At 61.5% G+C, this 46,356-nt stretch carries 42 protein-coding genes; 23 read left to right on the plus strand and 19 right to left on the minus strand.

Annotated elements, in window-relative coordinates; all coding sequences use genetic code 11:
- Positions 1-775 precede the first annotated feature (775 nt).
- The 3 genes from ccoM to HNO86_RS26475 all read right to left on the minus strand — a co-directional run bounded on the left by ccoM (position 776) and on the right by HNO86_RS26475 (position 1,654).
- Complete coding sequence (gene ccoM / locus HNO86_RS30490; RefSeq protein WP_306167737.1) at positions 776-892, minus strand: cytochrome c oxidase subunit CcoM; 117 nt, start codon at positions 890-892, stop codon at positions 776-778.
- A 145-nt stretch (positions 893-1,037) separates the two neighbouring features.
- A complete protein-coding gene (locus HNO86_RS26470; RefSeq protein ID WP_175379879.1) occupies positions 1,038-1,211 on the minus strand; it encodes a hypothetical protein in 174 nt (57 codons plus the stop codon).
- Positions 1,212-1,312: 101 nt separating this feature from the next.
- The gene (locus tag HNO86_RS26475) at positions 1,313-1,654 is read right to left on the minus strand and encodes an aspartate-semialdehyde dehydrogenase (RefSeq protein ID WP_175379880.1); all 342 of its coding nucleotides are present in this window, start codon (positions 1,652-1,654) and stop codon (positions 1,313-1,315) included.
- Between the two features lie 224 nt (positions 1,655-1,878).
- On the opposite strand from HNO86_RS26475, the gene rapA reads away from it, so the two are divergent.
- Positions 1,879-4,725: an RNA polymerase-associated protein RapA gene (gene rapA / locus HNO86_RS26480; protein ID WP_175379881.1), complete on the plus strand. Its 2,847-nt coding sequence runs from the start codon at positions 1,879-1,881 to the stop codon at positions 4,723-4,725.
- 93 nt (positions 4,726-4,818) lie between these two features.
- Here rapA and HNO86_RS26485 read toward each other — a convergent pair whose 3' ends face one another.
- Complete coding sequence (locus HNO86_RS26485; RefSeq protein WP_175379882.1) at positions 4,819-6,165, minus strand: MFS transporter; 1,347 nt, start codon at positions 6,163-6,165, stop codon at positions 4,819-4,821.
- Between the two features lie 304 nt (positions 6,166-6,469).
- Between HNO86_RS26485 and HNO86_RS26490 the strand changes: the two genes are divergently transcribed.
- Positions 6,470-6,820: a YkgJ family cysteine cluster protein gene (locus tag HNO86_RS26490; RefSeq protein WP_175379883.1), complete on the plus strand. Its 351-nt coding sequence runs from the start codon at positions 6,470-6,472 to the stop codon at positions 6,818-6,820.
- 160 nt (positions 6,821-6,980) lie between these two features.
- Positions 6,981-9,197 (plus strand): bifunctional diguanylate cyclase/phosphodiesterase, encoded by a 2,217-nt coding sequence (locus HNO86_RS26495; RefSeq protein ID WP_306167738.1) that lies wholly within the window; start codon positions 6,981-6,983, stop codon positions 9,195-9,197.
- Here the strand turns inward: HNO86_RS26495 and HNO86_RS26500 are convergent.
- Complete coding sequence (locus tag HNO86_RS26500; protein WP_175379885.1) at positions 9,154-10,050, minus strand: NAD(P)-dependent oxidoreductase; 897 nt, start codon at positions 10,048-10,050, stop codon at positions 9,154-9,156. The two genes, HNO86_RS26495 and HNO86_RS26500, sit on opposite strands and share 44 nt — an antisense overlap.
- Before the next feature lie 196 nt (positions 10,051-10,246).
- Between HNO86_RS26500 and HNO86_RS26505 the strand changes: the two genes are divergently transcribed.
- Positions 10,247-12,445 (plus strand): hypothetical protein, encoded by a 2,199-nt coding sequence (locus HNO86_RS26505; RefSeq protein WP_175379886.1) that lies wholly within the window; start codon positions 10,247-10,249, stop codon positions 12,443-12,445.
- 308 nt (positions 12,446-12,753) lie between these two features.
- Here HNO86_RS26505 and HNO86_RS26510 read toward each other — a convergent pair whose 3' ends face one another.
- The gene (locus tag HNO86_RS26510) at positions 12,754-13,059 is read right to left on the minus strand and encodes a DUF2288 domain-containing protein (RefSeq protein ID WP_175379887.1); all 306 of its coding nucleotides are present in this window, start codon (positions 13,057-13,059) and stop codon (positions 12,754-12,756) included.
- Between the two features lie 348 nt (positions 13,060-13,407).
- Between HNO86_RS26510 and HNO86_RS26515 the strand changes: the two genes are divergently transcribed.
- The 5 genes from HNO86_RS26515 to HNO86_RS26535 all read left to right on the plus strand — a co-directional run bounded on the left by HNO86_RS26515 (position 13,408) and on the right by HNO86_RS26535 (position 18,411).
- Positions 13,408-14,535 carry a branched-chain amino acid ABC transporter substrate-binding protein gene (locus HNO86_RS26515; protein ID WP_175379888.1) on the plus strand — a complete coding sequence of 376 codons (1,128 nt, stop codon included), beginning with the start codon at positions 13,408-13,410 and terminating at the stop codon, positions 14,533-14,535.
- A gap of 233 nt (positions 14,536-14,768) precedes the next feature.
- Positions 14,769-15,692: a high-affinity branched-chain amino acid ABC transporter permease LivH gene (livH, locus tag HNO86_RS26520; protein ID WP_175379889.1), complete on the plus strand. Its 924-nt coding sequence runs from the start codon at positions 14,769-14,771 to the stop codon at positions 15,690-15,692.
- The gene (locus HNO86_RS26525; protein WP_175379890.1) at positions 15,689-16,945 is read left to right on the plus strand and encodes a high-affinity branched-chain amino acid ABC transporter permease LivM; all 1,257 of its coding nucleotides are present in this window, start codon (positions 15,689-15,691) and stop codon (positions 16,943-16,945) included. The genes livH and HNO86_RS26525 overlap by 4 nt, the downstream gene beginning before the upstream one ends.
- Complete coding sequence (gene livG, locus HNO86_RS26530) at positions 16,942-17,709, plus strand: high-affinity branched-chain amino acid ABC transporter ATP-binding protein LivG (protein WP_175379891.1); 768 nt, start codon at positions 16,942-16,944, stop codon at positions 17,707-17,709. Before HNO86_RS26525 ends, livG begins: the two co-directional genes overlap by 4 nt.
- Positions 17,710-18,411 carry an ABC transporter ATP-binding protein gene (locus HNO86_RS26535; protein ID WP_175379892.1) on the plus strand — a complete coding sequence of 234 codons (702 nt, stop codon included), beginning with the start codon at positions 17,710-17,712 and terminating at the stop codon, positions 18,409-18,411.
- Positions 18,412-18,501: 90 nt separating this feature from the next.
- On the opposite strand, the gene HNO86_RS26540 is transcribed toward HNO86_RS26535, so the two are convergent.
- A complete protein-coding gene (locus tag HNO86_RS26540; protein WP_175379893.1) occupies positions 18,502-19,410 on the minus strand; it encodes a LysR family transcriptional regulator in 909 nt (302 codons plus the stop codon).
- Positions 19,411-19,515: 105 nt separating this feature from the next.
- On the opposite strand from HNO86_RS26540, the gene HNO86_RS26545 reads away from it, so the two are divergent.
- The 3 genes from HNO86_RS26545 to HNO86_RS26555 all read left to right on the plus strand — a co-directional run bounded on the left by HNO86_RS26545 (position 19,516) and on the right by HNO86_RS26555 (position 22,587).
- Positions 19,516-20,112, plus strand: coding sequence for a short chain dehydrogenase (locus HNO86_RS26545; RefSeq protein ID WP_175379894.1), 597 nt, complete (start codon positions 19,516-19,518; stop codon positions 20,110-20,112).
- Positions 20,113-20,215: 103 nt separating this feature from the next.
- A complete protein-coding gene (locus tag HNO86_RS26550; RefSeq protein WP_175379895.1) occupies positions 20,216-20,878 on the plus strand; it encodes a hypothetical protein in 663 nt (220 codons plus the stop codon).
- A gap of 95 nt (positions 20,879-20,973) precedes the next feature.
- Complete coding sequence (locus tag HNO86_RS26555) at positions 20,974-22,587, plus strand: NAD(P)/FAD-dependent oxidoreductase (RefSeq protein ID WP_175379896.1); 1,614 nt, start codon at positions 20,974-20,976, stop codon at positions 22,585-22,587.
- Between the two features lie 78 nt (positions 22,588-22,665).
- Here the strand turns inward: HNO86_RS26555 and HNO86_RS26560 are convergent, their stop codons facing one another.
- Positions 22,666-23,763, minus strand: coding sequence for a pyridoxal-phosphate dependent enzyme (locus HNO86_RS26560; RefSeq protein WP_175379916.1), 1,098 nt, complete (start codon positions 23,761-23,763; stop codon positions 22,666-22,668).
- A 233-nt stretch (positions 23,764-23,996) separates the two neighbouring features.
- Here HNO86_RS26560 and nhaA point away from each other — a divergent pair, with 233 nt between their 5' ends.
- Entirely contained in the window at positions 23,997-25,184 is a 1,188-nt protein-coding gene (gene nhaA / locus HNO86_RS26565; protein WP_175379897.1) for a Na+/H+ antiporter NhaA, read from the plus strand.
- An 80-nt stretch (positions 25,185-25,264) separates the two neighbouring features.
- Here nhaA and HNO86_RS26570 read toward each other — a convergent pair whose 3' ends face one another.
- Entirely contained in the window at positions 25,265-25,729 is a 465-nt protein-coding gene (locus HNO86_RS26570) for a glycine zipper 2TM domain-containing protein (RefSeq protein WP_095195383.1), read from the minus strand.
- Positions 25,730-25,894: 165 nt separating this feature from the next.
- Here HNO86_RS26570 and HNO86_RS26575 point away from each other — a divergent pair, with 165 nt between their 5' ends.
- Positions 25,895-26,131, plus strand: coding sequence for a hypothetical protein (locus tag HNO86_RS26575; RefSeq protein WP_175379898.1), 237 nt, complete (start codon positions 25,895-25,897; stop codon positions 26,129-26,131).
- Between the two features lie 5 nt (positions 26,132-26,136).
- Here the strand turns inward: HNO86_RS26575 and pdxH are convergent, their stop codons facing one another.
- The 5 genes from pdxH to dinG all read right to left on the minus strand — a co-directional run bounded on the left by pdxH (position 26,137) and on the right by dinG (position 34,142).
- The gene (gene pdxH / locus HNO86_RS26580) at positions 26,137-26,784 is read right to left on the minus strand and encodes a pyridoxamine 5'-phosphate oxidase (protein WP_175379899.1); all 648 of its coding nucleotides are present in this window, start codon (positions 26,782-26,784) and stop codon (positions 26,137-26,139) included.
- A 24-nt stretch (positions 26,785-26,808) separates the two neighbouring features.
- The gene (locus HNO86_RS26585; protein ID WP_175379900.1) at positions 26,809-27,912 is read right to left on the minus strand and encodes an OmpA family protein; all 1,104 of its coding nucleotides are present in this window, start codon (positions 27,910-27,912) and stop codon (positions 26,809-26,811) included.
- A gap of 115 nt (positions 27,913-28,027) precedes the next feature.
- Positions 28,028-29,173, minus strand: coding sequence for a serine hydrolase (locus tag HNO86_RS26590; RefSeq protein ID WP_175379917.1), 1,146 nt, complete (start codon positions 29,171-29,173; stop codon positions 28,028-28,030).
- 227 nt (positions 29,174-29,400) lie between these two features.
- Entirely contained in the window at positions 29,401-31,902 is a 2,502-nt protein-coding gene (locus tag HNO86_RS26595; RefSeq protein WP_175379901.1) for a beta-galactosidase, read from the minus strand.
- Between the two features lie 95 nt (positions 31,903-31,997).
- Positions 31,998-34,142, minus strand: coding sequence for an ATP-dependent DNA helicase DinG (dinG, locus tag HNO86_RS26600; RefSeq protein WP_175379902.1), 2,145 nt, complete (start codon positions 34,140-34,142; stop codon positions 31,998-32,000).
- A gap of 99 nt (positions 34,143-34,241) precedes the next feature.
- Between dinG and HNO86_RS26605 the strand changes: the two genes are divergently transcribed.
- On the plus strand, positions 34,242-34,706 hold the full coding sequence (locus HNO86_RS26605; protein ID WP_175379903.1) for a CopD family protein: 465 nt from the start codon (positions 34,242-34,244) through the stop codon (positions 34,704-34,706).
- 77 nt (positions 34,707-34,783) lie between these two features.
- On the opposite strand, the gene HNO86_RS26610 is transcribed toward HNO86_RS26605, so the two are convergent.
- From HNO86_RS26610 to HNO86_RS26625, 4 genes are all read right to left on the minus strand, one after another.
- Positions 34,784-35,542, minus strand: coding sequence for a collagen-like protein (locus HNO86_RS26610; protein WP_175379904.1), 759 nt, complete (start codon positions 35,540-35,542; stop codon positions 34,784-34,786).
- Positions 35,535-35,813 (minus strand): DUF1145 domain-containing protein, encoded by a 279-nt coding sequence (locus HNO86_RS26615; RefSeq protein ID WP_175379905.1) that lies wholly within the window; start codon positions 35,811-35,813, stop codon positions 35,535-35,537. The genes HNO86_RS26610 and HNO86_RS26615 overlap by 8 nt, the downstream gene beginning before the upstream one ends.
- Before the next feature lie 151 nt (positions 35,814-35,964).
- Positions 35,965-36,684 carry an OmpA family protein gene (locus HNO86_RS26620; protein ID WP_175379906.1) on the minus strand — a complete coding sequence of 240 codons (720 nt, stop codon included), beginning with the start codon at positions 36,682-36,684 and terminating at the stop codon, positions 35,965-35,967.
- Positions 36,685-36,774: 90 nt separating this feature from the next.
- Positions 36,775-37,470 (minus strand): OmpA family protein, encoded by a 696-nt coding sequence (locus HNO86_RS26625; protein WP_175379907.1) that lies wholly within the window; start codon positions 37,468-37,470, stop codon positions 36,775-36,777.
- Positions 37,471-37,660: 190 nt separating this feature from the next.
- Between HNO86_RS26625 and HNO86_RS26630 the strand changes: the two genes are divergently transcribed.
- The 4 genes from HNO86_RS26630 to HNO86_RS26645 all read left to right on the plus strand — a co-directional run bounded on the left by HNO86_RS26630 (position 37,661) and on the right by HNO86_RS26645 (position 39,491).
- Positions 37,661-38,158, plus strand: a complete 498-nt coding sequence (locus HNO86_RS26630) for a DUF6231 family protein (RefSeq protein WP_175379908.1) — start codon at positions 37,661-37,663, stop codon at positions 38,156-38,158.
- 2 nt (positions 38,159-38,160) lie between these two features.
- Positions 38,161-38,637: a YchJ family protein gene (locus HNO86_RS26635; RefSeq protein WP_175379909.1), complete on the plus strand. Its 477-nt coding sequence runs from the start codon at positions 38,161-38,163 to the stop codon at positions 38,635-38,637.
- A gap of 162 nt (positions 38,638-38,799) precedes the next feature.
- Positions 38,800-39,285, plus strand: a complete 486-nt coding sequence (locus tag HNO86_RS26640; protein WP_175379910.1) for an LEA type 2 family protein — start codon at positions 38,800-38,802, stop codon at positions 39,283-39,285.
- Positions 39,286-39,290: 5 nt separating this feature from the next.
- Positions 39,291-39,491 (plus strand): SEC-C metal-binding domain-containing protein, encoded by a 201-nt coding sequence (locus HNO86_RS26645; RefSeq protein ID WP_175379911.1) that lies wholly within the window; start codon positions 39,291-39,293, stop codon positions 39,489-39,491.
- A gap of 154 nt (positions 39,492-39,645) precedes the next feature.
- Here the strand turns inward: HNO86_RS26645 and HNO86_RS26650 are convergent, their stop codons facing one another.
- Positions 39,646-40,203: a cysteine hydrolase family protein gene (locus tag HNO86_RS26650; RefSeq protein ID WP_175379912.1), complete on the minus strand. Its 558-nt coding sequence runs from the start codon at positions 40,201-40,203 to the stop codon at positions 39,646-39,648.
- A gap of 196 nt (positions 40,204-40,399) precedes the next feature.
- Here HNO86_RS26650 and HNO86_RS26655 point away from each other — a divergent pair, with 196 nt between their 5' ends.
- From HNO86_RS26655 to HNO86_RS26670, 4 genes are all read left to right on the plus strand, one after another.
- Positions 40,400-42,850 carry a penicillin acylase family protein gene (locus tag HNO86_RS26655; protein WP_175379913.1) on the plus strand — a complete coding sequence of 817 codons (2,451 nt, stop codon included), beginning with the start codon at positions 40,400-40,402 and terminating at the stop codon, positions 42,848-42,850.
- A gap of 210 nt (positions 42,851-43,060) precedes the next feature.
- Positions 43,061-44,074, plus strand: coding sequence for a ligase-associated DNA damage response exonuclease (locus HNO86_RS26660; RefSeq protein WP_175379914.1), 1,014 nt, complete (start codon positions 43,061-43,063; stop codon positions 44,072-44,074).
- Positions 44,071-45,759 (plus strand): ATP-dependent DNA ligase, encoded by a 1,689-nt coding sequence (locus tag HNO86_RS26665; RefSeq protein ID WP_175379915.1) that lies wholly within the window; start codon positions 44,071-44,073, stop codon positions 45,757-45,759. Before HNO86_RS26660 ends, HNO86_RS26665 begins: the two co-directional genes overlap by 4 nt.
- Positions 45,760-46,073: 314 nt before the next feature.
- Positions 46,074-46,356 (plus strand): toxin VasX (locus HNO86_RS26670; protein WP_372242564.1); only part of this gene is annotated, 283 nt, incomplete at its 3' end.

Consider the following 46,356-nt stretch of genomic DNA (forward strand, 5'->3'; position numbering starts at 1 on the left):
CCTGACGTACGGCCCTTCGCTTAGGCTCAGGGTTCCCTCGCTCCGGTCCTGCTCCACTCGGCCTTCCGACGGGGCAGATCAAATTCAAAAGCGAGGCGGCCTACCGGCCTGGCCACGGTTCTGTATAGGAGCTGCCGAAGGCTGCGATCTTTTGACTTCAAAACCAAAATCAAAAGATCGCAGCCTTCGGCAGCTCCTACAGTGGTTGGGTGTCGATCACAAAAATGGTGAACGACACGAATTCCTGTAGGAGCCGAGCTTGCTCGCGATGAACGCCAGAACACCACGGGGCATCAGGCAGCCCGCGTCATCGTTGACGACCATCGCGAGCATGCTCGCTCGTACAGGTACACGCGATATTCGCCCCCTCGTGAGGCCGAGTGGAGGTCTTGCGGAGTGGGCAACCCGGCAGGGATGCCGGGTTAGCCGCCCCCGGCCATGGATGGCCGATGGCGGCGGGCCCACGGAGCAGGACCGGAAGGAGGGTATGCCGAGCCTAGGCGAGGCACCGAGCGTCAGGGGCACGAGCGTTTGGTTACTTTGCGCTCTTCAAAGTAACCCGCTGTAAGAGCGGAACCGTAAGTAGCCGTTACCGCAGAAACGGATATGTACTCAATAAAAACCAATCGCGAGCAGGCTCGATCCCACAATAACCACGCTGCCCAAACCAACTCGCAATCTCAATCCAACAACATCATCAAAAAACAAGCGCGCAAAAAAAGGGGCAACCGAAGTTGCCCAAAATGCCTTGCGTGCTCATTACATCCAGAAAGAACTACGGTTTCTTCCGTTTGTGCGAATCCTTCCAGATAAAAAATCCAAATCCTGCAAAAAACATCAGCATGAGGCTGACGGTCAGCACTCCGGCGATCACCACGTTGTCGAAAAACATGACGCGTCTCCTGCGGTTGCCTTGTTGCGATGGGGATAAGTTAACCAATCGCGCAGGAGGAAATATTGACCGGGATCAATGTTGCCCGGGACCGGGCATAAAGGAGGGGAAAACTGAGCTGCATCAATGGATGCAGGGGGAATGATCAACGCTTTTTCGGCTTGCTCTTGGACGGGTTCTTCGACTTTTTCTTCGCCTTGCCCAGAGGCATGGCCTGCTCGAACGCCTGGCGCACTTCATTCAGGCGCTTTTCGTTGAGGTCATGGACACGCTTGGCGCGTTCGGCGTTGAGGTCGATCAGTTTGTCGTCTTGGCTCATGGCGTTGGGTGCATCGCTTGAAATGAAGTTCAGATGCCGCGTCAAACGGGCAGGATTGCCCCAATAATGCGGCCTGACGGCGGCGCTGACCAGACGCAAGCTCAAATCTCGATATCGACCCACAGCCCCTGGCGCGGCTGATCTTCCATCAACGGCGCAACCGGCACGGTGTTGTCGGCGTTGAGTTCGGTGCCGGGAATCGCCAGGTGGGCTTCGGGATCCTCATCGGCCTCGCGGCGGCGACGTTCGCGTTCCTGCTTTTTGCGTTGTTCTTCACGCAACAGCAGCACGGCTTCTTCAGGATCGCGGTTTTTCAGGTCGATGGTGCTGTCGGTGGAACTCTCCTGCATCGGCACCACGGGTGCGATGTCCGGGCGCGGGCGGATCGGATCGTGCTGGGAAGTGACCGGCACGGCACTCAGGGGGAGCATCGGTGGCAGCATAATTTTTAGTCTCCTGTCAGTCAGGATGTCGGCTGCGGTGGAGGCGACTTGAGCCATCGGTCGCAAACTGTGAGCCATTTGGCACTGTTCGGGGCGTCAACGTCTACGATCTTTTGAGGTCTTTACAATCAAAAGACCGCCGCCTACAGCGCAGGTATTCCTTTGGTCTTGGAGACCTGATTCCGTTAACATAGCCCGCTTTTTCAAGGTGGGAGTCAGGCAGCATGGCGCAGCAGTATCAACCGGGGCAACGCTGGATCAGTGACAGCGAAGCGGAGTTGGGTTTGGGCACCGTTCTGGCACAGGACGGCCGCTTGTTGACCGTGCTCTACCCGGCCACTGGCGACACCCGCCAGTACGCGCTACGGAATGCGCCCCTCACCCGCGTGCGGTTCTCGCCGGGTGACACCATCACTCACTTCGAAGGCTGGAAACTGACCGTCCGCGAAGTCGATGACATGGACGGCCTGCTGGTTTACCACGGCCTGAATGCGCAGAACGAACCGGTCACCCTGCCGGAAACCCAACTGTCGAACTTCATCCAGTTCCGTCTGGCCAGCGACCGCCTGTTCGCCGGGCAAATCGACCCGCTGGCCTGGTTCTCCCTGCGCTACCACACCCTGGAACACACCAGCCGCCAGCTGCAGTCCTCGCTGTGGGGTCTGGGTGGCGTGCGCGCGCAACCGATCGCGCACCAATTGCACATCGCCCGGGAAGTCGCCGACCGTATCGCGCCGCGGGTTCTGCTGGCGGACGAAGTGGGCCTGGGTAAAACCATCGAAGCCGGCCTGGTGATCCATCGCCAGCTGCTGTCGGGCCGCGCCAATCGCGTACTGATCCTGGTACCGGAAAACCTCCAGCACCAGTGGCTGGTGGAGATGCGCCGCCGCTTCAACCTGCAAGTCGCGCTGTTCGACGAAGAACGCTTCATCGAAAGCGATGCCTCGAACCCGTTCGAAGACACTCAACTGGCGCTTGTCGCGCTGGAGTGGCTGGTGGACGACGAGAAGGCCCAGGACGCGCTGTTCGCCGCCGGCTGGGACCTGATGGTGGTCGACGAAGCCCACCACCTGGTGTGGCACGAAGACCAGGTCAGCCCTGAATATTCGCTGGTCGAGCAACTGGCCGAAACCATTCCCGGCGTGCTGCTGCTGACCGCCACCCCGGAACAACTGGGCCAGGACAGCCACTTCGCCCGTCTGCGCCTGCTCGATCCGAACCGTTTCCACGACCTGAACGCCTTCCGCGCCGAAAGCGAAAACTATCGCCCGGTGGCCGAGGCCGTTCAGGAGCTGCTCGAACAGGGTCGCCTGTCGCCCAAAGCGCACCAGACCATCAACGGTTTCCTGGGCAACGAAGGTGAAGCCTTGCTGGCCGCGGTCAACGACGGCGACACCGAAGCCAGCGCCCGCCTGGTGCGCGAACTGCTGGACCGCCACGGCACAGGCCGCGTGCTGTTCCGTAACACCCGCGCCGCCGTGCAGGGTTTCCCGGAGCGCAAGCTGCACCCCTACCCGCTGCCGTGCCCGGACGAATACCTCGAACTGCCGCTGGGCGAGCACGCCGAGCTGTACCCGGAAGTCAGCTTCCAGGCCCAGCCGGACGCCAACGAAGAAGATCGCTGGTGGAAATTCGATCCGCGCGTCGAGTGGCTGATCGACCAGTTGAAAATGCTCAAGCGCACCAAAGTGCTGGTGATCTGCGCCCACGCCGAAACCGCCATGGATCTGGAAGACGCCCTGCGCGTGCGTTCCGGCATCCCGGCCACGGTATTCCACGAGGGCATGAACATCCTCGAGCGTGACCGCGCCGCCGCCTACTTCGCCGACGAAGAGTTCGGCGCGCAAGTGCTGATCTGCTCGGAAATCGGCAGTGAAGGCCGCAACTTCCAGTTCTCCCATCACCTGGTGCTGTTCGACCTGCCGTCCCACCCGGACCTGCTGGAACAACGTATCGGTCGTCTGGACCGGATCGGCCAGAAGCACACCATCCAACTGCATGTGCCGTACTTGGAAACCAGCCCGCAAGAGCGTCTGTTCCAGTGGTACCACGAAGCGCTGAACGCCTTCCTCGCCACCTGCCCGACCGGCAACGCCCTGCAGCATCAGTTCGGCCCGCGCCTGCTGCCGCTGCTGGAAGAGGCCGACGACAGTCAATGGCAAGCCCTGATCGACGAAGCCCGCTCCGAGCGCGAGCGTCTGGAAGCCGAACTGCATACCGGTCGCGACCGTTTGCTGGAGCTCAACTCCGGCGGCGCTGGCGAAGGCGAAGCGCTGGTAGAGGCAATTCTCGAGCAGGATGACCAGTTCGCCCTGCCGATCTACATGGAAACCCTGTTCGACGCCTTCGGTATCGACAGTGAGGACCATTCGGAAAACGCCCTGATCCTCAAACCGAGCGAAAAAATGCTCGATGCCAGCTTCCCGCTGGGCGACGACGAAGGCGTGACCATCACCTACGACCGCAGCCAGGCGCTGTCGCGCGAAGACATGCAGTTCATCACCTGGGAACACCCGATGGTGCAGGGCGGCATGGATCTGGTGCTGTCCGGTTCGATGGGCAACACCGCCGTGGCACTGATCAAGAACAAGGCGCTGAAACCCGGCACCGTGTTGCTGGAACTGCTCTACGTCAGCGAGGTGGTGGCCCCGCGCTCGCTGCAACTGGGCCGTTACCTGCCGCCGGCGGCCCTGCGCTGCCTGCTCGACGCCAACGGCAATGACCTGTCGGCTCGGGTCGCGTTCGAGACACTGAACGATCAACTCGAAAGCGTACCGCGCGCCAGCGCCAACAAATTCATCCAGGCCCAGCGCGATCAGCTGACGCCACGGATCAATGCCGGTGAAGACAAGGTTTTCCCGCGTCACGCCGAGCGTGTGGCGGAGGCACAACGTCGACTGGCCGCCGATACCGATGAGGAACTGGCACGCCTGACCGCGTTGCAAGCGGTCAACCCGACGGTGCGTGACAGCGAACTGGTTGCCTTGCGCAAACAGCGCGAGCAAGGCCTGGCCATGCTCGACAAGGCGGCGCTGCGCCTGGAAGCGATTCGGGTGCTGGTGGCGGGCTGATCCCCACATAACGAAGAAGGCCCGCGCAATGCGGGCCTTCTTTTTAAAAGATCGCAGCCTTCGGCAGCTCCTACAGGGGGCGCAAAACTGCTTTTACGCCGTCACACCCTCAACCTGCGGCGCAACCACCCCCAACCCGTCCTTCATCCGCTTGGCATCGCGCACAAAACACCGCGACGCCAGCACCAGAAACACCATGGTGAAAAACAGCGCCACCGGGATCAGGTACATCGCGTCATGCAGGCCGACGGCCTTGAACGCCTCGGTCATTTGCTCGGCGCCCGCCGAGAGCATGGCGGTGTGCGCAAAGTGGTCGGACAAGGCACCCACCACCACCGGCCCCAGGCCGCCACCCAACAGATACAGACCGGCGAAGAACAGCGCCATTGCCGTTGCCCGCAGGCGCGGCTCGACCACGTCCTGGATCGCCGTGTAAACGCAGGTGTAGAAGTTGTACGCAAACAGCCAGCCCACACTGAACACCGCGACGAACACGCCGATCTCGATCCGCCCCGAGTGCAGCGCCCAGGCCGTGCACAGGGTGGAAATGATCAGGCTGAAGGCGGCGAACAGCAGGCGACCATTGGCCACCCGTTGGTGAATCTTGTCGGCGACCCAGCCGCCCAAGGTCAGGCCCACCAGACCGGTCACGCCGACGATGATCCCGGTCGCCACCGCAGCCTCCTGCAACGGCAACAGGAAATAACGCTGCAGCATCGGCACCAGGAACGAATTGCAGGCGTAGGTCGCGAAGTTGAAGCACAACCCGGCCAGTACCAGCCACAGGAAGGTCGGCACCGCGAGGACACGGCGGATCGGCCGGTCGACCTTCTCCTGGGACACCTGCACGCTTTCGGCGGCGCCGCGCTTGGGTTCCTTGATGTAGAACATGAACACCGCCAGGATCAGCCCCGGCACCGCGGCGATGAAGAACGGCGCACGCCAGCTGTCGAACGCCTTGACCATCGCGCCGATGGTGAAGAACGCCAGCAACAGCCCCAGCGGCAGGCCGAGCATGAAAATCCCCATGGCCCGGGCCCGACGATGCGCTGGAAACAGGTCGCCGATCAACGAGTTGGCGGCCGGTGCGTAACTCGCTTCACCGATGCCGATGCCCATGCGCACGATCAGGAAGCTCCAGAAACTGCCGACCATGCCGTTGACGGCGGTCAACCCGCTCCAGGCCGCCAGCCCCCAGCCCATCAACTTGCTGCGCGATCCGGTATCGGCCATCCGCCCCAGGGGCAGGCCGGCGATCGCGTAGACAATGGTGAAGGCGGTGCCGATGATCCCCAGCTGAAAGTCGCTGAGATGCCATTCCATGCGGATCGGCTCGATGATGATGGCGGGAATGGTGCGGTCGAAGAAATTGAACAGGTTGGCCAGGAACAGCAGGAACAGAATGCGCCAGGCATTCGCCGCTTGGGTCGAGTTCTGCATGGGTCCGTCTCTTTTATTGTTATGGGGGCGTCGCTTCCCCGGAATCTGCAATCTAGACAGGCCCGCCACGACTGTCTGTAATTATTCGTAAGGCTGATACCTGTCCATGGCGAACTCAGGCCGCAATGCTCGCGCCTCCTGGTAGTCGAGGCCCAATGTCCACGGGGCCCAAGTGCCGGAATCGACCGCACGTCCAGCCACTGAAAAATACCTGTGCGCCCCCCTATCCAAGCCGCTGGCGAAGCCTAGAATAGCGACCTTGTCAGCCCCTCCGGCCTCCTCACTCTTCCTTAGATAAATACCCATGTCCGATGTCAGTCCGTGTCTGAATTGCGGTGCCTGCTGTTCCTATTTTCGCGTGTCATTTTTCTGGGGTGAATGCGCTTCGTCCGGAGGGACGGTGCCCGACGATCTCGTCGAACAGATCACGCCCAGCCGCGTCGCGATGCTGGGCACGAACTGCAAACCGGCTCGCTGCATCAGCCTGGACGGGGAAGTCGGCAGCGAAGTGAAATGCACGATCTACGATCAGCGCTCGACCCCTTGTCGGGAATTCGAGGCATCCTGGGTCGATGGCCAGGTCAATACCGATTGTGACGCCGCGCGCGCGGCCTTCGGCCTGCCACCACTGGAGCCTGCGGCTCACGGCGTTTAGCGACAAAGCACCGAAGATTTAGCGCCGATCGCTATTGGATTAATACCAAAATGTTTGGCGCTAAAGTGCCATCACCCCTTGCACCCCGTTTCCGCCCTCTATACTCCATGACACTCTCCGGTGTCCTTGCGCCGGTCACGGCAACGACATGGGGCATGGTATGGAGTGGCTGGGTCTGCATTTCATTGCGCAGCTGCCAGAAAACGGGCAAGTCATACTCAATTGCGTACATGACCCCTTTCTGGTGCTTTTGGCATTTCTGGTCGCCTGTGCCGGCAGCTTCGCCACGCTGGACATGGCCGAGCGGGTCGCCCATGCCGACAAGGCAGCCTCTCGCCGCCTCTGGTGCTGGGTCGGCGCCGGCTGTCTGGCCGGCGGTATCTGGGCCATGCATTTCATCGGCATGCTGGCCTTCCAGGCCCCCATCAATGTCCACTACCAACTGCCGGTCACCCTTGCCTCTCTGTTGATTGCCTTGATCGCGTCATGGCTGGCGATGCAAACCCTCAGTCGCCCCGCCTTGAGCTTCTGGCATTGTCTGAAAGCGTCGATCTGGGTCGGCCTGGGCATCGCCACCATGCATTACGTCGGCATGTCCGCCCTGCGCTCGCAGGCGGTCATCTACTACCAGCCCACCCTGTTCGCCCTGTCCATCCTGATTGCGATTGGCGCCAGCCTCGCCGCATTGCTGCTGTCGAGTCACCTGCGTAATGGCACAGGCATGTTCCATCAACTGCTCAAGTACTGCGCCAGCCTGGTGCTGGGCACCGGCATCGTCAGCATGCACTTCACCGGCATGGCGGCCTTCGACCTGGTGCTGCCCGCCGGCAGCGTCCTGACTCAGCCAGGGGAAAACAATCACTTTCAACTGGGTCTGACGGTGGCGGTCATCACCCTGCTGATCATCGGCAGCAGCATCAGCGCGGCGCTGGCGGACAAGAAGCTGCAGCACAAGGAAAAAGACCTGCAGCGGGTCAACTCTCTGCTGAGCCAGCTGGATCAGGCACGGGCGTCACTGCAGCAGGTCGCGCATTTCGATCCGTTGACCAACCTGATCAACCGCCGTGGCTTCAACCAGCTGTTTGCCGAAAAGCTCATCGAGAAAACCCACAACGGCGGCATGATGGCCGTGCTGTTCCTCGACATCGATCACTTCAAGCGCATCAATGACAGCCTCGGCCACGACGCCGGCGACGAATTGCTCAAGGTGCTGGCCGATCACATCAAAAGCTCGGTGCGCAACCATGAAGACGTGGTGGCGCGCTTCGGTGGCGATGAGTTCTGCGTGCTGATCAACCTGCAGGATCGCGAAGAAGCCCGGCAACTGGCCCAGCGCATCCTGTTGAAAATGAAGGACCCCATCGAGCTGGCCGGGCGGCGTATGGTCATGACCACCAGCATCGGCATCAGCCTGTTCCCCGAGGATGGCACGACCTGTGACGAACTCCTGAAACACGCGGATCTGGCGCTCTATCAGTCCAAGGGCAGCGGTCGCAACGGCCTGAACTTCTTCAGCGCCAACCTCAAGACCCGCGCCACGCTGGAACTGCAACTGGAGGAAGAGCTGCGCCACGCTTTGCGCGAAGACGCCGGCCTGATGCTCTTTTACCAGCCGATCTACGACCTGAAGACCGGCGAGGTCGGCAAACTTGAGGCACTGCTTCGATGGCAGCATCCGGTCCACGGATTGCTCGCTCCGGACCGCTTCATTCCCCTCGCTGAAGCCAATGGCCTGATCGCCGAGCTGGACAATTGGGTCCTGCACAAGGCCTGCGAAGACCTGGGAGAACTGTCGAAACAGGGTTGCGAGGCCTTGAAGATCGCCGTGAACTGCTCGCCCCTGAGCCTGGCCCGGGAAGAACTGGCCGGACAGATCGAGCACGCATTGCGCAGCGCCGGGGTGGCGCCGCAACGGCTGGAACTTGAGGTGACTGAAAATGCGCTGATGGGCAATATCGCCGACACACTGGAACTGCTACGACAGATCAAGGCCTTGGGCGTGGCGCTGTCGATCGATGATTTCGGCACCGGTTACTCGTCCCTGGCCTACCTCAAGCGTCTGCCGCTCAACACGTTGAAGATCGACCGCTCGTTCATTCAGGACATTCCCAATTCGACCCAGGACATGGAGATCGTCCAGGCGATCATCGCCATGGCCCATACCCTGCACCTGGAAGTGGTGACCGAAGGCGTCGAGACCTTCGAGCAATATCAATTCCTCGAAAGCCACGACTGCGATTTCGCTCAGGGCTACCTGCTCAGCCGCCCGGTACCGCTGTCGGATCTGTTGCCGGTGCTGAACGAAATCAACCAGCGCAAGAACCGCTTCTCGCTTACGCCTTTGAGTCTGGTTCGCGGTACATCTGCACTAATGTAGAAGGGTCCTTTTCCAGATTCCCCTGACTGCCATGCAGCCGCATCAGTTGCGCCGCCAGGCCACTGACCGGTGTCGCCGAACCCTGTTCACGAGAAAACTTCACTGCCGTGTCCAGATCCTTGAGCAAGGTGCGCACGTGCCACTTCACCGGTTCGAAACGGCTCTCGGCCATTTGCGGGGCAAGGATCTGCAAGGGTTTGGAGTCGGCAAAACCACCGGCCAGCGCCTCGGCGATCAGGCTGGCATCCACCCCGGAACGCTCGGCCAGCGCCACCACCTCGGCAATCACCAGCGCATTGCAGGCCACGATCATCTGATTGCAGGCCTTGGTCACCTGCCCTGCCCCGACCGCGCCCATGTGCGTCACACGCTGGCCGAGACTCAGCAGGACCGGTTTGACGCGCTCGAGATCCGCCGCCTCGCCGCCGACCATGATCGCCAGACTGCCCGCCTCGGCACCGACCACGCCGCCGGACACCGGCGCATCGAGCCAGGCCATGCCGGTGCGGCTGGCAAGCTCGCCCGCCATGTCCCGGGTCGCCGTGGGTTCCAGGCTGGAAAAGTCCACCAGCAACTGGCCTTTTTTCGCGCCTTCGACAATCCCCGCCGCGCCAAACACCACGTCACGCACCACCTGGGTGTCCGCCAGGCACAACATCACCACGTCAGCGTGCTGGCACAGTTGCGCAGGGCTCGCGACCTGCCGGGCACCGGCCTCGACCAGTGCAGCGCACTTGGCCGGATTGCGGTTCCACACTGTCAGCGGATACCCCGCCGCCAGCAGGCGCCGGCACATTGGCAGGCCCATCAGGCCGATTCCGGCAAACCCCAACGAAGGTAGCGTTGACATCATTTTGCCTCTTTTCGATTAAAGAACGCCAAATAGTGGCCGATTCATCGTGAGCAGAAAAGGATTTCCCCGAGCGAACCTCAGGCCGCGGCTCTGACGCTCGGACTAAATACGCGCTGATAAAAGACGCGTGTTCTCATTCCGTGACGGTTCGACGACCCAGTCGTGCGACCCAAACAGCCCAGGTAGATGGCGAACAATGACTTCCAAAAACAATCCGGCCACTGCGGTTTCCGACCTGACCTTGAGCCCTGCGGCAAACACCCCGGTTTCATCCAAGCCATTGCTCCCGTCTCGCCCGCTGGGAACCCAGCAATACCTGTATTTCACCGAGACCAACACCGACCGCATCCTCGATAACCTCGACGGCCTGCGCGACATGGTGTTCCCGCGCCCACCGCATCTGGAAGGTGACAACGAACAGCACAGCGACCAGGAATTCCCGTCGGTGTGCCTGATCGGCCTGGGGCGCTGCGGTTCGAACATTGCGCTGGACGTCGCCGAACTGGTGTACAACGCGCGCAAGTTCTATCTCAACGAATTCAACAACGAAGATCGCCTGTCGCCGGACAAGCGCTACGCCGAAAAGGGCTACAGCCCGGCGCAGTGGATCCGCAACAACCTGCGCCTGATGCCGAACAAGGCCACCAAACCGGTGTTCCTGGTCGAGCCGCTGGTGATGCTCGGCGACCTGGACAAGGACATCGCCGGCCGCATCCGCTTCTCGCGCAAGGGCGAAAAAAGCGGGTTCCTGCGCGACTACAGCAAAATGAAAATCATGGACCTGTCGGAAGTCCATGCCGGTGGCGCCGGTAACGCGCCGATTCTCGGCCAGTACCTGGCCAAGATCATCCTGAACAAGGACACCCAGCGTTTCTCCAGCCCCGACTGGAAGATGATCCACTCGTACCTGATCGACAGCTGCGGCATCAAGGCCAACCAGTCGCGCCTGTACTTCTCGATCTTCAGCGCCGGCGGCGGTACGGGTTCGGGCATGGCCTCGGAATTCGGCCTGGCCCAGCAGCACTCGTACATGAACAAGACGTTCGACACCAAACCGGTGGACGAGCACGACAGCAAGAGCGGCCACTCCTTCGTCTTCGAGCCGATCTTCACCAGCGGCATCTGCGTGCTGCCGAACATTTCCGACCACCGCAGCGAAATGTCCGAAGCGCTGCACATCAACGCCGGTCGGCTGCTGTGTAAATATCTGTCGGAAGAGTGGGACTTCTCCTACAACTTCGCCAACGAAGACAGCAGCGAAGCCAGCGTCATGGGCCGTATCCGCCCGTGGAACGCGATGATGCTGATCTCCAACGACATCATGCGTTACGCCGAAGAGAGCGATGACGGCAACATCCAGAACATTGATGTCAATGCCATGGAAAAGCATGCCAACCAGTACATCTCGCAGCAGATCTTCAACATTCTGACGGCGCAGGCGGTCACCACCGACTACGACCAGAACTATTTCCGACGCGCCGGCATCGACATCGGCGAAACCATTCGCCTGGACGCCAATGACCTGTTCATGAGTCTGGCCGGCCCGGTGGCGATCGCCTACGCCGAGTCCGTCGTCCCGGAAACCCCGGCGCCGACCAGCGACAAGTTCAAGGTGTTCGAGAAAGAGCAGCAGCGCCTGAACATCGACGACCTGTTCTTCCGTTCCATCGACCTGCCGCACTTCAACAAGGTGACCCAGGCGATCGAAGGCATCAGCCTGCTGCCGATCGAGTCCAAGCGCTATCGCGCGTCGCTTGAGCAGTACAAGAACTCGGGCTACGACGCCGCGGCGCTGCACGACCTGCACTTCTTCAAGAACTGCTCGTCGGTGGTCTCGATCGTCTCGCTGCCCAAGGACTACAAGCTGTCCTACATGGACCTGAACCGGTTGAAGACGCACCTCAACAGCCTGTTCCCCAACACCACGCTCAAGCGTTACGCGCTGGTCATCGGCGCCTCGGCCAACCTGTCGCTGACCACCCTGATCGCCAAGAGCCCGTGCCTGTCGGACGACTTCCTGACCCTGATCGTGGCCTTCATCAAGCGCTGCTTCGCCCGTAATCCGTACCGCTTCGATGACACCCTGGATCATTCGATCCTGGACTTCATCATCAGCGAGCAATTCGACGAAGAACGCATCGACGACCTGCTCAACGAGTTCGAGAACCCGGCGAAGATCCTCGATACCAACTGGTACGCGATCAAGCCGATGTACGAAAAGAAATACCGCGAACTGATCAACGACAAGGACAAGTTCGTCTCGATCAACGACATTCGCCTGTCCCGGGATTGCGTGAAGAAGGCGATCAAGTACCTGCGCGAGATTTACCGTCATCGCATTGGCAAGACCAAGGTTATTTCGCTGAATAACCATACGGGCAAGACCGCTTATTAAGCGGTGCCCCATTCGCGAGCAAGTCGAATCGTCGCACCGCCGCTCCCACATTTTGAACGCGTTCCGTCAGGAGGATGCGGTCAAATGTGGGAGTGGACTCGCTCGCGAAAGCGGTCTGACATTCACCGCATGAACTACAAATTGTCACCCCAGAAACAATTGAGCAGCCCTCAGGCCGCCCCTTCAACTGTTCCCGTTACGTTTACGTCACCGTGAGGCTGTGGCCTTTCTCTACGGCAAGGTGCCATCACGCTACTCGGCTACACACTTTTGGCCGCAGGCATCGCGCACCAACAGGGTGCGCGCATTCAACCCTTTGCTCTTTCCTGAATCATGATCCACGGCGAAACCACCACCGCCCACAGCTCGGGATCACGTTCGAAAAGATCCAGCGCCCGCGTTTCAGACAGCTTGGCGAGCTTGTCGCCGGCCAACCAGGCAGCCACTTTCTCGCCCTCGTCACTGGCCACGGCTTCGGCGGCGGCGATCAAATCCAGGGTCGGGTCGACCCACAATAGGGCACCCTTGGCGAAGAACGGTTCCAGTTCCTTCCATGAAATAGATGCGGTTTCACCGAGCAGCTTGGCATAGAGGGTGCTAGGTTCTTGATTCATGGGTCTGTCCGGAAATGAAATTGACGCAATGATAACGTCGGTGGTCTGGCAGAAAAACCCGGTAGCAATTTGCAGTACCGAATGAAAAGAGCAGGAAAGCCAAGGAATGCACGGAATCTGGCTATAAGCCCGTCAAATACCCGCCGCAATTCTGTCTTTTTCTTTCAAAAAAGCGACAGGCTCGAATTTTGTCCCTCGGCGCCAGCTTCCCAGGCTGACAATCGGCGCTCTACACTGTACCGGTACAGTTGCCGAGGGCTTTTTCCGGGGAATGTCGTGGACACTGACCCGGTTCTGCTGCCTTCGGCGCCAGGACTATAAAAATTACAACAGTAAGAGTGGAGCACTATGACTAAGGCTACTAAGCAGATTTCCAAACTGTTTGCCGCTATGGTTCTGGCCGGGGTTGCCAGCCATTCGTTCGCAGCTGACACCATCAAGATCGGCATCGCCGGCCCTAAAACCGGTCCTGTAGCCCAATACGGCGACATGCAGTTCAGTGGCGCCAAAATGGCCATCGAACAAATCAACGCCAAAGGCGGTGTAGACGGCAAGAAACTCGAAGCCGTCGAGTACGACGACGCCTGTGATCCGAAACAAGCGGTAGCGGTAGCGAACAAGGTCGTCAACGACGGCGTCAAGTTCGTGGTCGGCCACCTGTGCTCCAGCTCCACCCAACCGGCTTCGGACATCTACGAAGACGAAGGCGTGATCATGATCACCCCGGCTGCCACCAGCCCGGACATCACCGCCCGTGGTTACAAAATGGTCTTCCGCACCATCGGTCTGGACAGCGCCCAGGGCCCTGCCGCCGGTAACTACATTGCCGATCACGTAAAACCTAAAGTCGTTGCCGTTCTGCATGACAAGCAGCAGTACGGTGAAGGCATCGCCACCGCCGTGAAGAAGACCCTGGAAGGCAAGAACGTCAAGGTTGCCGTGTTCGAAGGCGTCAACGCCGGCGACAAGGACTTCTCCTCGATCATCGCCAAGCTCAAGCAAGCCAACGTCGACTTCGTCTACTACGGCGGCTACCACCCGGAGCTGGGTCTGATCCTGCGCCAAGCCCAGGAAAAAGGCCTGAAAGCCAAGTTCATGGGTCCGGAAGGCGTGGGTAACGACTCCATCTCGCAAATCGCCAAGGACGCTTCCGAAGGCCTGCTGGTAACCCTGCCGAAGTCCTTCGACCAGGATCCTGCCAACGTTGCCCTGGTTGATGCATTCAAGGCCAAGAAAGAAGATCCAAGCGGTCCGTTCGTGTTCCCGGCCTACTCGGCTGTGGAAGTGATCGCCGAAGGCATCAAGACTGCCAAGTCCGAAGACACCGCCAAAGTGGCTGAAGCCATCCACAAAGGCACCTTCAAGACCCCGACTGGCGATCTGAGCTTCGACGACAAGGGCGACCTGAAAGACTTCAAATTCGTGGTTTACGAGTGGCACTTCGGCAAACCAAAAACTGAAGCTTCGCCTCAGTAAGGCCTTGCCTGACTGACTGCCCACAAAGCCCACGGCACGCCGTGGGCTTTGTTTTACGAACGTACCTGGGCCGTGCTGGCGTGATCCGCTAGTCTCCCCACCTGAAAATCTCAAAACCGTCATCAGCGGTTCGCTGGCAAAACCCGGATTCGAAGTGGATGCAGATCCACGGGGCCCGGGCGGGAAAATGACTCCACCAGTGAAATGCGTATCAGGTTTTTAGGAGCGCTGTAATGCCTGACATCTATCACTTTTTCCAACAGCTGGTTAATGGGATGACCATTGGCAGCACGTATGCCCTGATCGCCATCGGCTATACGATGGTTTACGGCATCATTGGAATGATCAACTTCGCCCACGGCGAGGTGTACATGATCGGTTCCTACGTGGCGTTCATCGCCATCGCGGGCCTGGCCATGCTGGGACTCGACAGTGTTCCGCTGTTGATGACCGCCGCTTTCCTGGCGACCATCGTCGTCACCAGTGCCTACGGCTACAGCATCGAACGGATCGCCTACCGCCCCCTGCGCGGCAGCAACCGTCTGATCCCGCTGATTTCCGCCATCGGCATGTCGATCTTCCTGCAGAACACGGTTCTGCTGGCGCAAGACTCCAAGGACAAATCCATTCCCAACCTGATCCCGGGCAACTTCGCCTTCGGTCCAGGTGGCGCACATGAAGTGCTGATTTCCTACATGCAAATCGTGGTGTTCGTGGTGACTCTGGTCGCCATGCTCGGCCTGACCCTGTTCATCTCCCGCTCTCGCCTGGGCCGCGCCTGCCGCGCCTGCGCCGAAGACATCAAGATGGCCAACCTGCTGGGTATCAACACCAACAACATCATCGCCCTGACCTTCGTCATCGGTGCTGCGCTGGCGGCCGTCGCGGCCGTGCTGCTGAGCATGCAATACGGCGTGATCAACCCGAACGCCGGTTTCCTGGTCGGCCTCAAGGCCTTCACCGCAGCGGTACTGGGCGGTATCGGCAGCATCCCGGGCGCCATGCTCGGCGGGCTGGTACTGGGTGTGGCGGAAGCCTTCGGCGCCGACATTTTCGGCGACCAGTACAAGGACGTCGTGGCCTTCGGTCTATTGGTTTTGGTGTTGTTGTTCCGGCCAACCGGCCTGCTGGGTCGTCCGGAGGTTGAGAAAGTATGACTAGGAATCTTAAACAGGCACTGTTCAGTGCCTTGCTGGTGTGGGCCGTCGCCTACCCGGTACTGGGTCTGAAACTGACCATCGTCGGCATCAACCTCGAAGTCCACGGCACCAGCCCCACCACGCTGATCGTCATCGCCCTGTGCTCGGTGCTGATGTTCCTGCGCGTGCTGTTCGATCAGCAGATCAGCTCGGTCTGGCGCTCGTCGTCCCGGGGTCCGCTGATTCCGGCCAAGGCCAGCAACTTCCTGACCCTGCCGACCACTCAGCGCTGGATCATCATCGCGCTCATCGCCGGCGCGTTGATCTGGCCGTTCTTCGGCTCCCGTGGCGCGGTGGACATCGCGACACTGGTACTGATCTACGTGATGCTCGGCCTGGGCCTGAACATCGTGGTCGGCCTGGCCGGTCTGCTGGATCTGGGTTACGTCGGTTTCTACGCCGTCGGCGCCTACAGCTACGCGCTGCTGTCGCACTACTACGGTCTGAGCTTCTGGATCTGCCTGCCGATCGCCGGTCTGATGGCGGCCACCTTCGGCTTCCTGCTGGGCTTCCCGGTCCTGCGTCTGCGCGGTGACTACCTGGCGATCGTGACCCTGGGCTTCGGTGAAATCATCCGTCTGTTCCTGCGCAACCTGACCGACATCACCGGTGGTCCGAACGGTATCAGCAACATCGAGAAACCGACGTTCTTCGGCCTGACCTTCGAACGCAAGGCCGCTGAAGGGATGCAGACCTTCCACGAGTACTTCGGCCTGGAATACAACTCGATCAACAAGGTGATCTTCCTCTACCTGGTCGCGTTGCTCCTGGCACTGGCTGCTCTGTTCGTCATCAACCGCCTGCTGCGCATGCCATTGGGCCGCGCCTGGGAAGCGTTGCGTGAAGACGAGATCGCCTGCCGCGCCCTGGGTCTGAATCCAACCATCATCAAACTGTCGGCCTTTACCCTGGGTGCCAGCTTCGCCGGTTTCGCCGGTAGCTTCTTCGCCGCCCGTCAGGGCCTGGTGACGCCGGAATCCTTCACCTTCATCGAGTCGGCGATCATCCTCGCCATCGTCGTATTGGGTGGCATGGGCTCGCAGCTGGGCGTGATCCTGGCGGCCGTGGTGATGATCCTGCTGCCGGAAATGATGCGTGAGTTCAGCGAATACCGCATGTTGATGTTCGGTGCCTTGATGGTACTGATGATGATCTGGCGCCCTCAGGGCCTGCTGCCCATGCAACGTCCTCACATGGAGCTGCGCAAATGAGCCGCGAGATCCTTAAAGTAGAAAATCTGAGCATGCGCTTCGGCGGCCTGCTGGCGGTCAACGGCGTTGCCTTGAGCGTGAAAGAGAAACAAGTGGTTGCGCTGATCGGCCCCAACGGCGCCGGCAAGACCACCGTGTTCAACTGCCTGACGGGCTTCTACAAGCCGAGCGGCGGCAGCATCAAGCTGGACGGCGAAGCCATCGAAGGCCTGCCGGGCCACAAGATCGCCCTCAAGGGCGTGGTGCGTACCTTCCAGAACGTGCGGCTGTTCAAGGACATGACCGCGGTCGAGAACCTCTTGATCGCCCAGCATCGTCACCTGAACACCAACTTCCTGTCCGGCCTGTTCAAGACCCCGTCGTTCCGCAAGAGCGAACGCGAGGCCATGGAATACGCCGAGTACTGGCTGGACAAGGTCAACCTGCGCGAATTCGCCAACCGTCCGGCCGGCACCCTGGCCTACGGTCAGCAGCGTCGCCTGGAAATCGCCCGCTGCATGATGACCCGCCCGCGGATCCTCATGCTCGACGAACCGGCCGCTGGACTGAACCCCAAGGAAACCGAAGATCTGAAGCAACTGATCAGCGTGTTGCGTGAGGAGCACAACGTGACCGTGCTGCTGATCGAACACGACATGAAGCTGGTCATGAGCATTTCCGACCACATCGTCGTGATCAACCAGGGCACGCCTCTGGCCGACGGTACGCCGGAACAGATCCGCGACAATCCTGATGTGATCAAAGCCTACCTGGGGGAAGCGTAAATGCTGCAGTTCGAAAACGTTTCCACCTTCTATGGCAAGATCCAGGCCCTGCACAGCGTCAACGTCGAAGTCCGCCAGGGCGAGATCGTGACCCTGATCGGCGCCAACGGTGCCGGCAAGTCCACGCTGCTGATGACCCTGTGCGGTTCGCCGCGGGCCCACAGCGGCAGCATCCGCTACATGGGTGAGGAACTGGTCGGCCAGGATTCTTCGCAGATCATGCGCAAGAGCATCGCGGTGGTTCCGGAAGGTCGCCGGGTGTTTTCCCGCCTGACCGTGGAAGAAAACCTGGCCATGGGCGGTTTCTTCACCGACAAGGGCGACTATCAGGAACAGATGGACAAGGTCCTGGGACTTTTCCCGCGCCTCAAAGAACGCTTCAACCAGCGCGGCGGCACCATGTCCGGCGGCGAACAGCAAATGCTCGCCATCGGCCGTGCGCTGATGAGCAAGCCCAAGCTGTTGCTGCTCGACGAGCCATCGCTGGGACTGGCCCCGATCATCATCCAGCAGATTTTCGACATCATCGAACAGCTGCGCAAGGACGGTGTGACGGTGTTCCTGGTGGAGCAGAACGCGAACCAGGCGCTGAAAATCGCCGACCGCGCCTACGTGCTGGAAAACGGCCGGGTGGTGATGCAAGGCACCGGTGAAAGCCTGCTGACCGACCCGAAAGTACGCGAAGCGTACCTGGGCGGCTGAGCCATTGCGGTAAACAGAAAACGGCCTTCGGGCCGTTTTTTTGTGCCTGCCATTTCCCCGACGCCGCTCCCACAGGTTTCAGTGTGAACCCTACAGTCGATCCAAAGCTTCGCCACTGCGCTTGAACCACCCCATCAAATAATCCGCCAATACCTGCGTGCGCTTGGGCAAACCACCCTGATACGGATGCACCAGATACATCGGCATGCTGCGCGTCTGATAATCGCGCAGCAACCAACGCAAGCGCCCCTCAGCCAATTCCGCCGGCAGCAGGTAGGACGGCAAACGCGCAATCCCCGCCCCCGCCAGCGCGGCCTTTTTCAGCAGATTGTAATGATTGCTGGCAAACGGCCCGGAAACCCGCACCCGCAGCAATTCATGCTGCTGGTGATACAGCCACTCCTCGCGGCCGCTGTAGTGACTGTTGAGCAGGCAGCGGTGTTCGGCCAGCGCCTGGGGCGTTCGCGGCTCACCGTAGCGCTCCAGATAAGCCGGGCTGGCGCAGGTCATTTCGTGCCAGGCCAACAGCGGGCGCGCCACCAGTCGCTGGTCGATGGCCGCGTCGGAGCGAATCGCAAGATCGAAACCATCCCGGGACATTTCACGGTACGTGTTGCTCAGATCGAGCTCAATCTGCACGTCGGGGTACTTGCTGGAGAACTCCAGCAACAGACCATCGAAGAAGGTTTCCCCCAGGGACACCGGCACGGTCATCCGCACCGGGCCGGCCATGTCGTCCTTCAATCGCGCCAGCGCCTGACGTGCCCGTTCGACCTGGGTCACCAGCGCCTGCGCCTGGGGCAACAACGCAGCGCCAGCCGCCGTCAGGTTCAGGCGCCGCGTGGTGCGCTGCAGCAGCACCACGGAGAACTGCGTTTCCAGCTGGCTGATGCGCTTGGACAGCTGGCCCTTGCTGCAACCGAGCTGCTGGGCCGCCAGGGTGAAACTGCCCGCCTCGACCAACACCGCAAATGCCGCCAGATCATCCATCTCGCTCATGGATTGTTTCCAATTGAAAACCAAAGGTTGCCTATTAGCGCGCTTATCAATGGAAAAAACCACTCTAAACTGAAGCCACATTCAACCCACTGGAGCAACGGCAGCATGAAAATCCTTTTGATCGGCGCAGGCGGCACCATTGGCAAGGCCATCGACAAAGAACTCTCCCCACGTCACGAAATCGTGCGCATTGGCCGCACCAGCGGTGATTTCCATGTGGATATCAGCGACAGCGCCTCGATTCGCAAACTGTTCGAACAAACCGGCAAATTCGATGCGCTGATCTGCGCCGCCGGCAACGTGACCTTCGCCCCGCTGGCGGAAATGACTGAAGACAGCTTCGCCCTGGGCCTGAAAGACAAGCTGATGGGTCAGGTCAATCTGCTGTTGATCGGCCGCGAGTTCGCCAACGATGGTGCCTCGTTCACCTTCACCACCGGCGTGCTCAGCCACGATCCGATCCGCAGCGGCGCTTGCGCAGCGCTGGTCAACGGCGCGCTGGACAGCTTCGTGCGTGCCGCGGCCATCGAACTGCCGCGCGGCCTGCGCGTGAACTCGATCAGCCCGAACGTGCTGGTGGAAGCCATGGACAAATACGCGCCGTACTTCCGCGGCTTCAAGCCGGTTCCGGCTGTGGATGTGGCATTGGCCTACGCCAAGAGTGTCGAAGGACTGCAGACCGGTCAGACCTTTCACATCTGAAGGAGCAAAAGATCGCAGCCTTCGGCAGCGCTGCATAAAGCGCGAGGGTTGTGATGAACGGTCAGGCTGAGTAACGTGGCGACACTTGTCAGGAGACCCCAAGATGCGTGTTGCCCGTTCCTTAGTCGTTGTTGCCCTGCTCCCCCTGTTTGCGGCCTGCCAGTTGTTCGACGGATCCCGAGAAAGCGACTCCCATGCGGGCCAGACCCGCCTGCAGGGGCAGTTGAGCGCAGCCGACGGCAAACTGCTGTTCCAGCCCTGCGGTGAACAGCGCCGTCTTGTGGTCAACGACACCGGCAATACCAGCGTCCTGCAACAGGCCGCCAGCCTGGCCGACGCCAAGGGCAATCTGTTTGCCGATGTACGCGGGCGGATCGTTTCCGGCTCCGGCGACGGCGAGCTGGACCTCGAACAGCTGTACCGCGTCGAACGTTCGGGCAAGGCCTGCGAAGACCCCGATTTCAAAAAACTGATCCTGCGCGCTGCCGGCCACAACCCCGAGTGGAGCGTGAATGTCAGCGGCAAGGGCATGGTCATCGACCGCACCGGCCAGCCACCTTTGGCGGTGCCCTATGTGGAAGAGCAACTGGGCGATGGCCGCTTCAATCTCAGCACCGAAGCCAACAATCAGCACATCGAGTTGTGGGTCGCCCCGCAACGCTGCGTCGACAGCAGTGGCAGCGTCCAGCACATGAGCGCCGAGCTGCGCGTCAACGGCCACGTGCAGCGCGGCTGCGGGTATTTCGGCGGTTCGCGCGACGACTGATCGTTTAGGCCTCACGGGACCCGGCCATTGCGGCTTATAATCGCCGGTTTCAAACGCCCTGGCGCAGTTGTGCGCCCCGCGAACCGGATCCCGTCATGTTACGAATCACCGAACTCAAGCTGCCGATCGACCATCCCGATGAAGACCTGCGCGCTGCCATCGTGCAACGCCTGGGCATCGCCAGCGATGACTTGCTCGATTTCACCTTGTTCAAGCGCAGCTACGATGCGCGCAAAAAGTCTTCCGAACTGTGCTTCATCTACACCATCGACCTCAACGTTCGCGATGAGGCCTCGGTGCTGCGCAAGTTCGCCGATGACCGTAACGTCAACGAGGCGCCGGATGTCAGCTACAAGATGGTCGGCCAGGCACCCGCCGACCTGAGCGCCCGCCCGGTAGTGGTCGGTTTCGGGCCCTGCGGGATTTTCGCCGGGCTGCTGCTGGCACAGATGGGCTTCAAGCCGATCATCCTCGAGCGTGGTCCCGACGTGCGCCAGCGCACCAAGGATACCTGGGGCCTGTGGCGCAAGAGCGTGCTCAACCCCGAGTCCAACGTGCAGTTCGGCGAAGGCGGCGCGGGGACATTCTCCGACGGCAAGCTCTATAGCCAGATCAAGGACCCGAAATTCGTCGGCCGCAAAGTCCTGCACGAGTTCGTCAAGGCCGGCGCGCCGGAAGAAATCCTCTACGTCAGCAAGCCGCACATCGGTACGTTCCGTCTGACCGGTGTCGTGGAAAACATGCGTGAGGAAATCCGTGCCCTGGGCGGCGAAGTGCGCTTCCAGCAGCGGGTGACCGACGTTCTGATCGAAGACGGTCAGCTGGTTGGCGTCGAACTCGATGGCGGCGAGCAGATTCATTCGAAGCACGTGATTCTCGCCCTCGGCCACAGCGCCCGGGACACCTTCCGCATGCTCCACGGCCGCGGCGTGTACATGGAAGCCAAGCCGTTCTCGGTGGGTTTCCGCATCGAACACCCGCAATCGCTGATCGACCGCGCGCGCCTGGGCAAGTACGCCGGCCACCCGAAACTCGGCGCCGCTGACTACAAACTGGTGCACCACGCCAAGAACGGCCGTTCGGTCTACAGCTTCTGCATGTGCCCGGGCGGCACGGTGGTGGCGGCGACCTCCGAGCCCAATCGCGTGGTCACCAACGGCATGAGCCAGTACTCACGTAACGAGCGCAACGCCAACTCCGGGATCGTCGTCGGCATCAGCCCGGAAGTCGATTACCCCGGCGGTCCGCTGGCGGGTATCGAGTTGCAGGAACGTCTGGAATCCCATGCCTTTGTCCTGGGTGGCAGCAATTACGAAGCGCCGGCGCAACTGGTCGGCGACTTCATCGCCGGCAAGCCGTCCACCGAGCTGGGCAGCGTTGAACCGTCCTACAAGCCGGGGGTTGCCCTGGGTGACCTGGCCCTGGCTTTGCCAGCGTTTGCCATCGAAGCCATTCGCGAAGCCTTGCCGGCCTTCGAGAAGCAGATTCGCGGTTATTCGCTGCACGACGCGGTACTGACCGGAATCGAGACCCGCACCTCCTCGCCATTGCGGATTACCCGTAACGAGTCGATGCAGAGCCTGAACGTGAAGGGGCTGTTCCCGGCCGGTGAAGGCGCGGGTTACGCGGGCGGGATTCTGTCGGCGGGTGTGGACGGGATTCGGATTGCCGAGGCGGTGGCGCGGGATATTCTGGGTCTCGAAGCCTGATGAATCCTGGCTGAAGCAACACAAATCCCTGTGGGAGCGGGCACGCTCCCACATTGGTTCTTCATTGTCGGAAAGACCTCAGATATTGGCCCGCAACACACTCGTCGGCAGCGCCTCGCCGCGCTCGACCGTCGCCGCCACCGCCGCCATCAACCCGCTCAACTCATACCCTTCGGCCTTGAGCCATTTCTGATCGTAGTAAGTGGTGGCATAACGCTCGCCGCTGTCGCACAGGATCGCCACGATCGACCCCGTCTCCCCCGCTGCCGCCATTTGCTGCGCCGCCATCAAGGCGCCGATCAGGTTGGTCCCGCTCGACCCGCCAACATGCCGCCCCAGGCGCTCGGCCAGGTAATGCATGGCCGCCAGCGACAAGGCATCCGGCACCTTGACCATCGCGTCGATCACCTTGGGCAGGAACGAGGCCTCGACCCGTGGCCGGCCGATGCCTTCGATGCGCGAACCGTGATCCAGGCGCAGGCTGGCATCACCGGTCTGGTAGTAATCGAAAAACACCGAACGCTCGGCGTCGGCACACAGCACGCGGGTGCAGTGCTGGCGGTAGCGCACATAGCGTCCCAGAGTGGCCGTGGTGCCGCCGGTGCCGGGGCTGGAGATCAGCCAGCTCGGTTCCGGATGCTTCTCGAACCGCATCTGCTGGAAGATCGATTCGGCGATGTTGTTGTTCGCCCGCCAGTCGGTGGCGCGCTCGGCGTAGGTGAACTGGTCGATGAAATGCCCATCGTGCTCGCGCGCCAGGCGCTCGGATTCGGCGTAGATCTGCGTCGGGTCATCCACCAGATGCGTCTGGCCACCGTAGAAGGCGATCTGCGCGATCTTCTCCTTGGAAGTGCTGGCCGGCACCACTGCAATGAACGGCACGCCCAGCAACCGGGCGAAGTACGCCTCGGAAATCGCCGTCGAACCGCTGGACGCCTCGATCACCGGCGCGCCGGGCTTGAGCCAGCCGTTACACAGCGCATACAGGAACAGCGAGCGGGCCAGACGGTGTTTGAGGCTGCCGGTAGGATGGCTCGATTCATCCTTGAAATACAGTTCGATACCCGGAAAACCCGGCAGCGGCAAAGGGATCAGGTGGGTGTCGGCGCTGCGCTGGAAGTCGGCTTCGATGATCCGGATGGCTTCCCGGGCCCATTGGCGGTTGTCGCTCATGATTGTTTTTCTCGTTGGATCGGCAGGAGTCTGACTCAAACGTCAAGCTTAGGAAAAAACCTACATCGCGCACAGGTACAGCTGGGGTTCAATACGTCCGGCAACTGCTAGGCTCAGGTCGGACGGCCAGAGCGTTCTGTAACGACATATAACAAAAAAGAATATAACTTTTGTTTTAACGTCTAAGGGGACGGGTTAGGGTGTCCCACCTTTTGACCTCGGATGGAGAGCGAACCTTGCCTCTGCGTAGCACTTTCACACGTTTCTTTCAGTTGGAAGCTGCCAGCGGTCTGCTACTGATCGCGGCTGCCGTTCTGGCACTAATCATCAACAACTCCTCGCTGTCCTGGCTGTACAACGGCCTGCTGGACACGCCAGTGGTGGCGCAGGTCGGCGCGCTGAAGATCGCCAAGCCGCTGCTGCTGTGGATCAACGATGGCCTGATGGCATTGTTCTTCCTGTTGATCGGCCTGGAAGTCAAACGCGAAGTCCTCGACGGACAACTGTCCAAACCCTCACAAATCGTCCTGCCCGGTGCCGCAGCCATTGGCGGCATGGTGGTGCCGGCGCTGATCTACTGGTTCCTCAACCGGGACAATCCGGCGGCCCTGGACGGCTGGGCGATCCCCACCGCCACCGACATCGCCTTCGCCCTCGGCGTGCTGGCGTTGCTGGGCAAGCGGGTTCCGGTGTCGCTGAAACTGTTCCTGATGACCCTGGCGATCATCGACGACCTGGGCGCGATCATCATCATTGCAATCTTCTATTCCGGTGCCCTGTCCACCCTGTCCCTGGCACTGGCCGCGGCCTGCATCGCGGCGCTGATCGGCATGAACCGACTCGGCGTGGTCAAGCTCGGTCCGTACATGATCGTCGGCCTGATCCTCTGGGTCTGCGTCCTCAAGAGCGGTGTGCACGCCACACTGGCCGGCGTGACCCTGGCCTTCTGCATTCCCCTGCGCACCCGCAATGCCGAGTCCTCGCCGTTGCTGACCCTGGAGCACGCACTGCATCCGTGGGTGGCCTACGGCATCCTGCCGCTGTTCGCCTTTGCCAATGCCGGCCTGTCCCTGAGCGGCGTGACCGTCGAGAGCTTCACCCATCACGTGCCCATGGGCATCGCGATCGGCCTGCTGCTGGGCAAGACCCTCGGCGTGTTCGGCCTGACCTGGCTGGCGGTGAAAACCGGCATCGCCGCCCTGCCCCAGGGCGCGAACTGGGGTCAGGTGCTGGGCGTGGCGATTCTCTGCGGAATCGGCTTCACCATGAGTCTCTTTGTTGGATCCCTGGCCTTCGTGCCGGGCAGCAGCGAATACGCCGGAATGGACCGGATGGGCATCCTCACCGGGTCGATACTGGCGGCCTTGATCGGTTATGCGGTGACGGCGATGGCGAGCCGCCAGAAAGTATTGCAACCTGCATAGGTCAGGCGATCATTTTTCCCAAAGCACAAAAAACCCCGACCAGTCACCTGATCGGGGTTTTTCTTTAGCCGTTTTCCCGCTTAGTGCGTGACGCGGCTTGTACCGTCGACAGTAGCGATACGTACACGCTCGCCCACGCGGAATACTTCGTTTTCCTGAACCTGCTGCACGTAGGCACGCATGCTGCCGTCGTCTTCGCGCACGGTGATTTCCACGCCCTGGGTACGGGTCAGGCCTTCTTCGGCCGCTGAACCTACCAGACCACCGGCGACTGCGCCGATGACCGCAGCAACGATACTGCCTTTGCCGCCGCCGATGGCGCTGCCGCCAACGCCGCCGACTGCCGCACCGGCCAGGCCGCCGATCGGGGTCTTGGTGCCCTCGATCTTCACCGGGCGCAAGGCTTCGATGGTGCCCATGCGAACGGTCTGCACGCGACGCGCTTCGTCACGGGAATAAGAGTCACCGGTCAGGCTCGATTGGCAACCAGTGAGCAACATCGCCATCGTGGAAAAGGAAGCAACCAGCAGAACAGACTTACGCATAGCATCAACTCCAAAGGACAGGTATCCATTAAACTCCGCTGCTTGTCGCCTGTCACGGCATCGCCCGGATAAAACTGCTTTCATTCAGTTTCAGTACAGCCGCTCGCGGGTTTCCCACACATTAGCGGTAAATTCGGCAATCTGCGCCGCTGGCCGAGGATTTTCATGGATTACTTCATCATTGTCATCACGACCGTCGCCGGGCTGTACTTCCACTGGTGGCTGTACGTGCGGATAAAACGCTGGATGGATCGCGATCTGGCCTTGGCGCTGGCTGGCGGCGAGGAACGCAAAAAAGCATTCATGCTCCAGCAACTGGCGAACGCTCAAGCGCAAAAGATCAAGCGCCGGGACCTGCCGCAATGGCTGGAGGCCGCTGCGGCAGACTATTCCGATCGGTAGACTGCCTAGGGTGCCAGACGTTCAAGAATCCAGTCGGCGCCCTGCAAACGATAATTCAGGCGATCATGCAGGCGGCTTGCGCGGCCCTGCCAGAACTCGATGCGTTCTGGTAACAAACGGTAACCCCCCCAGTGTTCCGGGCAGTGCGGCTGACTGTCGCTGAAACGCTGCTCGGTGTCCTTGAGCAGCGATTCCAGTTCGGCGCGATCAGCAATCACCCGGCTCTGCGGTGAAGCCCAGGCTCCCAAGCGACTGCCCAGCGGGCGAACCTGGTAGTAGGCATCGGACTCTTCAGGCGTCACCTTCACCACCCGCCCTTCGATGCGCACCTGACGTTCCAGGGTCGGCCAGAAAAAGGTCATGGCCGCGAACGGATTCGCAGCCAGGTGCTGACCCTTGGCACTGTCATAGTTGGTGAAGAAGGTGAAACCCTGGGCATCCAGGCCCTTGAGCAGCAGGATGCGGCAATGCGGCCGACCGTCCTGGTCGACAGTGGCCAAGGTCATGGCGTTGGCTTCCACCGGTGCCTGCTCGGTTTTCACCGCGTCGGCGAACCATTGATGGAACAGCGCGAACGGCTCGGCCGGGGCTTGCGCCTCGGTCAGGCCATCACGGGTGTAATCGCGGCGCATATCTGCCAGAGCCTTGGTCATGGCGCATTCCTTTTGGTTAACAAATCACTTCTTTGTGGTATCGGCGGTGGCGACTTTCTTGCTGTCGGTCGCGGCCTTGGCCGGTGCAGTCTTTTTAGCCGGCGTCGCGGTTTTTGCCGGAGCCTTCTTGGCTGGCGCCTTGGCGGCTTTCTTCGCCGGGGCTTTCTTGGCGACCGGTGCAGCGGCTTTCTTCGCATCGGCAGGCGCAGGCGTCACTGGCTTGGCGGCTGGCTTGACGTCCTGGGCTGCGACCATGCGCACAGGCGCCGGAGCAGGCATGTTGTACTTGGCCAGCAGCGCGACCATGGTGTCCTGCGGCGTCACCATCAATTCGACGCGACGGTTCAGGGCACGACCTTCGTTGCTGTCATTGGCGGCACGCGGAGCGTCGCCACCCATGCCACGCAAGCTAAGGCGATCACGTTGCAGGCCGCTGAGACGGAAAATCGCTGCAACGGATTGCGCGCGCTCCTGACTCAACTTCTGGTTGGCCGGCGCGGCGCCCGACGTATCGCTATGGCCAAGAACCAGCACGGCAGTCTTGGGGTCGGCTTCGAGGATTTTTGCCACGCGGGTGAACGGGCCCAGGGTTACCGGCAGCAGCATGGCCGGACGGTCCGGGTTGAACGAACCTTCGACCGGGGCGATCACCACCAGCACGTTTTCACGGCGCTCGAGTTGCAGGTTGCTGTCCTTGATCGCCGTGCGCAGGCGCGGCTCATAATCGTCGAGCCAGGCCTGGGTGACTTTCGGGTCCGGCATCGGCGCGGCTTTGGCGGCCGCTTTGTCATCGCCGCCAAATGGCCACCACCACTTGCTGCCCGACTCGGCATTGGCCTTGGCCACTTCAACCGGCTTGGCTTCAGGTTTCACTTCCGGCTTCTTGTCGAGCACTTCATCGGAGCCGAACGGCCAGTACCACGGGCTGGGGCTTTCAGCCTTGGCAACAGGCGCCGCCACAGGCTTGACCGGAGCAGGAGCGGGTGCCGGCGCGGGCTCTTTGGCCGCGACCTTGTCGTTGGAACTGAACGGCCACCAGCTGCCGCCATCTGCATCATTTTTCGGATTCTGTGCGCAACCGGTAACAGCGATGCACAGTGCCAAGGCGAGAGTTGGTTTGGTTGACATTGGATATCCACAAAAAATGAAGTCAAAAAAAGCAGGCCCGCTACGGCCCGTATAAACGCATGATTAGAAACTTAAATGGCTTTCCGGTTCCGGATTCCCGACCTGTGACCAGGGTTTACAGACAAGTGGCCAGTACCCGAGCGAGCTTTTGCGCGCGCGGATCCATCAAGACGTACGGCCCCAGGGTATTTGTCACAAAACCGAAGGCCACATCGTGCTCCGGATCAGCAAAGCCGATGGAGCCGCCAGCGCCGGGATGCCCGAAAGCGCGCGGACCCAGTCCGTAGGTGGCGTTGGGCACGTCCGGTTGATCGAGCATGCAGCCCAGGCCGAAACGGGTGCGGGTCAGCAGGGTCTTGTCTTCGCCGATGCTGTGCTCGCGGGTCAGTTCGTCCAGCATTTCCCCTTCCAGCAGGCTGCCATCGAGCAGACCGGCATAGAACCCGGCCAGACTGCGAGCGTTACCGTGGCCATTGGCCGCCGGTTGCTGCATGCGGCGCCATTCCGGCTTGTTGGTGCTGGTCAGCACCGAAGGTGGGTTGGTGAAGGCGCGCGTGGTCATGGCCGTCGGCTCGCGCATCGTCACCTGCAGCAAGCGCTGGGCCGCGGCATCGCCGGCATTGCCCTTGCCCCGTGCAATATGCGCCACGCGATAAAATTCTTCATCGGCCAGGCCGACGTGGAAATCCAGTCCCAAAGGCTTGGCCACCCGAGCCACGATGGACTCACCCGGCCCGCGACCGTCGGCACGCCGCAGCAGTTCGCCGATCAGCCAGCCGTAGGTGATGGCGGCATATCCATGCCCCTCGCCCGGTGTCCACCAAGGGGCTTCGGCAGCGAGAGCGTCGACCATGGTTTGCCAGTCGTAGAGCGCTTCCGGGGCCAGCAACTCGCGCAACGCCGGCAGACCGGCCTGATGGCAGAGCAACTGGCGCAGGGTGATGGATTCCTTGCCGGCGGCGGCAAATTCGGGCCAGTAGCGCGCCACCGGAACATCCAGCTGCAACTTGCCCTCGGCCACCAGTTGCAGTGCGGTCACGGCGGTAAAGGTCTTGGTGCACGAGAACAGATTGGCAATGGTGTCGCTGTGCCAGGCCTCGGCGCCATCCTTGTCGCAAGTGCCGGACCACAGATCAAGCACGGTTTCACCACCGACCTTGATGCACAACGCCGCACCACGCTCCTGAGGATCTTCGAACAGCGCCGCAAACGCCTCACGCACCGCCTCGAACTTAAGCTCGTAATGACCCTGAATCTGCACCCGTGACTCCCCGGAAAAACGCTCTACAAAGAGGCCCGCATTGTTCCAGCCCTTGAAGGTTTTGGAAACAGGTGCGGGCCGGGCGGTTGCGATCTTCATGTGGATCCGGGTGAGTTTCGTGTGGGGGTTGTGCAGGAGCTGTCGAGTGAAACGAGGCTGCGATCTTTTGAAAGGCAAAATCAAAAGCTCGCGGGCAAGCCTCGCTCCTACGAAGGGATTGGGATCAGTCAGTGGCCTTTGCCGGAATGCCCACCCGCGCCCTTCCCTGGCCCCTTGCCAGCATCCGCATCCCGCCCACCTTCGCCATCGTGCTTGGCCTTGTCCGCCTCGGCACTGGCCTTCTGCGCCTCCTTGGCCAACTGATCAACCGCCGCCAGGTTGCTCTTGCGCACACTGTCGACAAACCCCTGAAACGGCAGATCAGTAATCCCCACCAGACCAAAGTGACCGTTCTCACCATCGAGCAGACGCCCGGTAACTGGCTGGTCGAGGTACTGGAACCAGTGCACCCCGACAATCGACGGCTCGCTCAACGCCTGTTTCAGGAAGTTCGCGTAAGCCGGCCCACGGTCCTCCTCTTTCGCCAACTGCGTCACGCCCCCCCAGAACGGACCACGATCGGTCGAGCCGAAGTTGAACTCGGTAATCAGCACCGGCTTGTTCAGGTCACGCAGCTTGGCGAAGTCATAGCCGTCCTGCGGTTGCAGGGTATACAGGTTGAAGCTCAACACGTCGCAGTAGCGGGCGCAGGACTCGACCGCTTCCGGCGTACTGACGGCAAATCGCCCGCCCAGCAGCAACTGATTCGGCGCGTGCCACTTGAGCGAGTCGGAAATGGTCTTGAAATACGTGTCGGCGAATACCTTCTGGAAATACTTGAAGTCAGCCTCGATCTCCGGATGTTCGGGGCTCGGCAACGGTGGCACGAAACCAGGGTCCTCCATCAACTCCCAGGCCGGTAGGTCGATACCCCAAGCCTTGGACAGGCCCGCCTGGTTGCGATACTTGTCGCGCAGTTGCTTGAGGAACGCACGCTTGGCCGGCACGTCGGTGGTCATCTTCAACGTACCGTAGGCCAGGGCATAACGGGCTTTCGGATCGTCACCGGGACCCGCCCAGGCCAGTTCGTTGTCGGCGTAATAACCGATCAGCCACGGATCGTCTCGATGATCGCGAGCGGCGATGGCCACGGCGCGTTCGGTGGCCATGGCGAAACGCGGATCGAACGGGTCGGGCATGCCGCCCCACCAATCGTTACCGGTACTGATGCTGGTGTAATCGCCGACAATCGACAGCGGCAAGGTGTACGGTACACGCTGCGCATCGCCAAGAGATGGCGCGCTCCAGTTGCCAACAGTGTTGAATCCCCAGGCTTGCAGGCGATCGAGGGCCTGGCTGGCCCAGCGATCTTCGTCGAAGGTCGCTTTGCAGGGTTCTGCCGCAGCGGGCTCGGCCGCTTTCACTGCCGCGGCTTGTTCCGCATCAGCCTTGGCCGCTTCGGCGACACCGGATTCGGCCGTCTCAGGCACCAACGGTTGCTCTGCCGCTTTCTCTGCGCTGGCCTCCACCGCGTCGGATTTGGCCGCTTCGGCAACCCCGGCCTTGGTCTCGCTGCCCGCCACGCACGGATCGCCATACAGACGCTGCAGGTTGGCGCCATAGAAGTCATACCAGCGCCCGGCATTGAAACCGCGGCCCTGATCGACGCCATTGCCGCCACGGTTGTCCCCCTCGCCAAAGTGACTGGCCAACGGCTCGCCCGCCTTGGGCAGGGATTCGAACATCCATTCACGCCCGGCGACGTAGGTCTGATTCACATCCGCCGCGACGGTATTGATGCCCAACGAATAGAACGGATACCCCAACGGCGTGACCAGATACCAGCGACCGTCGCGCTTTTCAGTGCGGAAAAAACCGCTGCCCTTGAACGCCGGGCCCTGGGTCCAGCCACCAAATTTGTCCAGCGGTGCCTTGGCGCGTTCGGCCAGCCAGCCCTTCAACTGTTGCTGTTCCTTGGACGCCGCGCCTTTGAGTTGTTCGTCGCTGCCGACTTTTTCCGGCCATTTACCCCGGGTCGACTGGCCATAGGCGTCCACCAGGTTGCCGTAAGCCGCTTTGGTGGCGGCTTCGCCGTCTTCCACGCCGAAGCGCTCGAGCAGAATGCTTTGGGCGGCCTTCGGCTGGTCCATCGACAGACTGACCGACACCACCTGGGCGCGATCCAGTTCACCGCTGCTGCCGGCCAGCAGTACACGCGAGCCATCGACCGTTACCGGCATCGGCGGCCCGGCTTTCATGCCCTGGCTCAATGGCGAGGTCGCCACCAGCGGCACCAGCAATGTCTGCGCCGGCCCTGCCGGCAGGTCGATGCGACTGGTCAGGGTCTTGCCGTCGTTACTCTGAATTTGCACATACAGGGTGATCGGCCAGTTCATGGCGCTCTGGATGCGCAGGCTCATCATTGCCGACTGCGACCAGTCCCAGGCACCGGTTTGCGGGCTCAAACGCAAGGTCGGGCGGGCGACCGGATTGAAGGTCACCCGGCGCAGCACTTCGCCCTCAGGCGTTTGCTCGGCGTTGGATTGCGGCAGGTCGGCGTTCTCGGTGGCCACTTTGACCACGTCCGCGGGGCGGACGAAGTTGAACAGAGTCTGCTGAGCGGCAGGCGCCGCCAGCAAGGGGGCCGCGAAGACCAGGGCAAAAACGGCGGGTAACGAACGGCGAATCATGAGAACGGAATTCTCCCTAACGACCTCGATGGGCCAGTGGAACAGCGATGACAGAGAGATAGACAACAGGGTGGGCAGATTTGCCCACCGGCGTGTCAGGAAATTTCGCGGCGGAAAGGAGGCAATGCATTGAGGATCGCCTTGCCATAGCGCTGGGTGACCAGACGCCGGTCGAGCAAGGTGATGGTGCCGCGGTCTTCTTCGGTGCGCAGCAGGCGACCGCAGGCCTGGACCAGCTTCAGCGAGGCGTCCGGCACGGAGATTTCCATGAACGGATTGCCACCCCGGGCTTCGATCCATTCGGCCAGCGCCGCTTCGACCGGATCGTCGGGCACCGAGAACGGAATCTTGGCGATGACCACGTGTTCGCAATAGGCGCCGGGCAAGTCGACGCCTTCGGCAAAACTCGCAAGACCGAACAACACGCTCGAATCCCCGCCATCGACCCGGGCCTTGTGTTTGTTCAGGGTTTCCTGCTTCGACAGGTTGCCTTGAATGAACACCTGCTTGCGCCAGTCGCGATCGAGGCCATCGAACACGTCCTGCATCTGTTTGCGCGAGGAAAACAGCACCAGCGTGCCCCGGGAGCCTTCGACCAGGTCCGGCAGGTCGCGGATGATCGCCGCGGTATGCGCCGCCGCGTCACGAGGGTCAGCGTTGAGATTCGGCACTTTCAGCACACCGGCATCGGCATGATGGAACGGGCTCGGCACGACAGCAGTCACGGCATGTTTGGGCAGGCCGGCGCGCATGCGGAAACGGTCGAAGGTGCCGAGGGCGGTCAGGGTCGCCGAGGTCACCAGGGCGCCGTAGGCCACATTCCACAGACTGCGCCGCAGCATATCCGCCGCGAGGATCGGGCTGGCATTGACCTCGATGTCGAACAGCGAGCCGCTTTCGGCCAGGGTCAGCCAGCGCGCCATCGGCGGGTTGTCTTCCGGGTCTTCGACGGTGAACGCGGTCCACAACTCCCAGTTGCCCGAGGAACGGGACAACAGGCTGCCGAACAACGGGTACCACTCTTCGGCCTGGTTACTGGCGATGCCGATGTTGACCTCACCGTCCATGCCTTCCTTGAGCAAGTCGGTCAGGCGGGTGAACAGGTCGGTCAGGCGGGCAAAGCCTTTCTTCAGTTCGATGCCCATCTCGCGCATGTGCTCGGGGATCACGCCGCCGACGAAACGATGACGCGGCCGTTCGCGCCCCTCGACGTCTTCACCGGGTTTGAAATCGGCGATCTGCTCACAGGCAGTGAACATGAATTGCTGCTGGGTCTTGATCTCCCGCGCCAACTCCGGCACCTGCTCGATCAGCTTGCCCAGATCACCCGGCAACGGGTGCTGGGCCAGCAGCTTGGTGAGGTTCTTGGCGGTGGTTTCCAGCCAGTCGGCGGTGGAACGCAGGCGGGTGTAATGGGCGAAATGGCCGATGGCCTTGTCGGGCAGGTGATGGCCTTCGTCGAAGACGTAGATAGTGTCGCGCGGGTCCGGCAACACGGCGCCGCCGCCCAGGGCGAGGTCGGCCAGCACCATGTCGTGGTTGGTGACGATCACATCGACCTTGCCCATGCCTTCGCGGGCCTTGTAGAAGGCGCACTGGCCGAAGTTCGGGCAATGACGGTTGGTGCACTGGCTGTGATCAGTGGTCAGGCGTGCCCAGTCGGCGTCTTCCAGGGCGTTGGGCCAGCTGTCGCGATCGCCGTCCCATTTATTGCCGGCGAGTTTCTCGATCATGCTGGTGAACAGCTTCTGACTGGCTTCATCCACCTCGATCTTGAAGCCTTCTTCCTCGAACAGCTGCGCGGTGGCGGTCTGTGCGTGGCCTTCCTGGAGCAACATGTCGAGCTTGGACAGGCACATGTAGCGTCCGCGCCCCTTGGCCAGGGCGAAGCTGAAATTCAGCCCGCTGTTGCGCATCAGGTCCGGCAAATCCTTGTAGACGATCTGCTCCTGCAGGGCGACGGTGGCCGTGGCGATCACCAGGCGTTTGCCGGCGGCCTTGGCGGCAGGGATCGACGCCAGGCTGTAGGCCACGGTCTTGCCGGTACCGGTGCCGGCTTCCACTGCGACAACCGCGGGCTCGCCACTGCGCCGGCCTTCGTCGTCGGTGTCGATGTCCCCGAGGACCTTGGCGACTTCGGCGATCATCAGGCGCTGGCCGTAACGCGGCTTGAGGCTCTTGGCTTCGAGAAAACGCGAATAGGCGCCCTGGATCGTGGTTTTGAGTTCAGTGCTGATCATGGATTGTCGGGCGCAAAAAACGCTGGATAAATTTTCAGTGGTTCGGATCGGCCGCTATCATACCCCGCTAATTAATCCCGCGCAGAACGGAGTACCCCAATGACCGCTTTTAGCCTTGTTTATAGCCTGCATGTCCTCGCCGCGCTGGTGTGGGTGGGCGGCATGTTTTTCGCCTGGATAGTCTTGCGCCCCGCGGCGATCAAGGCATTGGAAGGACCCGCCCGGCTGAAGCTGTGGGTGGAAGTGTTTCAAGGTTTTTTCCGCTGGGTCTGGGGCGCGGTCATTCTGCTGCCGGTCACCGGCGTGGGCATGCTGAACCTGCATTTCACCGGCTTTGAGCATGCGCCACGTTATGTGCAGGTGATGATGGGGCTTTATCTGGTGATGACAGCGCTGTTCATCCGGATTCAGGCGTTGATGCTGCCGGAGTTGCGCAAGGCCGTGGAAGCGCAGGACTGGCCGACCGGGGCGTCGGTGCTGGGGCGGATTCGCCGGGTGGTGGGGTTCAACTTGCTGGTGGGGGTGACTGTGGTGGCGATTGCCGCGGCACGGCTGACCTTTTAACAGCATCGCGAGCAGGCTCGCTCCCACAGGGTCTGCACTGTACCTGTAGGAGCGAGCCTGCTCGCGATAGGGTCCAATTACAATCGCTGCACCGTCACCGAACCCGCCGCACCCGCAGCCCCCGGCTGTCCATCAGCCCCGGGCTTGCCACTCTTGCCGCCATCAGCCTTGTAAACGATGCAGCCCTTGGCCTTGCCACCCGCGCCCGGCTTGCCGCCAGGCCCGGCCAGGCCACCGGCACCGCCGGCCACTTGCACCTTGATCTGTTCCGCCGGGTAGTCGTGCGGCACCGCCAGTTTCACCAGCGCTCCCGGCGCCCCTGGCTGGCCATCGCTGCCGTTGCTGCCATCGGCGCCACGTCCGGCCTGGCCCCAGGCACAACCCGGCGCCTCACCATTGGCCCCGTCCAGCCCGAAGAATCCCGGCGCCCCTGCCCCACCGCGGGCATCCACCTGCAACAGCGGCGCGTTCAAAGCCCTGATCTGCAAATTCAGGTTGCGCCCGGAACGGGCCGCTTTCTGGTAAGTGCCGGGCGCACCACGGGCTGTGATCTGACTGCCTTCGGACAAGTCGGCACGGCTGACCTTCATTTCGAGCGCCTGCTCACCGGGCACGATCGCGATCCGCGCTTCACGCCCCAGGTGCAGTTCACCCACAGTGAGTTCGGTCACGTTCGCAGGGATCAGCAAGGTGCCGTAGTCGGCCACTTCCAGGCGTTCCAGCTGCAGGGTGCTGGCGGTGTTGGGCAGACGCATCAGCGAGTTGGTTTCGACGCTCACCACCTGGGCGCAGGCCAATGGGCTGATGAGTGCAGCGAGCAGACAGAGTTTACGCATGGGAAGCCTTAGGTGCGGTAGGGGCAGGAATGGTTAGCAGGTGGAAGACGCCGAAAATGACAATCTTCAGTCGATCACGCCAGGGATGCTCGCGTCCTTTGAGGCTGCGAAAGCATAGCAACGCCTCGAGCAGATGCAGGACCGCCAGCACGGCGCCGGCCAGGTTAACCAACGGGTGCAGCGGATAAACGAACGGTAAGAGCGAATTGACAAGCACTACCAGCCAGAACAACAGGGTCAGCAGCTTCCCCAGCCCCCATAGCACCTTCATACGCGCCCCCGATGAGAATTATTGTTTGGGGGCACAGTAACGGCTTCCGCGCGGGATTAGCCAGAGGGCAAGCGAAAAAACTTGATGAAGATCGCCGAGTGGCCGTCGAAACGCGGCGAATTCGCGCTCGACGGCTCTACCTCGGCACTCTCTAGCGATTGATGTGCAATTCCACGCGACGGTTTTTCGCGCGGCCTTCCTCGGTGTCGTTGTCCGCCACCGGCTGGCTTTCGCCCTTGCCCTCGCTGGTGAGCTTGGCCGGCGCCACGCCCTGCGTCAGCAGATACTGCGCCACGCTGCTGGCACGTCGCTCCGACAACCCCTGGTTGTAGGCATCCGAACCGACGCTGTCGGTATGCCCGACCACCTTGATGCTGACGACGCTCGTGTCCTCCAGCTTGCCCATGATCGAGTCGAGCTGGCTTTGCGCGGTCGGGGTCAGGTCGGACTGGTTGAAGGCGAACAGCACATCACCTGCATCGCTCAGGGTGATGACCTCGGCCTGCACAGGTTCAGCCGGTTTCACGCTGGCCGGATATTGCGGCAGCGGGCAACCACGATGATCGACAGGGGTATTGGCCGGGGTGTCAGGGCAGCGATCGCGTCGATCGAAAACGCCATCGCCGTCTTCGTCGCCGTCCTGGGCGTAGCAGATCAAGCCACCGGTCAAAATGCCGAGCGCCGCTCCACCGGCCGCCCAACCGCCACTTTCGATGGCGCCCAGGCCTCCGCCGACCAGTCCGCCAATGACGCTGCAGATCGGCCAGGTACGTTGATTGAGGGGGGCAGTGCCATCACTGTGAGTAGCGCAACCGGTCAACAGGCTGCCGAGCAGCAGAACCGGCAAGACGGTCCGTGTGAGATTGCTCATTTTTGAAAGCTCCTGTGTCACCGGCCGATGCCGGTTACACAGGAGTAAAGACCCGCATCCGCGACTGCACAAGCCGCGGATGCGAGGGACCTAGCGTTGGATTTTGATTTCCGTGCGACGGTTCTGTGCACGGCCGTCGGCGGTTTTGTTATCGGCAACCGGCTGGCTTTCACCGGCACCGGAAACAGACACAAAGTTGCTGCGCGGCACGCCTTGCGAGATGAGGTACTCAACCACAGAGTGAGCGCGTTTATCCGACAGTTTCTGGTTGTAGGCATCGCTGCCCACGCTGTCGGTATGGCCGGTAACGGTCAACTGAGCAGTAGGCGCCTCGCCTTTCAAACGAGTGGCAATCTTGTCCAGCACTTGTTTGTCGGACCCAGTGAGGGTCGCTTTGTCGAACTGGAAGTGAACATCGCGGATGACAATGACTTCTTCCTTGACCACCACGGCCTCTTCAACCACCGGAGCCGGAGCTGGTGGTGGGCAGCCATCGGCATCGACCTTCACGCCATGCGGCGTGCCAGGGCACTTGTCGCGGCTGTCCGGTACACCGTCGCCGTCCTCGTCGCCATCGCCATGAACCCAGCAATAGGCCGCTGCCGTACCACCGACAACCAGCGCACCCCAGCCTGCCCATGACGAACTCTCGGTGGCACCGAGTCCCGCACCCACGACACCTCCGACGGCCGCACAGGTCGGCCAGTCGGTCTTCTGCAAACCTGCACAACCAGTCAAAACACTGGTTAGCAGAACCAGGGGTAACGCTGTCCGAACTATGCTCATCTAGTTTTCTCCTGAATGATCGGCTTAGAACCGATTCAGGGAGTAAAGACCGGAGTTTAAAACTCCGCCAGCAATAGGCCATTGCAGATTTGTCCCGTACTCACGGGAGATCGTCACTTTTACCCCGAACCCGCTCTAGGCTCGAACTTGCGGGCAGGCTAGTCTTGGCAGATCTGAGTGAGGGTCTCCAATGAATGCAGGTATTTCTTCGCGCACACCCCAGCAGGCACTCGCCGCTTTGCTGGATCGCTACGCACCTTCGCGACTGTTGCTGATCGGCGCCAGCGAATTCCCGGCGCTCGAGGCGTTCAAGCTCGCGCACCCGGACACCTGCGTGGCGCACGCGGCCCCCGGACCATTGCCGGATGAACTGGCGGCGCGGCGCTTCGATCTGGCGCTGGTGGTCGATTGCCTTGAGCACTTGCCCAAGCGCGAAGGTCTGAATCTGCTGGGTGGCATCCGCAACCTCAACGCCAGTCGCATTGCGGTACTGGCTGACCTTGCGGCCAGCGGCTGGCAGGAAACGGATTTTTTCTCCCTGGCACTGCAAGCCAGCGAGCGCTTCCAACGCGATGACCAGGTGCTGACGCTATTCACCTACGATCTGCTTGAATACAAACAAGTCCCCGACTGGCTCAACTCGCGTTTCTGGGCCAATCCGGAAAACTTCGGGAAATACTGGTGGTAACGATGAGTACATCCATTTGCCCCTGCGGCAGCGGCACCCTGCTCGACGCCTGCTGTGGCCATTACCATGCCGGCCACCCGGCACCCTGCGCCGAGGCGCTGATGCGTTCGCGCTACAGCGCTTATGTGCTGGGCCTGATCGATTATCTGGTGGCGACCACCCTGCCCGCCCAGCAGTCGGGTCTGGATCGGCAATCGATCAGCGACTGGAGTGCCCAGAGCACCTGGCTGGGCCTGGATGTGGAAAGCTCGGAAGTGCTCGGCGGCCAGCCGGAACACGCCTTCGTCACCTTCACCGCGCGCTGGCACGACGGCAGTGGCGAGCACAGTCACCGCGAACGTTCCTCTTTCGTGCAGAACGCCGGACGCTGGTATTTCATCGACCCGACCGTGCCCCTGGACATCGGCCGTAACGATGCCTGTCCCTGCGCCAGCGGGCAGAAATTCAAGAAGTGCTGTTCGGGGTATTTCGGCAGTTGATGTGAGGTTTTTTTGTAGCAGCTGCCGAAGGCTGCGTCCGCTTGCGCAGCAGGCGTAAAACCAGGCGGCATGGTGTCTGAGGTAGAACGAGGTCGCAGGATTGGCGGCTGCTGCGCAGCCGAACGCAGGCTTCGCCAGCTGCTACAAAGGGAGAATCGCACCATGATCACCCGACGACTCGCACACTGTCTGCTCACACTGGCTCTTTGTCTGGGGCTCGGCGGTTGCGCCTCCTGGTTCAGCTCCGATGAGCCGGACCCCGAGGTGCATCTGGTCAAGGTTGAGGTGGTGCGGGCCAAGCTGATGGAGCAGCGCTTCGTGCTGCACTTTCGCATCGACAACCGCAACGACAGCGAACTGACCGTACGCGGCATGGAATATCGCGTTCATCTGGGCGGCATCCTGCTGGCCGATGGCGAGCATGAGCACTGGGTCACCGTTAACCCCAAGAGCAGTCGTTTCTACAAAGTGCCGATCCGCACCAACCTGTGGCCCAAGGTCAAGGATCTGGTCAAGCAACTCAAGGAATCCAGGCAGGGCGTCCCCTATCGCCTGGAAGGCGAGATGGAAACCGGTTTATTCATCGCTCACTACGTGCACCTGGCGCGTAATGGCGTAATAATCCCCGCCGATCTAATTCCGGAGTGACCCCGATGACCCAGCAACCCCATGTCCATGGCCCAGACTGCAACCACGATCATGACCATCATGATCACGACCATGGCCATGTCCACGGCCCGCACTGCAACCACGCGCCTCAGGAGCCGGTCCGCAACGCCCTGAAAGACGTCGGCCGCAACGACCCTTGCCCATGCGGCAACGGCAAGAAATTCAAGAAGTGCCACGGCGCTTGATGTTTTTCGCCTGATCGACCGCTATCGCGAGCAGGCTCGCTCCCACAGACATCCCCCCTGTAGGAGCGAGGCTTGCCCGCGAATCGATTGATCTGACACTTCGATGCAGACTGACCCACCGCCTTCGCGGGCGAGCCTCGCTCCTACAAAGCCTTCAAGCATCCGCCAGGATGTCTGCCGTGCTGACCACCGTCGCATACTCCCCATGCAGATTCCCCAGCGACATCCCGTGCACCTCCTGCGCCGAACGGGCATTGCCGAAAAAATCGGCCTTGTCGAAGGTGAAGCACGCATCCTCCGCCACCCAGGTCTCGAATCCCAGATTCCCCGCCGTACGCGCCGTGGATTCCACCGAGTTATGGGTCGCCACGCCCACGATGATCAATTGCCCGATCCCCGCCTCGCGCAAATTCGCCTCCAGTGCCGTGGAACAAAACGCATCGGGCACCTGCTTTTGAATCAGGCGCTCGCCCGCTAACGGCGCGAAGCGCTCCTGAAACTCTACCCCCGACTGCTGCGGCCAGAACACCGAATCTTCGCTGCGCGACAAGTGCTGAACGTGAATGATCGGCCGGGCGCTGCCTCGCCAATGGCTCAACAGTTCGAGCATGCGCTCTTCGGCCTGTGGATTGTTCCGTGGACCGAGCCTGGGGTGCAGGATGCCCTTTTGTTGATCGATGATGATCAGTGCGGCGTTCGGCTTGAGCTCCATGCCCGTGCATCTCCGGAAATAGTGATCGAGGGGCGAAAAGATCGCAGCCTGAGGCAGCACCTGCAAGGTGTGCGCGACCTTGCAATGCAATTATCCGACAAATCCTGAAATAACCTCGTCCCGCCGCTTGCGCGGCCCTCGCCTGCTCACTAACGTAGCGACTTTATTGCGCTACCACCCCCGCAGGAGCTTTGCCATGGCCTCGCCAGCCCTTACACAATTTCTACCCCGGTTCGGCGTTGCCGCAGCAGTGGCGGGGGTTTTGAGCCTGACCGGTTGTCAGAGCTTCAATGCCCAGGACACTCTCCCCCCCTCTTCCGGCGTGCAGCCGCTCAAGGGTCTGGCGCAGAACGTTTCTGTACGCCGCAATGCCATGGGCATGCCGTTGATCGAAAGCAGCAGCTTCCACGACGCGCTGTTCACCCTCGGCTATGTGCACGCCAGCGATCGCATCACGCAAATGGTCACCCTGCGCCTGCTGGCCCAGGGGCGCCTGGCCGAGATGCAGGGTGCCGACCTGCTCGATGCCGACCGCTACATGCGCGCCGTCAACCTGAAGAAAAGCGCCGGTGAGCTGTACAAGGCCTCTTCGCCGCGCCTCAAGCGCTTCTTCGAAGTCTATGCCCGCGGGGTCAACGCCTACCTGTTCCGCTACCGCGACAAACTGCCGGCCGACCTCGCCGCCAGCGGTTACAAGCCTGAATACTGGAAGCCGGAAGACTCGGCGCTGATTTTCTGCCTGCTGAATTTCAGCCAGTCAGCCAACCTGCCGGAAGAAATTGCCTCGCTGGTACTGGCGCAGACGGTCACCACCGACAAACTGGCATGGCTGACGCCATCGGCCCCGGATGAAAAACTGCCGCTGGCCGAAAGCGAGAAACTGCAAGGCATCAAGCTCAACGGGCAAGTGCCGGGACTCGCCCAGATCAGCAAAGCCACCGGCCAGCTGTCCGAGCTGAATCTGCTGGGCGCCACTTCGTCCAACAACTGGGCCATCGCCCCGCAACGCAGCCGCAGCGGCAAGAGCCTGTTGGCCAGCGACAGCCATGGACCGATGGGCGTGCCGTCGCTGTACAGCTACGTGCAGATCCGCACCACCAAGTATCAGGCCTCCGGCGCGACTATCGCCGGTTTGCCGATGATTCTCGGCGGTTTCAACGGCAAGGTGGCATGGAGCACGACCAGCGTCATGGGCGACAACCAGGATCTGTTCCTGGAAAAAATCCGCCGCCAGGGCAATGGCCTGGCCTATGAAAGCAACGGCAAATGGCAGCCGGCGATCGTGCGCAACGAAACCTATTTCGTCAAAGGCCAGCGGCCGATTCGCGAAGCGGTGTACGAGACCGGTCATGGCCCGCTGCTCAACAGCGCCCAGGGCCTGGCCCAGGGCAGCGGTTTCGGCCTGGCCTTGCAGACGCCGAATTTCACCGACGATAAAACCCTGGACGCGTTCTTCGACCTGTCCCGGGCGCAGAACGTCGAGCGCGCCTCGGACGCCAGTCGCGAGATCCGCGCCATCGCCCTGAACCTGGTGTTCGCCGATGCCAGCAACATCGGCTGGCAGGTCACCGGTCGTTACCCGAACCGCCGCGAAGGCGAAGGCCTGCTGCCTTCGCCGGGCTGGGAAAGCCGCTACGACTGGGACGGTTACGCCGACCCGATGCTGCACCCCTACGATCAGGACCCGGCCCAGGGCTGGCTCGGCACGGCCAACCAGCGGGTCATTCCCCATGGCTACGGCATGCAGCTGTCCAATTCCTGGTCGGCACCGGAGCGCGGCGAGCGCCTGGCGGAACTGGCCGGTGCGGGCAAACATGACACTCGCAGCCTGATCGCCATGCAGTACGACCAGACCACGACCTTCGCCGCCAAATTGAAGAAAATGTTCGAAGCACCGGGCATGGCCCAGCCGCTCAAGCAGGCCATCGACGCCTTGCCGGCGGCCAATCGCGACAAGGCGCGCGAAGCCTTCTCACGGTTGATGGCGTTCGACGGCAAGCTCAGCCCGACGTCCGCCGATGCCGCGATCTACGAGCTGTTCCTGCAGGAAAGCACCAAGCAGATTTTCCTCGACGAACTGGGTCCGGAAAGCAGCCCGGCCTGGAAAGCCTTCATCGCCAACGGCAAGTTGTCCTACGCCGCACAGGCCGATCACCTGCTGGGCCGCGAAGACAGCCCGTTCTGGGATGACCTGCGCACCCCGCAGAAAGAAGACAAACCGGCGATCCTCGCCCGCAGCCTGGCCGCGGCGATCAGCGCTGGCGACAGTCAGTTGGGCGGCAGCCACAGCGCCTGGCAGTGGGGCAAACTGCATCGCTACGAATGGAAGAACAGCAGTGGCCAGACGGTTCGCGGCCCGCTGCCCGCCGGTGGCGACCACACCACCCTCAACACCGCCGCGTTCGCCTGGGGCCAGGACTTCAACACCACACTGGTGCCGGCGATGCGCTTCATCGTCGACTTCGGCCAGTCCGAGCCGCTGACGGCACAGCTCGCCACCGGCCAGTCCGGCAATCCGGCCAGCCCGTATTACCTCAACAGCATCGATCCTTGGCTGAAGGGGCAGTACATGAGCCTGCCGATGCAGCCGCAGAACTTTGACCGGGTGTACGGCACCAAACGCCTGACCCTGACACCGGGCAAGTAAGGACACAAACCGAAACCCTGTGGGAGCGGGCTTGCTCGCGAATGCGGTGGATCAGTCAACATTGATATCGACTGACACACCGCTTTCGCGAGCAAGTCGAATCGTCGCACCGCCGCTCCCACATCGGAATTGCGTCACCCCGAAAATCGATAGAACTTCTCCCCCCGCGCCCGCCTCTCACCTAACAAGTCCCTCCACCCGGATATCAACGTGGACCTTGTCATCGCGCGTCCCGAAGGCCTGTATTGCTCCGCCGGCGATTTCTACATCGACCCGTGGCGTCCGGTCGAGCGCGCGGTCATTACTCACGCCCATGGCGACCATGCCCGCACCGGCAACCAGCATTACCTGGCGGCGGCACCCGGTGAAGGCATACTGCGCTCGCGCCTGGGCCAAGACATCGATCTGCAAACCCTGGCCTACGGCGAACGCGTCCTGCACCACGGCGTCACCCTGAGCTTTCACCCCGCCGGCCATGTGCTCGGCTCGGCCCAGGTACGCCTGGAGTACGGTGGCGAAGTGTGGGTCGCATCCGGCGACTACAAGATCGAACCCGACGGCACCTGCACGCCGTTCGAGCCGGTGCGCTGCGACACCTTCATCACCGAGTCCACCTTCGGCCTGCCGATCTACCGCTGGCAACCCCAGGCCCAGGTGTTCGCCGAGATCAACGCGTGGTGGCAGGCCAACGCCGCCGAAGACAAGGCCAGCGTGCTGTTCTGCTACTCCTTCGGCAAGGCCCAGCGCATTCTCCATGGCATCGACGCCAGCCTCGGGCCGATCCTCACCCACGGCGCGGTCGAGCCGCTGAATCGGGTCTATCGCGAGAGCGGTATCTATCTGCCGCCGACGATCTACGCCGGCAGCCTGGAAAAATCCGACCCGAAACTGCGCAAGGCACTGGTCGTCGCCCCGCCGTCCGCCGGCGGCAGCAGCTGGATGCGCCGCTTCGGCGACTACAGCGATGCCTTCGCCAGCGGCTGGATGCGGTTGCGCGGCACCCGCCGCCGGCGCGGTGTGGATCGCGGTTTCGTGCTCTCCGATCACGCGGACTGGCCGGGCTTGCTGTGGGCCATTGAGCAGACCGGCGCCGAACGGGTGATGGTCACCCACGGTTCGGTCGCCGTGCTGGTTCGCCACCTGCGCGAACAAGGCCTGGACGCCCAGGGTTTCAACACCGAATACGGTGACGATGAAGAGGAATCCATCGAGGCTGGCTCATGAAAGCCTTCGCCGAGTTGTATGCCGAGCTCGACGCCACCACCTCGAGCAACGCCAAATTGGCGGCGATGCAGCGCTACTTCGCCCAGGCCGCACCGGAAGATGCCGCGTGGGCGGTGTACTTTCTGTCCGGAGGACGGCCCCGGCAACTGGTCCCGGTACGGGTGCTGCGGGAACTGGCGATGGCCTGTTCCGGCCTGTCCTCGTGGCTGTTCGAAGAGAGTTACCAGGCCGTGGGCGATCTGGCGGAGACCATCTCGCTGGTGCTGCCGGAAGTCCCCCACACCTCCACCGACGGGTTGGCGGTGTGGATCGAAGAAAAACTCCTGCCCCTGCGCGGCGAATCCCCGGAAGTGCTGGCCGAGCGTCTGCCCGAACTCTGGTCGCAACTGGACCGCGCCAGCCTGATGCTGTGCATCAAACTGATCACCGGCAGTTTCCGTGTGGGCGTCTCGAAACTGTTGGTGACCCGCGCGCTCGCCGCCATGGCTCATCTGGACAGCAAGCTCGTGGCCCAGCGTCTGGTGGGTTATACCGACCTGTCCAACCGTCCGGGCGCGGCGAGTTACCTGAAGCTGATCGCCGCGGAGTCCGACGACGAACACGCCCAGCGCGGTGGGCAGCCGTATCCGTTTTTTCTTGCCCACGCTCTGTCGCAACCGGTCGAGCAGTTTGAAACCCTGCTCGGCCCGGCCAGCGATTGGCAGGTCGAGTGGAAGTGGGACGGCATCCGCGCCCAGGTGGTCAAACGCGACGGGCGCCTGTGGGTCTGGTCCCGGGGCGAGGAACTGGTCACCGAGCGCTTCCCTGAACTGGAAAGCCTGATTCATTGCCTGCCCGACGGCACGGTGATCGACGGGGAGATCGTGGCCTGGAAAGCCGATCAGCCGCACACCAAAGACGCCTTCGACCCGCAATCGGTGACAACGCCCGCCGTCCAGCCCTTTGCCCTCTTGCAACAGCGAATTGGCCGCAAGACCCTGAGCAAAAAAATCCTCAGCGATGCTCCGGTAGTTTTGCTCGCCTACGACCTGCTGGAATGGCAAGGCGAAGACTGGCGCAACCAACCGCAAGCCCGGCGTCGCGGGCAACTTGAGCAACTCATCATCCAGAGCAATCACCCGGCGTTACTCGCCTCGCCCCTGCTCACCGGCCAGGATTGGTTCGACCTCGCCCGGCAACGGGAGGCGTCTCGCCAACTCGGGGTCGAAGGCATGATGCTCAAGGCCCGGGAAGCGATGTACGGGGTGGGCCGGACCAAGGACGTCGGCGTGTGGTGGAAATGGAAAGTCGACCCGTTCAGCGTCGACGCCGTGCTGATTTATGCACAACGGGGCCACGGCCGCCGCGCCAGCCTGTACAGCGACTACACCTTCGCCGTCTGGGATGGCCCCCCCGACGCCAGCGAACGCACCCTGGTGCCGTTCGCCAAGGCGTACTCCGGGCTGACCGATGAAGAAATGCGCAAGGTCGACAGCATTGTGCGCAAAACCACCGTGGAAAAATTCGGCCCGGTGATCAGCGTCAAACCGAGTCTGGTCTTTGAGCTTGGGTTCGAGGGGATTGCCCTGTCCAAACGACACAAGAGCGGGATCGCGGTGCGTTTTCCACGGATGCTGCGCTGGCGGCAGGACAAGACAGTGGATGAGGCGGATCACCTCGGGACGTTGCAGGATTTGCTGGCCTGATTCCGGCCTGATGCCTCATCGCCATGATGCGCAAGAAGTTGCGCAAAAAAATGTGGATAACCCTGTGGATACATCCCTGAAGACCTTGCATTTCGGCTTCTGTAGATGAGTGCGCAAGAAGTTGCACAGCACTGCGCAACTTCTTGCGCACTTTTAGGGGTGATTTAGCCTCGAATTGTTTCGAAAATCGGACAAGCCTGCCTCATTCCCCCGGATTCATTGACCCTCAATATTTCTGGCACGTTCCTTGAGAAGGGCTCAGGTACCCATCGGGTGATTTTGCCCGGTGGACACACTGACAAGGAGTCCTTTTCATGACAGCCACCGCGCTGGAAAAAATCCGCAATCTCACTGCGGCTGATCACGCCGCACGAACCCGGTTTGGCAGCGAAGACCTGTCCAGTCCGGTCAGCACTTGCCCGGCCCGGCAAGCGGAAATCTTCGTCGTTCCCTGCCGCTATGCGATGGCCGAGCAGGCCGCCGAACACGCGGATTTCCAGCCGCCCAGCCCGACCCAAAGTCATCCGATGGCACTGCGCCGCTTGCGTGCGGGGTACGTTTATCTGTGGCATGTCGAAGGCCCGCTCAAACGTTATG

This window comes from Pseudomonas sp. C1C7 (assembly GCF_013359595.1).
Classification (GTDB): Bacteria; Pseudomonadota; Gammaproteobacteria; order Pseudomonadales; family Pseudomonadaceae; genus Aquipseudomonas.

Coding starts and splice junctions, on each gene's coding strand:
- HNO86_RS26510 (WP_175379887.1), bottom strand. CDS start 13,059: ATGAATCAAGAACCTAGCACCCTCTATGCCAAGCTGCTCGGTGAAACC.
- HNO86_RS26550 (WP_175379895.1), top strand. CDS start 20,216: ATGCGTGTTGCCCGTTCCTTAGTCGTTGTTGCCCTGCTCCCCCTGTTT.
- HNO86_RS26595 (WP_175379901.1), bottom strand. CDS start 31,902: ATGATTCGCCGTTCGTTACCCGCCGTTTTTGCCCTGGTCTTCGCGGCC.
- HNO86_RS26665 (WP_175379915.1), top strand. CDS start 44,071: ATGAAAGCCTTCGCCGAGTTGTATGCCGAGCTCGACGCCACCACCTCG.
- HNO86_RS26625 (WP_175379907.1), bottom strand. CDS start 37,470: ATGAGCATAGTTCGGACAGCGTTACCCCTGGTTCTGCTAACCAGTGTT.
- HNO86_RS26655 (WP_175379913.1), top strand. CDS start 40,400: ATGGCCTCGCCAGCCCTTACACAATTTCTACCCCGGTTCGGCGTTGCC.
- rapA (WP_175379881.1), top strand. CDS start 1,879: ATGGCGCAGCAGTATCAACCGGGGCAACGCTGGATCAGTGACAGCGAA.
- HNO86_RS26645 (WP_175379911.1), top strand. CDS start 39,291: ATGACCCAGCAACCCCATGTCCATGGCCCAGACTGCAACCACGATCAT.
- HNO86_RS26535 (WP_175379892.1), top strand. CDS start 17,710: ATGCTGCAGTTCGAAAACGTTTCCACCTTCTATGGCAAGATCCAGGCC.
- dinG (WP_175379902.1), bottom strand. CDS start 34,142: ATGATCAGCACTGAACTCAAAACCACGATCCAGGGCGCCTATTCGCGT.
- HNO86_RS26605 (WP_175379903.1), top strand. CDS start 34,242: ATGACCGCTTTTAGCCTTGTTTATAGCCTGCATGTCCTCGCCGCGCTG.
- HNO86_RS26610 (WP_175379904.1), bottom strand. CDS start 35,542: ATGCGTAAACTCTGTCTGCTCGCTGCACTCATCAGCCCATTGGCCTGC.
- ccoM (WP_306167737.1), bottom strand. CDS start 892: ATGTTTTTCGACAACGTGGTGATCGCCGGAGTGCTGACCGTCAGCCTC.
- HNO86_RS26650 (WP_175379912.1), bottom strand. CDS start 40,203: ATGGAGCTCAAGCCGAACGCCGCACTGATCATCATCGATCAACAAAAG.
- HNO86_RS26470 (WP_175379879.1), bottom strand. CDS start 1,211: ATGAGCCAAGACGACAAACTGATCGACCTCAACGCCGAACGCGCCAAG.
- HNO86_RS26495 (WP_306167738.1), top strand. CDS start 6,981: ATGGAGTGGCTGGGTCTGCATTTCATTGCGCAGCTGCCAGAAAACGGG.
- HNO86_RS26540 (WP_175379893.1), bottom strand. CDS start 19,410: ATGAGCGAGATGGATGATCTGGCGGCATTTGCGGTGTTGGTCGAGGCG.
- livG (WP_175379891.1), top strand. CDS start 16,942: ATGAGCCGCGAGATCCTTAAAGTAGAAAATCTGAGCATGCGCTTCGGC.
- HNO86_RS26640 (WP_175379910.1), top strand. CDS start 38,800: ATGATCACCCGACGACTCGCACACTGTCTGCTCACACTGGCTCTTTGT.
- HNO86_RS26615 (WP_175379905.1), bottom strand. CDS start 35,813: ATGAAGGTGCTATGGGGGCTGGGGAAGCTGCTGACCCTGTTGTTCTGG.
- HNO86_RS26525 (WP_175379890.1), top strand. CDS start 15,689: ATGACTAGGAATCTTAAACAGGCACTGTTCAGTGCCTTGCTGGTGTGG.
- pdxH (WP_175379899.1), bottom strand. CDS start 26,784: ATGACCAAGGCTCTGGCAGATATGCGCCGCGATTACACCCGTGATGGC.
- HNO86_RS26575 (WP_175379898.1), top strand. CDS start 25,895: ATGGATTACTTCATCATTGTCATCACGACCGTCGCCGGGCTGTACTTC.
- HNO86_RS26515 (WP_175379888.1), top strand. CDS start 13,408: ATGACTAAGGCTACTAAGCAGATTTCCAAACTGTTTGCCGCTATGGTT.
- HNO86_RS26500 (WP_175379885.1), bottom strand. CDS start 10,050: ATGATGTCAACGCTACCTTCGTTGGGGTTTGCCGGAATCGGCCTGATG.
- HNO86_RS26635 (WP_175379909.1), top strand. CDS start 38,161: ATGAGTACATCCATTTGCCCCTGCGGCAGCGGCACCCTGCTCGACGCC.
- HNO86_RS26485 (WP_175379882.1), bottom strand. CDS start 6,165: ATGCAGAACTCGACCCAAGCGGCGAATGCCTGGCGCATTCTGTTCCTG.
- HNO86_RS26505 (WP_175379886.1), top strand. CDS start 10,247: ATGACTTCCAAAAACAATCCGGCCACTGCGGTTTCCGACCTGACCTTG.
- livH (WP_175379889.1), top strand. CDS start 14,769: ATGCCTGACATCTATCACTTTTTCCAACAGCTGGTTAATGGGATGACC.
- HNO86_RS26555 (WP_175379896.1), top strand. CDS start 20,974: ATGTTACGAATCACCGAACTCAAGCTGCCGATCGACCATCCCGATGAA.
- HNO86_RS26630 (WP_175379908.1), top strand. CDS start 37,661: ATGAATGCAGGTATTTCTTCGCGCACACCCCAGCAGGCACTCGCCGCT.
- HNO86_RS26490 (WP_175379883.1), top strand. CDS start 6,470: ATGTCCGATGTCAGTCCGTGTCTGAATTGCGGTGCCTGCTGTTCCTAT.
- HNO86_RS26545 (WP_175379894.1), top strand. CDS start 19,516: ATGAAAATCCTTTTGATCGGCGCAGGCGGCACCATTGGCAAGGCCATC.
- HNO86_RS26585 (WP_175379900.1), bottom strand. CDS start 27,912: ATGTCAACCAAACCAACTCTCGCCTTGGCACTGTGCATCGCTGTTACC.
- HNO86_RS26475 (WP_175379880.1), bottom strand. CDS start 1,654: ATGCTGCCACCGATGCTCCCCCTGAGTGCCGTGCCGGTCACTTCCCAG.
- HNO86_RS26620 (WP_175379906.1), bottom strand. CDS start 36,684: ATGAGCAATCTCACACGGACCGTCTTGCCGGTTCTGCTGCTCGGCAGC.
- HNO86_RS26570 (WP_095195383.1), bottom strand. CDS start 25,729: ATGCGTAAGTCTGTTCTGCTGGTTGCTTCCTTTTCCACGATGGCGATG.